Origin of the sequence: Mesorhizobium sp. WSM3626, from assembly GCF_000513935.1 — a bacterium.
In the GTDB taxonomy this organism is placed as follows: Bacteria; Pseudomonadota; Alphaproteobacteria; order Rhizobiales; family Rhizobiaceae; genus Mesorhizobium; species Mesorhizobium salmacidum.
Genome location: NZ_AZUY01000013.1, coordinates 57,672 through 115,342 on the forward strand (window position 1 = coordinate 57,672; position 57,671 = coordinate 115,342).

The window sequence follows — 57,671 nt, forward strand, 5'->3', positions numbered from 1 at the left end:
CGTAGCCCTGTCGTCGCGCCCATTTCAGTACCCCGTCCTTAAGCGGCACGCGAGCGATCCTGTCACCGAAATATTCCGTGAAGTGAGTGCCCGCCGCGTCTGGATCGTTGGTGAAGAGATCGCCCGCCAGCCGCGCCTCTGGAAACAATTCCAAAAGCGATGCGCCTGCCGCCTCGGCAACGGCGGGATCACCCATCTGCTCGATCAGCCACGGCAGGATGGCGCGATCCCCGAGCATGCCGGCTGCTCTTACGCCGAAAGCGGCGCTTTGCGGCAGGCGCAGTAAGGTTCCGATCCAGCTTCGCACCTCCTTGACGGGGGTCGCCTTCACGACGGCCCGGAGAGCGACCACGGCATTGAGGTCATCTCTCTCAACGGTCCTTCTAAGTTCCGCAAGGCCCGGACCGCTTTGGCCGAGTTCGTTCAAGGTCCAGGCAGCCCAGAAACGCACCTGCTGGTCTTCATCCGTAAGCGCATTCGCGATTTCGGCCGTCAAATCGGCACGACGGAGCTTTGCGGCCAGCCGAAGGCTGACGATACGTACCGATGTGTCGGGGTCGCGAAGTCGCTGCAAAAGCACCTGCTTTGGATCGACGCCGTGTGCCAGGCAGGCCGACATTCCAAGGAGCCGTTTGAACGAGTCGCCCTCATCAATCCAAGTACGTGCCCACGCCGCAATTTTGCGCGGCTCGTGCCATGCCAAGGCACCAAGCAAGCCACCCGGACCATCGATTGCGGTGCGACCGATCTCGACGACTTTTGCGACATGATCGGCGGTTTCGAATTCGAGAGCCGTCCAAGCCATGACAAAAAGCTCGCCCTTGCCAGGCGCTTCCTCGTCCAGAGCGAGGACGCAGGGCCAAGCTGCGAGGCCAGCAGCCCTCAGGCCATCGAGATTTATTTCCAGCCTGTCATCTATGGCCCTTACAGTCTCCAGATCGGGAGGGTCGTCAAGTGCCAGACTGTCCCTCTGCGCCCATAAGGCGGCCGAGCGCTCGGCATGTTCCCCGACAATGTTTTCCAGGACCGTCATTTAGGCAACGAGCCAATCACTTATGCGCGCAACGCCGGAGCGGGACAGGCAAAGCGGCGAAGAGCACAGCCCCGCCTCTTCCCCGAGCCAAACCACCGTCAGTTTTCGTGGATCTGCGATCCCTTGATGGTGACGTCGCTCGACGCCTTGATATTGATCTTACCGGATCCGCTGACCGTGATGTCTTTTCCTTTGATCAAGATCGTTCCGTCCTTTTTCATCGTGATCGAGGCGTTGCCGCATGTCAGCGAAATCGAATCGCCGGCGTCTATCGCAAAGTTCTTGCCAATCTTGAAGCTGCCGTCGTCGGCGACGTCGACCGCACTGGATTTACCCACCTTCAGATTGTGGCCGCCGCCAATATCGGCGGCGTCGTCGTCGGCAATTTTGGTCGCTCGGGATTTCCCGATCTGCAGGGCCTGCGCTCCACCAACGTCAAAGTTCTGGTCGGCGCTGACTTGTACGATTTGGCTGGCTCCCACCGTCCAGCTGTCCGAGGCGCCAATGCTGTGGGTCTGCCCCGCACCCACGGTGACGCTTCTCGATGCGCCGATGGTGTTCGTCTGCGCCGCGCCGACGCTGCGTGTCTCGGTGGCGCCGACCGTGTCGATGCGCGCCGCGCCCACCGTCACCGTCTGTACCAGCCCGACCGTCTGCGAATGGTTGGAGTCGATTGTTTCCGACGAATTGGCACCGACATGGATGGTCTCGTTGGCGCCGACCGTCAGCGAGCGGTTGGCGCCCACAGTCTCCGTGTCGTTGCTGCCGATGTTGGTGGTCTGATTGACACCAACCTGGACCGTCTTGTTGTTGCCGACGTCTTCATCGAGATTGTGGCCGACGGAGTGCTTGGCGTCGTGGTCGATGCGGTCGGACTGGTCATGCTGCACCGTCTTGTTGCGGTCGTGCTTGATCAACAGATGGTGGTCTTTCTGCGCCTGGAAGTTGACCAGCTCGGAGCCGGCCTTGTCCTCGAACATCAGCTCGTTGTAGCCGCCGCCACCTTTTGACGAATTCGACTTCCAGCCCGATTGCGTCGCGTTGCCGGGCAGCCCGTAGGGCGGCATTTCGGCGGCATTGTAGACACGGCCGGTGATGATCGGCAGATCCGGGTCGCCTTCGATGAAGTCGACGATGACCTCCTGCCCGATGCGCGGGATCTGGATGAAGCCCCAGCCGCTGCCGGCCCAGCTCTGCGATACGCGCACGAAGCATGAAGAATTCTGATCCTTTTTGCCGAGCCGGTCCCAATGGAACTGCACCTTCACCCGCGCATATTTGTCGGTGAAGATTTCCTCGCCCGAAGGGCCGACGACGGTCGCGGTCTGCGGTCCGCGCATGATCGGTCGCGGCGTGATCCGCGGCGGCCGGTAGGGCAATTTCGTGGGCGCTACGCCCAGCACCACCTTGAAATTCTCGTTGTGGGCGTCGTTCTGGGTCCGGTAGCCCGGATCGAACAGCCGGTACTCGGCGCTGACCACCAGATAGTCCTGGTTCTGGTCGTCGCGCGGAAAACTTTCGAGGGTGAACTTGCAGCCTGAAAAAAGGCCGCGCACGGTACCTACCGCCGTGCTGTGCTGGTGCACCGCCTGGAGTTCCTCGCGCCGGATACCCGCAATCTTATCACCCCGCCCGACATCCAGATGCGCGCCAGGCTGACGGTAGTTTTCGCCCGAAGCCTCCTTGTGGCCGAAGGGCTGGGCGGATTTCGCCATCAGGTCAGCGCCGGGCTTCTCGAAATCGTAGTCTGTATGAACGTAGGCGCCTGGTCGCACCGCGCTGGCCGGAATCCATTCGGTAATGTATTCGATATCGCGCCGCGAGCCGTGGCCTTCGAAATTATAGAGCACCTTTTCGTAGCCTGGGGCCGGCTTCACCTTGCTAATCGCATCGCACAGCACCAGCGTGTGCTTGCCCTCGTCATGCTCGAAGAAATAGAAGATGCCTTCATGCTCGAGCAGCCGCTGCACGAAATCGAGATCGCTCTCATCGTACTGCACGCAATATTCGCGCGAGGGATAAGATCCCTGCAGCCGCTTCTCGAATTTGGCGATGCCGTATTTCGAGAATATTTTTTCGATGATTTCGACCGCCGTCATGTTCTGGAAAATGCGGCAGTCGGTGGTGTTGCCGAGGAACCAGAGCCATGGCCTGACAGTTGCCTCGTAGAACGCCAGCCGGTCCTCGATGCGGGTTAGCTTGAAATCCGAGACCAGGCCGCTGAACCAGCGCTTTGGATTGGATTCACCTTCGACTGAAACGATGCCGCCCAGCATCTTCAGCGGATCGACGTCACGGCTCTTGCTGACGAACCCGACAGTATAGGCGAAAGATCGGCTTATCTCGTCACGACCGACAAGATGGGTAAAGGTCAGCACATCGGCGCCAACCGGCGTCTGCACAACCGTGGCACGTTCGTTCGGCATGGGTCGTGCCCCTCCTGGACGCGGCCGCCAATGTGATGGATTGAAGCCCCCGTGTATGTAAACTGCATCACGTTCGGGAAGTTTTCGAATTCACCGCATCGGACCACTGCAAGCCTAGCATATGTTTTCTGACGGCCAAACAAAAGCAATGGCTAACCGTAGCGTGCATTCATGTTAAACGCACCTCTCCCACCGCGCCGGCAAGCTGCTAGAATAGCTTGGATTTCAGCGGTGACAGTGGCTTCGAATGTTCATTTCGCTCCAGATCAGCAATGTTGACAGGCTGCCGCCGGGGGTCGCGACGAGCTATGCCGCGCGCGACCGCAGCTTTGAAATCGGCCGTGAAAATTGCGACTGGACACTGGCCGACCCCGACAAAATCATCTCTGGCCGGCATTGCGAAGTCCGCTATCAGACGGGCTCGTTCTGGCTCCATGACCTCTCGCGCAACGGCACTTTCGTCAACGGCTCCAGCCAGCGCATCCATGCGCCGCATCGGCTAACCCGAGGCGACCGGCTGCTGATCGGCCACTATGTCATCACCGTGTCGATCGACGAAGAGCGGGACGCCACCGGTCATGCGCAAGCCGGGACCGGTTCGACGCAACGCGAGTTGCCTTCCTTTACAGGAACACCGCTTGAACTCGGCAGTACACCATTTCTCAATCCGGCAAAGCCGCGCCCGGGCGAGGCAGCGCCGATGTCGACGCCTTCGGCGCCGCTGCCCAGCCCCCCTGTCCCAGCCAAGCAGCCGGCGGATGCGGACGGGATACTTCGCGACATGGCCAGGGCCGCCGGTCTATCGCCGGAGCTGTTGGCGGCGCGCGACCCGCATGAGGTCGCTGCCGAGATCGGCGCGGTGTTGCGAACCACAGTCGAGCAACTTTCCCTCCTGCTCAAGGCGCGCGCGGCGGCCAAGGTGCTCGCCAAAAGCGCGCACCGCACGATGATCGGCGCCGAGGACAACAACCCGCTGAAATTCGTGCCGGGGACCGACGACATGCTGGAGATCATGTTTGCCAAGCGCCGGGCAGGCTATCTCGATGCCAAACGTAGCATCGAGGACGCGTTCGGCGACCTGAAGACCCACGAAATCGCTACGTACGCCGCCATGCAGGCCGCGCTCGCGAGGCTGCTCGACGACCTGTCGCCGGAGGCGATTGCCAAAAAGATCCCGCCTGCCTCCTTTTCATCCAGGAAAAGCCAAGCCTGGGATGCGCTCGTCGCTACGTGGCGCACGATGGAGGACAAGCATGAAAACGGCATGCTGGATGTCTTCCTCGCCTATTTCGCTGAAGCCTATGCCAAGGCCTGTAAGCAGAAATAGCCGTACTCGCCAAATCTCGTTAGCACCGCTCTTACGGGCTTTATTACGAGCCCCATAGAAAAGGCCGCTTGCTTGATCATCCCGCTTTCCGATTTCAATCGGCTGCCTGTGCGACTAGAATACACATGGGCGCTTGCCAAGGCTGGCAGAGCGGCGCGGCTTGGGGCGTGTGCAGGAATGTCATGTTTCGGCAAGTTCAGTCTTTCCCCGCGGCTCGCTGCTGATCCTGACCCTGCGCCGCTGTCCCCTCCCCTGAAAGATGTTCGTTGCACCTCGACGGTGGTGCGCCGATGAGCTCGAAGGACGATTCCTCCGAGCCTCCGGACAAAACCGTCATCCGCGCGCCACGGCCAAGGCAAAAGCCGCTTTTGGCCCCCGGTCGTTCCGGTGCGCCAAGTGTGCCCCCTCTTTCATCACCCGCCAGGGAATCGACGGTGTTCGCCCCCGGCGTCGGCCGGCAGACGCCCCCCGGCTGGTCGTCCCGAACCGTGGTCATTCAGGACGACGAAGCGGTGCCTGCAAGGGCACCGGCGTTGCAGCAGGATGTCTTGCTCAACGCCACCGTCGGCGTGAAGTATGCCGCGGCCAATCCTATCCTTGCCGCCGCAGCCCCCTTGCTCATGCTTTTCGGCCAGTTGCGGCTGATACCGGTCGAACGGCAAGCGGCCGCTTTGGCGGAGCATACCGCAGACGTTATCGAGAGCTTCGAGCGTACCACCGCCAAAGCCGGAATTGGGGAAGAAGACGCGCGGATCGCAAAGTTTGCACTTTGCGAAACTGCCGACGATCTCATCGGCAACCTGCCCTGGCCGGAAAAGCAAAGCTGGGCTCAGCACAGTATGGTGGTGAGGTTCTTCCACACGCAGCCGACAGGTGCGGGCTTTTACGAAGCGCTGAACAATATCCTCGCCAAGCCTGAAGCGCATTGCGACCTGCTCGAACTGATGCACGCCTGCCTGTCGCTCGGGTTCCAGGGCCAGTATCGGGGGTTGCAGCGTGAACGCAACGCGCTCGAGCGCGTCCGGCGCGACGTCTACGACACACTGCGCTATTTCCGGCCGCGTGCCGCCGAAGACATTTCGCCGCGGTGGCAAGGCATGGCGGCTGCGCTGGCCAGGCCAGGAGTGCGGCTGCCGCTGTGGGCTATCGCAGCCGCCGCGGCGACCCTGGTGACGGCGGCCTTTTTCTGGCTAAGGATAGTGATCACCGATGAGGGCGATGTAACGGCCGGCGAGTTGCTGGCGCTCAATCCTTCCACCCCGGTTACCATTGAACGCGCCAGCGTGGCGGCACCCAGCGAACCGGTGCAAGCCAACCCGCCACCACCGGCTCCTGCGAACACCACGCAGTTCGACCGCATTCGAAAGGCACTCGCCAAGGAGGTCGCCGGCGGCGGACTGAGCGTCGGCACGAAGGGCGACTTCATCGTTGTCGAGATCAGCAACCAGCTTTTGTTCGTATCAGGCCAGGCCGAGTTGACGGCACAATTCCAGCCCATCGCGGCGGACATTGCCACGGCGCTCGATGCCGAACCCGGACCGATCAAGATCGTCGGCCATACCGACAATGTGAAGCCGAAGAAGTCGAGCCCGTTCAAGTCGAATTTCGATCTTTCCGTGGCGCGCGCAAAAGCGCTGCAGGCCCTAATGGCCAAGCAGTTGAAGGACCCATCGCGCCTGAGCGTCGATGGCAAGGGCGAAGACGAACCCATCGCCGACAATGCGACGGCTGAAGGGCGCGCCAAGAACCGCCGCGTCGACGTGATAATCCCAAAGGAGGACGCGTTGTGAGCGGGCGCGGCCAGGAGCGGCTGGTCGGCTGGGTGCTGCCGATCTTCAGCGTGCTTGCCCTGGCCGGCTTCTCGGCCGCCATCTGGTATGCCGGACCCCTGATCCGCTTCGCCGATACCCGCCCGCTTGGGTCCGTGTGGCTCAGGGCGGTGGTCATCGGTGCGACCATGGCGGCGCTTGCACTGTTCTACGGCATTCGCTTCTGGCAAAGGCGCAAGGCGCAAAAGGCACTCGAAACGGCCATCGTGCGCAGCGACGAGCGGAGCGACGACTCACAGGTGCTCGAAGCACGCATGGGTGAAGCCATCGCAGCGCTGAGGCGGACGAGCCGCAAGCGCAACTTCCTTTATGACATTCCCTGGTACATCATCATCGGGCCGCCAGGCGCCGGCAAGACGACGGCGCTGGTCAATTCCGGGCTGAAGTTTCCGCTTGCGGGCTCCGGCAATGCCCAGCCGGTGGCCGGCGTCGGCGGCACACGGTCATGCGACTGGTGGTTTACCGAAGAAGCGGTGCTGATCGACACGGCCGGCCGCTACACGACGCAGGACTCGGACCGCGAGCGCGACAAGGCAAGCTGGCTTGCATTCCTGCGACTACTCAAGAAAAGCCGCGTCAAGCAACCAATCAACGGCGTGATCCTCGCCATCAGCCTCGCCGATCTTATCAGCCTCGACGACCAGCAGGTCGAGGCGCATATCACCGAGATAAGAAGCCGCCTGCGCGAATTGCACGAGACGCTGAAGGTCCAGTTTCCCGTCTATCTGCTTTTCACCAAGGCCGATCTCGTATCCGGCTTCATGGATTATTTCGGTGAATTCGACGAAGCGCGCAGGCGCAAGGTATGGGGCGCAACGTTCCAGACCGTCGATCGCACAAGGAACATGGCCAGCGAGGCGCCGGCCGAATTCGACGGTCTGGCGCAGCGCTTGGCAGCAGAAGTCGTCGATCGCTTGCAGGAAGAGGCTGATCCGGTGGCCCGCATCGCCATCTTCGAGTTCCCGGCGCAGTTCGGCGCCCTCAGGAACCGGACAGCGCATTTCATCACCAGTTTGTTCGATGCCTCTCGATCGCGGGTGAATGTGAGCTTGCGGGGCCTCTATTTCTCCTCGGGTACTCAGGAAGGAACACCGTTCGACCAGGTGCTGGGCACCATCGGGCGCAGCTTCGGCAGCGCCTCCCAGGCGCATTTTTCCGGCACCGGCAAGAGCTTCTTCCTGCACGATCTCCTGACCAAGGTGATCTTTCCGGAATCGGGCTGGGTATCGTTCGACCGGGCGGCCGAACGGCGCGCCAGGTTCGCGAGATTTGGCGGCCTCGCCGCGATTGGACTGGCGGCCTTGACGGCGCTCGGCGTGCTTGGGCTGAGCTTCTTCGCCAACAAGTCGCTGATCGCCTCCACCAGGCAGGCCATGGCGCAGTATCGCAACAGCGCGGATTCGCTGCTCAAGAGTACCATGGTGACCGATGTCGATCTTGAAAACGTCATCGGCCCGCTCGACCAGTTGCGCAACCTGCCAGCCGGGTTCGAAAACGGCGACCAGCGAAAGCCGATCGAGGGGACGTTCGGGCTGGGCCAGCGCGAGAGGCTGCTGTCGGCGTCCAGGGATGCCTACCGGCAAGCGCTCGAGCGGACATTCCGCTCCCGGCTCTTGGTGCAGGCCGAGCGGACCATCCAGGCCAAGATAGCCGATCCAATCCCGCTCTACGAGCCGCTGAAGATCTACCTGATGCTGGGCGGCAAGGCTCCGAAGGTCGATAACGAGTTGATCGTTTCCTGGATGAAGCAGGATTGGGAAGTGAACCGCTATCCGGGCGAGAACAACCGCGAAGGCCGCGCGCAGCTCGAAAAGCATCTGCGCGCGATGCTCGCCCTCGACGACGCCTACGATCCTCTCTTCGAGCTCAACCAACCGTTGATCGAAGCCGCGCAACGCTCCCTTGGCCGCATGAGCCTTGCCGACCGCGCTTCGGCGCTGATCAAGTCAGCGGTTTACGCCGCAAGGCTGGACAACTTCTCCCTCGCAGCGAAAGCCGGTCCTGAGGCACAGCTCGTGTTTGAACGAACCGATGGCAGTGATCTGGCGGATCTCAACGTTCCCGGACTTTACACGCGCGCCGGCTTCAACCGTTTTTTCCTGCCGCAGCTTTCGCGCATCGCCCAAACGCTTATGAACGATCGTTGGGTGCTTGGCGGCGGCGAGGAACAGGGCGGCATCGACCAGGACCTGCCCAAGCTCGGCCCTGAATTGATCGACCGCTACGGCAAGGAATTCTCCTCCGCATGGAACGGCGTACTCGACCAACTGAAGTTCAAGGCGTTGCTCGAGGACAAGCCGCGATATCTCGCGCTTTCCGCCCTCGCCGCAGCGGGCTCGCCTCTCGATCGGCTCTACACGGCGATCGCCGAGGAGACCGCATTGACTAAAGAGAACACCATGGCCGAGAGCGGAACCGGTGCGGCACAAGAGGATCCCGCCACCATGGCCAAAGGCCTGGCTCGCATCGGCCTGCAGATCGCCGGCGGCAAGTCACAGAGCCGTGCCGGTTCGGGCTCGGCTCTCGCACACAGTGCCGGTGCGAGCGTCGAGGCACAGTTTCGATCGTTTCAGTCCCTGGTCAGCGGCGCCAATGGACGGCGGCCGCTCGATGCGCTGGCGCGGAACTTTCACGACATTTTTCAAAGCCTGAAGCTTTCGGCCGATGTCCCTTCACAGACCGGACGCGTCAACGCCAACCTGCAGCTGCAGATCTCCACGCTGCGCGCCAATGTCTCGCGCCTTCCAAAGCCGCTTGCGCGCATGGTCAACGCGGCAACGGACGAGTTTGCAAGTAACATTGCCGAAGCTTCGGTGGCCAACCTCAACCAGAATCTCGACCAGACGGTCACACGAGCCTGCGAGGAGGCTGTCAACGGTCGCTATCCCTTCGCCAGCGACGGCACGGAAGAGATCTCGATAGCGGATTTCGCCAGGCTTTTCGCACCAGGCGGGCTGATGGACCGCTTCTTCGCGCAGAACCTTGCGTCGCTGATCGACATGACCGGCCAGGAATGGACCTGGAGACAGGATGCCCGCTCCGGCCACGAGCTCGCGAAGTCGACCTTGAAATCCTTTCAGTCGGCCGCCGAGATCCGCAGCGCCTTCTTCCCCTCCGGCGGCTCGGTGCCGTCGGTTTCGCTCACCATCACGCCTTTTTCGCTGAATGGAGACGCGGACAACGCGCTTCTCAACATTGACGGCCAGACTGTCCAGAGCAGCCAGACAGGCAATGCGCCAAGCACGGTGACGTGGCCAAACAGCACTGCCTCGGCTTCCGCCAGCCTTACCCTTTTGCCGGAAATGCCAGGCCGCGACTCAGCGCTTAAATTCGAAGGAGCTTGGGCCCTGAAGCGTCTGCTGGACAAGGCAACCATCACCGCCAACGGCGCCAACACCGAAGCCCGCTTCGTGATCGGCGGACGAGACGTCGCCTACATGATCCAGTCCGGATCGGGGGCCAATCCCTTCCTGTTGCCAGCCCTGGCCGGCTTCAGCTGTCCGAAGGCTTTCTGACATGGCCGTGTTCAAGCGCGCCTACGGCTGCAGCCCTTATTTCGGTACTCTAATGTATGCGCATGTGGCAAAGTGGCCTGGGCATGCTGCCCGTGGTTGGTCACAGGGGACGCTCGCGAAGCGCTTGGTGGCAAATTGAGCACTGTCGCCCTTCCCATCGAAAGCTTCGGCGTGAGCCATAGAGGCTGCGTGCGCGACCACAACGAGGACAACTACCTGATCGACCCGCAGACCGGCCTCTGGGTGGTGGCCGATGGCATGGGCGGGCACGAGGCCGGCGAGGTCGCGTCGGCCAGCATCGTCGATCATCTGGCAACGATTGGCATCGCGAGCTCGGCACCGGACCTTCGCGCGCGCTTCGAAGACCGGCTGAGCCGCGCCAATTCCGAGATCCGCAACATCTCGCGATCCCGCGGCATCACCATCGGCTCCACCTTCGCGGCCTTGCTTGCCATGGACGGGCGGTTCGCAGGCCTTTGGGCCGGCGACAGCCGCATCTATCTGGTCCGCAACGGCATGATCTTTCAGGTCTCGAAGGATCACACCGAGGTCCAGGAACTGCTGGATCGCGGCATGATCAGTGCGGAAGAGGCGCTTATCTGGCCGCGCCGTCATGTCATTACTCATGCTGTCGGCGTCAGCGACGAGCTCGAGATCGATTTCCAGCAGGGCGAGCTGATACCGGGGGATGTTTTCGTTCTGAGCACCGACGGCCTGACGGCACATGTCAGCGACGCCGAGATCGAAGCCACGGTGAGATCGGCAACGCCGCAGGCGGCGTGCCAAAGCCTGCTGGAGATGGTGCTGGCGCGCGGCGGGACCGACAATGTAACCGTCGTACTGGTGAAGATCGGCGGCGGGCGCGACGGTGCGCTCCATCAGGATCGATCCGGCGCGGAGAGCCTGGCCAGATGAGCGACGACGACAAGACGCGGTTATCAGCGAACGTCACCTATGCTGGCGCCGGCACACAGCTCAGCGGCATTTACGAACTCGACGAGAGGATCGCATCCGGCGGCATGGGAGAAGTCTATCGCGGCCACAACATCCAAACCGGCGACCACGTAGCGATCAAGATCGTACTCCCCGAATTCGCCCGCGACCAGACGATCTTGTCGCTGTTCCGCAAGGAAGCCTCGATCCTCAACCATTTGTCGCATGACGCAGTGGTGCGCTATCACGTCTTCACCATCGATCCGAAGATCGGCCGCCCCTATCTGGCGATGGAGTTCGTGGACGGCCAATCACTCTTCGACGTGATGCGTCGCGGACCGATGCCGGGAGAAGAAGTGCGGCGCCTTTGCCATCGCCTGGCGTCGGGGCTGGCCGCGGTGCACCAGGCGGGCGCGGTTCACCGCGACCTGTCGCCGGACAACATCATCCTGCCCGGCGGGCGGGTGGAGCGCGCCAAGATCATTGATTTCGGCATCGCTCGGTCGGCGGCCGCAGGCGGTGAAACGCTGATTGGCGGCAAGTTCGCTGGCAAATACAATTACGTCTCGCCCGAACAGCTCGGCCTCTATGGCGGCGAGGTGAGCGAGCAGTCCGATATTTATAGCCTCGGCCTGGTGCTGGCCGCCGTTTTGCGCGGAAAGCCGCTCGATATGAGCGGCACCCAGTACGACGTCGTCGAGAAACGCCGAACCGTGCCGGACCTGTCCGACATCGATCCCAATTTCCACGAGCTCGTCGGCGCGATGCTGCAGCCGGACCCGCGCGATCGGCCGGCCAGCATGGCCGACATCGCCAGGGCAACGCGTGACGAGGATGCCGAGGTCACATTGCCGCCGGCAGCCTACGGTTCGCGTGAACGCTCGGGATTGCCGCGCGCCGGCTGGACGGCACTGCCCAAATCCAGGGTCCAGCCTTCGGCGCCTCCTGGCGAACAACGCTTCGTTGAACATGTGCGGCCGGCGCATCTGTCGCAACCAAGGTCCGCGCCAACGCCCGCGCCGGCCAGCACGACCATGCCGCCGCGAAAGTCGTCTCGGATGCCGGCCATCGCTGGCAGCCTCGCGGCGCTGGTGTTCCTGTTGGGCGGCGGGCTGTACTTCAGTGGCATACTGGCGCCACCGCCGGCCGAAGAGAAACTCAAGCCGCTGATCGCAAAGCCGGCGGCCCAGGCGCCGCAACCGGAAGCATCGAAACCTCAGCCACACCCACCGGTGCAACCTCAGCCAGAGCCGTCAAAAACCGACAACGCCGGCACCGTCGAAACGGTGAAGCCACCTGCCCTGCCCGATGTAAAGACGAAGACCGCAATACCGGCTGAGAACCAGGCGGACGCTGCAGGCGAGCAGCCGGCAACAAAATCACAGGCTAACAACAATCCCCCGCAAGTGCCAGGGGTCGGGATTAAGCCAGCCCAGACGCCGACCGCCAATCCGCCAACGGCAGCTTCGGTGCCAAAGGCCGAGGAGAGTGCGAAAGTGCCAAAACCAGTCAGCCAGCCGCCGGAGACATCGGCGCCAAGCCAGGCGGAGGCAGAGGGCAACCCGGCGCAGGAGGCAGACCTCCCGGCGACAAAACCAAGCGCAACCGACCTCGTCAACAGGCTCTCCAAATTGGCCCAGCCTCAGGCTTCCCCGCCGCCGATTGCGCAGCGCCCCGTGCCGACGCAGCCGACCACGCCGCCGGCTGAACCGGCGGCGCCTCCCCCGCCCGCCATCCAGCCGCCAGCAACCGTGCCATCAGAGCCGACGCAGAAGGTGCAGTCGTCCCAGCAACCGCCACCGGTGACCACACAGCCCGAAAACACCGAAGTCGCGATGAATGTGCCCAAGCCGGCGGTCCCCCCGGCGACGACCGGCGACGAGACCGCGCAACGCGCTTCATGGGTGCGCGACTTCAGCGGCGGCGACTGTTTCTACGCGTCGCTGATATCCGAAGACGCCAGCGCCGTCGCTATCGAAGGCTTCGCGACGGCCGTGCAGCCCTTCGAGCAGTTGCTCAATGAATTTCGGGCAAGGTTCCATCTCGAGCCGGACATCAGCGTCCGTCTGATCGAGCAGCCCCAGTGTGAAGTGACCAAGCTCCTGCGCTTTCTCGACCGCAACCCGGTGGATAGCCCGCGGCTCGTTCTCGACCGGACATCGGTGCCGGATGGCGCGCCGATCAGCGGCACGCTGGCAACGCATGGCGGGCTCGTTTCCAACGTCATGCTGATCGACCACCGCGGCATCGCCTTCAACCTCGATGACCGCATGGTGGCGCAAACCGACAAGGCGACATTCAGCATCCCGATCGGTCTGGGCGCCGCCGACAAAGTGGCCGGCAAGCCCCTGCCGCAGATCATGCTGGTGATCACCGGACCGCACGATATCCAGGCCGCGATGTTCTCGAGACCGACACCAGCCTCCGACCTTCTGCCAAAGATCCTGGAGGAGATCGAGGCCGACGGCTCGCAATTCTCCGCCGCCGCCAAGTATTTTCGGCTCGGCGGATAGAGATGAAACGCCGATGGACCGTCGCTCGCTGTCTATTTGCCAGCATCCCTCACGCGTAAAGCGTAGCTGGTTTCGATTCTTGCTGGCCGACCGCCTGGCCGGTTGCGCGCTGTTCGGTGCGGTGCTGCTCACTATCCTCTCGACCGGCACGGCGCGTGCCGAATTCACCGTCTGCAATCAGACGCTCGACGTCGTCAACCTCGCAGTCGGGCAGAAGGTCGACAATGCCGACCAGACCGACGGCTGGTGGACCATCGGCGCCAACCAGTGCGTGAACGTGATCCGCGAGGAACTAACCAACCGCTACATCTACCTCTACGCCACCGACGTGTTCGGCCATGCGATCCTCAATGGATCGACCGAAATGTGCGTCGATCGGCGCCGCTTCTCCATCCGTGGCATCGAGGAGTGCTGGCCGCGCGGTCATATCGCGGCGCGATTCGTCGAGGTCGATACGCTCGAGCAGGTGCGCTGGACCTATTTCCTCACCGGAAGCAGCCCGTGACGCACAGCATCGACACGAGCTTCAAACAAAAGAAGCTGGCGCGCCAGAGCGAACGCCGACGTAAACTTTGGCGCCGCGTCCTTGCCGGCGTTGCTACGCTCACTGTCATCACCATCGCCACCAGCTTCTATCTTACCAAGGATGAGTGGTCGTTCGGCGATCAGAATGAGGACCTGCATCCCGTCGAAGGCATGGAAGACGTGCCCGCCGACGCGGCGGTCTATGTGCCGGCGATCATCGACCTTGCCGGTGACCCGATGTGGATCACACTGGCACCCGATGACGAGACCGCCACGAAGGGCCACACCATTGCGCGCCCGGCCGAACTCGACAGTTCCGGGGCTTCGCCGCAGATCGAAATCCTGTCCGACGTGATGCTGAGCGCCAGCGAGAAGTTCATGACGACAATCCCCTCGACGCAGGAGGATTTTGCCTTCTTCCAGGCGCAGCGGCAGGCACCTCCGAAGCCCTCCGCTGCAGCACCGGAGAATCAGCAGCCGACCTCGGCCACACCTGCCGTGGCACCCAATGAGCAAGAAGATGATCTGGCGAACGACCTGCAGGCCACGCCGGATGAAGGCGGGGTGCCCCCAGCTTCGCCACTTAAAGCCGATGCAGACGACCCCGAGGCCGGCTGGGGCGAGACCATCGACCAGGGCGAGGCAGCGCTCCCTGCCTTCGCCAAGACCGCGATCGAGAACAACACCACCGTCGCGACCGTCATCAGCGAATATCAGCGTTTCGAGGCGACAGAGGACACCTTCGTGAAAGTCCTCAACGACCGCAGCCTGGAAAGCGTGGCGCTCGACGCGCATTTCTCCGCGGATGACGCCAGGCTTGCGGGCGAGGCGCTGAAAGCGCTGTTCGACCGCGACGGGTTGGAGCCCGGCTTTGTGGTCGCCTTGCGCGGTTTCCGGCCCAACCGCGAGACCACCGCCATGTCGCTGATGCAGGTCTCCGTCTACGCAAAGAATGTTTATGTCGGTACGCTGACGCGCAGCGCCGCGGGTCCCTTTGTTTCAGGCGCCGATCCCTGGGTTCGCGAGGACCTCTTCAACTATTCCGGTAGCTCGGATCAGGGCGGGCCGAAGCGGCAATACCGCCTGCTCGACGCAATCTATTCGACCGCGGCGCGCAACAAGGTGCCGACCAGCGTGATCGGCGAAGCGATCATGTATCTGTCGCGAGGACAGGATCTGGACGCCTTCGCCGCCGAGGACCAGCGCCTGGTGCTGATCTACTCGCAGACCCCGCGCGGCCAAGGCGAGATATCCGGACGGGTGCTTTACGTCGGTGTCCTCGGTAGGGACAAGAACCTCGACTGCTTCGTCTATCAGCAAAGCGGGGGCCAGTATGCCTGCGTGACGGGCGATGATCAGGTCCGTTCGCTGTCCATCGCCAACGGCATGGTCACGCCGGTGAGCGGGGTCATGACCTCGACCTTCGGCCCGCGTAAGCATCCCATCCTAGGCACGGTTCGAATCCACAAAGGCGTCGACTGGGCGGCTCCGATCGGCACGCCGATCATGGCGGCCTTCGACGGCGAGATCAGCTTCCAAGGTGATGGCGGCAGCTATGGCAATCTGGTCAAGATCGCCCATGCAAACGGACGCGAGACACGCTATGCGCATATGCAGAAATTCGCCATCGCCAGCGGCGTCGGCACCAAGGTGAAGGCCGGCGACGTCATCGGCTATATTGGCACGACCGGGCTCTCGACCGGACCGCATCTGCATTTCGAACTCTATCAAAACGGCGAGGCAATCGATCCGCTCGGAACGGTCACCACGGTTGCTGCCGGCGCTGACGCCCGCTCCGGCGGATCCGGCAGCTCCGGCGATTCCGCCGTCGAGACGCTAACCGACCGTATCGTGCATGTCGAAAGCGGCGGCAGCGCCCGCGCCAAGAACCCCAACTCATCAGCAACCGGCGCTGGCCAGTTCATCATCAAGACCTGGCTCCGGATGATGAACACTTATCGCCCCGATCTTGCCCGTTCGCTCTCGACCGCTGACCTGCTTGCGCTTCGCTACGACGTGACGCTGTCGCGTGAGATGGTGCGCAACCTCGCGCGCGAAGGCGAGGCTTATCTGCGCGCGCGCGGCCACCAGATAACCGCAGGGCGCCTTTACCTCTGCCACTTCCTAGGCATGGAAGGCGCGCACCAGGTGCTGGCTGCGTCCGGCTCGTCGCAACTGAGCGCCGTTCTGGGGTCAGCGGTGATCGAGGCCAATCCTTTCCTCCTCGGCAAGACCGCTGGCTATGTCATTGACTGGGCCGAGCGGAAGATGGGTCAAAAAGTGCTGCGCGTGGCGACAGACGCGGGCCAGCCGGCGACGACCACGACCGAAATCCGACAGACATCACCGGGGTTCGAAAAATACAAGCAGGCCATAACGGCGCTGCTCAATTCGGTCCAAGGGGCGTTTCAGCCAGGCTAATGCATATCGCTGTTAAACGATCGCCTGTTGGCGACAGCCTACTCGGTCCTGACGCGCATCTCCACGCGGCGGTTGACTGGATCATAAGGATTGGCGACGCGCGGATGCGATTTGCCGAGGCCGATTGCTTCCAGTCTGGCAGATTCTACGCCGTTGGCCGTCAGGAAGGCCGCCACCGACCGCGCCCTTCGCTGCGAAAGTTCCTGGTTATAGCGGTCCGAGCCAGTTGCATCGGTATGACCTTCGACGACAAAGCTGAACGTGCTCAGCCGATTGTCCTTCAGCGCCTTGGCGAACTCATCAAGTTCGGTGCGCGCAACCTGGTCGAGTTGCGCGGAATCAAGGGCGAAATTGATCATCATGTCGAGGCCGGCCTTTTGGGAGGTTGAGCCAGTCTTCTCGGCCTTGCTCTTGCACTCTTCCTCCGTGCCGACGCAGATCCCGCGCGAAGCACCCAGATTGCCGGGCTGGCCGGCGAAGAACTTCACGATGTCTTCCGACTTCTGAAGCGGATCGGCGGATACGTGCGTCGTAAGAAGCATGGCCACCAATGCCAAGGCTGAACTGCCCAATCGCATGACCGTCACTCCTGTTCGAGTGGATTTCGCTGGCCGCTACCATATCAAATCGGGAAGCGATTGTCTGTGGACAAACGCAATTTGCTCCTGTCCGCCACCCGTTAAAGGCTGACGCTTGACCGGCGCTCGGCCACAGGCTTGAGTGTTTGTCTGCTGGCTTTCAGGTTGGGCAGCCATGGCTAACGAACTCGGATACAGAACGGCACGGGATCTGTTTCTTGCTTGTCCCGCCATCGCCAGGGACATGAAATCGCTGGCCACCGGTCAGCCGCCGCTTGATTTTTGCCGTAACCTGCTTGCCGGGCGAGTCCCGGAAGAAGCAGTCACGTTCTGTGCCTACCTCCTCCCCGAGCGAGCCGCCGTCTGGTGGGGACATGAATGCCTGAGGAATGTCGCCGAGCTCCTCGGGAACCGGGATCTCGATTTGCTGGCGCTTGTTCATGCCCGCGTCGGCGAACCTGACAACCCCCACCATCAATCCGTCTTGAGCAAGTCCTTGGACCTGCCGCCGGCAACGCCGGCCGCCTGGATCGCTCTGGCAGCAGTATGGCGTGACCCGACCCTCAAAATGGAATCGAGCGGATTTCCTGCCGCCCATGCCGTAAATGCCGCGATCCTCGCTGGACTGGCCCGCGCCGCGCTGGCGGACCGGTTTACCTTGCTTTCCGCCTTTGTCGAGATGGGCATCCAGATGGTGGAGATGGAGGCCTAAAGGCATTCGCCTCCCCTGCTCGCCTTCGCCGGCGCTGGCAGCAGCCCAGCATCACCGGCAGCCGCCTTGCGCCCATCTGGCCAGCGCGACCTTGAATCGGGTACCGAGCGGATGCTGCAGCCGCAGGACCGAGACGTCGTTGGCAGCGAAATTCTTCGCCTGCTCGCAGAGCCGGGCCTCATTCCACTCATGGCAGCTATCGCAGTGCTTGCCTTCCCAGACCGACTTGTCGAGACCTTCCACCGGACTGAACAGCGGTTCGCCCTTGATCAGTTGGGCGATGCTCTTGCCGTCGATCGCGGGCTCCCCGAACTTGACGGGACGATCGAAAAAGATGGGGCCATCGGTGGCCAGTTTCGGGATCTTCGCACGGAGAACATCGAGCGCAAGCTGATCGTCATCCTGGGCCGACGACCCGCCGGTTTTGCGCGTCCCGGAGCTGGCTTCAGCCGGCGGGGTGCTCGACTGCCCGACGATCAGCGGCGCGTTGAGATCGACCTTGTGCAGGACAACCTCGGTGGTCAAGGAAACATTGGCCCAGGGGCGTTGCCTGCCGGCCGTCGCCTTGAAGACGTCGCTGGTCACCCTGTTCATCGCTTCGGTGATGGAGACATTGGATTCCCCAATGTGCTGAAGCAATGCCGTCGTGAAGGGCGAGTGGTCGCCCGACCCATCATAGGCGAGCTGGTTGGGACTGGCAGCGAACGCAACGAGCGTTCCCGCGCCCCCATTTTCGATCGCGATTTCCGCAAGGCCGCTGCTTGCACCTTTGATGCCCGCGGTCTTAGTCAGCACATCGGCCAAGGGATTGTCCCGGCATGCGTCCAGAAACACCAACCTTACGCTGGTCTCGCGAGACATCTGACGCAAAATGAAATCGACGGACACGGCCTCAAAGTCGAGTGACGTTTCATCCTCGAGCGCGGCATCGACCGGAAGCAGGTAGTTCTTGCCTGAAACCTGCAAGCCATGTCCGGCATAGAAGAAAAGCGCGACATCGGCGCCGCGCACCTGCTTTGCGAACTGGGCGACCGTGGCCTGCGTCTGCTGCTTGGTCAGGTCGAAGCCAGAGACCACATCGAAACCAAGGTGCTGCAGGCGCTCGGCCATTGCCTGGGCATCGCGCACCGGATTGGCGAGCGGCGCGGCGTGCTGATATTGCGAGTTGCCGAGCACCAGCGCGACACGGCGCTCGGCAGTCGCGGCGGTCAAAGTCAAAAGCAAGACAATCGCCACAAGGCCAGCGCCGCGAAACAAGCCAGCGCAACACGCGAATGGACGGGAGCCCACCCCGACCTCAGTTCGCGAGCTTCGTGGCGGAGAATTCGATGCGCCGATTGAGTGCCTTGTTCTTTGGCGTATCGTTGGCCGCAACCGGCCGCTCCTCGCCATAGCCGGTGGCACTGATCTGGCGGCGCTGCACGCCATCGGCGACCAAAGCATTGGCAACCGCCTGGGCGCGCCGTTCGGAGAGCGCTTTGTTTGCCTCTGGCGAACCATCCGCGTCAGTGTAGCCCGCGACTTCCACATTCAGGGTCGGGCATTTGCCGACGACACCCTCAACCTCGGCGAGCAACGGACGGCTCTTGGCATCGAGTTTGGCGCTGGCTGGACGGAAATAGATGGCTCCGGTGCGCGATAACACTGCAAACCGGTTGAGGCACTCCTCGTCGCTGAAGTTGGCTTTCGCGGCGTCGGTGGCCACCGGACCGACTTCGGTGCCGCTGGCCGCGACTGTCTGCCCAGCGGCCGGCTTGCTGCCCTCAGCAACAAAGACGAAGTCGAAGGATACCGAGGCAGTGGGCACTATGTTCGTCACATTGGCGGCCTGCTGCAGCTTGTCGACGTTCGGCAGCAGGCCAAAGTCCTCCACATGCACCGCAACGGGAGCCTCGGAAGCAACCGAGACCTGGGTGTCACTGATCATGGTGACAACGACGCTCGCCTCCAGGTCCTTATCGACTCCGTGTAGACTGAGCCGGAACGGCAAAGTTGCCTTGATCCGGCGTTTGGCCGGCAAGTCGGCAAATGCAGCCGGGTCCACCTTTGCCCTCAGTTCGGCCGTCGGGTACTTGAATGTTTCGAAGAACAGGAATCGCATGCGCACGTTGCGGAGGTCGACGCCCGTGTCGACGGAATTGAGATCGAAGCTGATCTTGGAATCACCAGCGGAATTCAGCGTGCCGGTGATATTCCGGATCTTGTTGGTCTCGACGATCGTGTTCTTCTTGACCGACTGATAGGTAAGCACCGAAGCGTCCGGATCGAGCGTCCAGTTCGGCGCGGCACTCGCTGTCCGCGGTCCAAGGACCAGCAATCCCAATGTGGCTACGATGATCAGGCCAGCACGCTGCGCTTTTGCTCGCGCTTGCCAGAATGCAATGCCTTCGAACATGGAACGCCCCCGACATGACAACCTATCTCGATACCGCAAGGGATGGAAGCATAGAGCACTTGCCTTTTCTTGGCGAGCGGTTCGAGTCGGCCGTGGCAGCGGCGATCTGAGAATATGAAGTTAGCTGTTGGTGATCGCCGTCACCAGCTGCTACCACCGCCCGAACTACCGCCACCGCTACCGCCCCCCAAAGGAGTGACGACCGGCGGGGCTTCGTTTTGGACCGGCTTGATCAATTTCGTGGCCGTCACCTTTTTGTGCTTGATGAAGTTCGGTGCAGCGGTCGTGCGAACGGCCTTGGCCCGATGTTGGTGTTTCGTCCCCGGGGTCGGCTCGACCCTGGGCGCCACCGTTGTGCACCCCGCTACGGCCAGAGCGCCGGATAGAATTGTCGCGACTATTGTCCGCTTCAATGCCCTGCCCACCACATTGCCTCCTCGTTGTTCAGAACAGGTCCCGGCGCGGATTGTCTTGCTCCCAGACGGCCCTGGCCGTCTTGACAAGTTGGTCTTCCACAGAGCCCCTCGGCTGAATTTTTGATTTGAGTTCCGAGCGCAGCTGCTTCAAGGCGGCTGTTTTCGGCTTCGCGCCGAATTGCGCCAGCGTTGTGCGAGCAGTCGGCAATTCGTTGCGAAGATCGAGCCCTATGGTGAACGCCAAATAACGGACGACCAGAGCCTGATCGGCCTTGTCGCCCTTCTGCATCTCGAGAGCCGCGCGGTCATATGCGCCAGAATAATCTCCGCGCGCGCTCGCAAGCTCGAAAAGCCTTTGCGCTTCATCGAGGTTCTGCGTCACGCCAACCCCATCCCGATACATGCGTCCGAGACTGCCCGGCGCATAAGGTTGGCCGAGATCCATCGCTTTCTGGAAAAGCGCCTGCGCCTGCTTCGGATCCTTCTCGACGCCACGTCCGCTGAGATAGCTGCGGCCGAGAAGGTTCATCGAGTACATATCTTGCCGTTCCACTCCCGCTTTGAGAAAGGCGACTGCGCGAGCATAGTCCTTAGGCACGCCGTTGCGCCCTTCGGTGAAGATTGAAGCAAGCTCGTTCATAGAATAGGTATGCCCCATAGCGGCGGCCTTCAGCAGTAGATCCAATCCCTTGCCGGTATCGCGTTCTACTCCCAGACCATTGAATAGAGCGCGCCCCCAGGCTGCCATCCCATATGGATCGCCTTTGTCAGACGCCGGCGCATAGAAGCCATTGGCTTTTTTGGGATCCACGGCAGTCCCTATTCCCGAGGCGGCAATATAGCCCAGCTCGAACACTGCGCGCACATGCCCCTTGTCGGCAGCCTCCTGGATCGCCTTCTTGGCCTCATCGACCTTACCAACCGCAAGCAATGCCCGGCCGAGTTGGTAGTAGAAGCGAGCGACGTCCGGATAGGCTCTTACAGCCGCCCGGCAGACGTCCACGGCGTTGCTGCTGATCTCATTCGGCAGCAGGCCGGGGACGACGCCCTGCAGGTCAAGAGGCTCACCGGCCTCCCTGTCGCAGGGGTCGACAGTTGGCGACAGCTTCATCGTCGCCGGCTTTGACGACGTGTTGTCGGCCCTGACTTCGAAGCCGACGATCAGTGGCTGGACGGCGCCGATCTGGGGTTCGTAGCGCAAGTGGTCGACTTCATTGGCCATCAGGCTTGAATCCGGTGACAAGGTCCGATCCGGCAGCGACAGCGTTCCCGTTGCCGGGTAGCCTGCAAGTTTCAGGCTGACCGCCGGATCCGTAGTTGGGAAATCGAGCTGCAACGGAACCGGGCCGACGCCTACCGGAATCTGGACCTCATGGTTTTCGATTGCTTCGGCGGCGCCCGCAATGTGAATACCGCGTTCCACTGCTTGCTGCTTCTGCTCGGACTCGAGCGAGGCTATAAGTTGCTTGCCCTCGGCACCCTCACCATTCTTGACCCGGAACACCAGGATGCCCCGGGATTCACCTCCCCAATTGTCGTGCGTTGAATAGGCCAGCATGTCGACTTGTTCCTGGGCCCCGGCACCTTTGGGGACGTCCATTCGCAATCGCGGGAGATCCTTGCCGGCAATCGGCTCCCCCGCCGCAATCGCCTTGCCATCCAAGATCAGACGCCCTAGCGCCGGCTGCCTGTCGATGCTGACGGTGACCGCACCGCCATCGACATCGACCGGCTCCGGCAGGTCGAGCGCGACAGGCCCGACACCGGACGGTACGACCTTTTCCAACACGGGCGGCAGTGCAGGCCGGTTGGCGCGACGCATGAGGACGACCTCGTCGATCAGCGACGAGTTTTCCCAAGGCACCTGCTTTCCGGCCGTAGCCTCCACCACATCCCGGCGGACGGCCGCCATGACCGAGCGTATCTCCTGGTTCGGCGCCAGCGCGCGGCGGGAGAAGGCGGAGGAAAAAGGACTGAGGTCGCCACTTCCATCATAAGCGACAGCACCGGGCTCGGTGGCGAAGGCTATAAGCGTGTTCAGCGAACTTTTAACCTGCGCAAGGCCGGTGTTGCCAGCGACGATCAGCTGGTCTCGCAACCAATAGTCTTTGCGGGGAAACGGATTGTTGCGGCAGGCGTCGAGGATGATCACCTGGATCTTCGATTTCGTCCTCAACTGCTGCAGCACATCATCGAGCTTGACGGCCTGAACCTCAATGTCGGCCGCGTTCTTGAGCGATGCATCGACGGGGATCAGGAAATTTTCACCGCCGATCTGAAAGCCGTGGCCGGAATAATACACGATCGCCAGATCGGCACCGTCCGCCGCCGCGAGGTAGTTGCGGAACTGTTTTTCGAATTCGATCTTGGTGAGATCCTTGGCGACGAACACGTCGAATCCAGCCAGCCGAAAGGTGCTCGACACGTCCTCGGCATCCTTGTCCGGATTCTTGAGGGCGGGAATTTCGCGGTATTCGGAATTGCCGATGACAAGGGCCACCCTTCGATCGGCACAAGCTTGGAACGCCGTGAAGCTCGCGAGCATCAGGGCCGCAATGAACGCAAAACATCGCAGCATGGCGCATCCTTAACTGCTCATGACCTGGGGTGCACAAGACACGGCTTGCGACACCTGGTCTGTTAAAGACTTCACAATCTGCCGAGACGGCAAGGTCGCACCCGCGATCGATGGCGGATGCTGTTCCCACAACTGCTAAAATAACCCAGTGGCGTGGGGACCGCAATAAGCTGGGAAAACGCGACCGAGCCTGCGGTGGTATCGGGGCCCTGCAGGGCTGGTTGCAAATGGCTAGCAAGACAAAGGGCGGGGGGCCAATGACATCATCTCGCCTCGGCGTTGCTTCGCGGCCGGTGCCTTCCCCCTTGGGAGCCGTTTAGGCCCGGCCTGTCGCACCTCGTGTCCGGCGTCCGATCTCCCGCACGAGCCTCGCAACGCAGTGGCGATGCGCTCCGGCTCTAGCCGGCAGCTCCGCCGTGCATGGAATCGTTTGCATGCACAGGCGGCCTCCCGCAATGTCATGGCACCCGAACTATTGGGTCGGTCGTAAGCGCTTGGCGGCACCTCCGATTGCGTTGCGAAAGGCGGCATCGAAATTTACGCCGCCGACCTCCCACTTGGTATCTTCTGGACTAAATGGCAGGCTCCAAACCGCATGCCAGCCCGGCTCCTTGGTTTCCCAATCGAGATGACCGACCAAGATCGCGTCAGCGCCCAACCTGGATTTTAGGCTGGCCAGCGTCTCAAGAGGGAGTGCATCAAGGTTTTCCTGAGCCAGCGCCGAGAGATCGGCCTCGTTCGCGAATATGATCGGTATCGCGAAGCGCGCCGAAGCATCTTCAAAGCTTGCGCGCAGGTCCGATCCGTGGACGCCATCGGCGGCCAGTACATAGCTGCGCGCCATGTCGGTCACTTCGACGACGAGCGCCAGCTTTGGGCGCGCTCCTAGCCATGGCTTCTCGCCCAGCACCGCCATCGCATGGTCCATCCGCTTCCGGTCAAACTGGAATGTGAGATCAAAAGGGCGATCGCGCGTGCCCTGCTCATCGTGAATTGGAGTGCCGAACATGCGATCATGGTAGGTGTAGGACCAAACCATGCCAGGCGCTCCGGTCGCCAGCGAAGCGAAGGCCGGGTTTTGCGCGATGTCGGGATTTCCGGTCAGCTTTTGCGCTGCCAGTTCGAAACCCTCTGGAATGGAGGGGACGCGCGTTTCCTCCCGATCTCCGGTGACAATGACGCTTGAGCGATAAAGCACATCGTCATTTGCATGTGCCGTGACCGCAAACGCAAACCACGCCAGCAATGTCAGCAGAGCCTTCTTCATTGACCGTCCCTGCCCTCTTGAGTAACTGTTTAGGAGGTTACATACTGGCGGTGATGGAATCAACCGAATTTGTCCGGACCTATGTCTCGCCGCTCGGACCCATGCGCATGCTGGGTGGCGCGCCCGCACTTGATCTTGCCAACACATTGCACTGGCGCGACGGAGATGAGATCGATTTCATTCCAAGCTACCAAGACCTGCTGGTCTTTTGCATTCCGGCCCTGTTGCTGTCGGAAAATGAAGGGCGGGTCCTCAAGCGTCTCGCCCTAAATCACCAACGCGTCGCCTGCGATGTGCATCTTGAGGTGCTAAAGCTACGCGCGGCCCTCAAATCGTGGCTCAATGTGACGGCTCAAAACCTTGGCCGTGGTCTCGCGCCGAAACGCAACGCCTTGCGCGACATCCATAAAGCGATAGCGCAGGCGGGAGGCTCGGCTGGCCTTAGCCAAATCCTGAACCTCCCATCCGCGTCGACAAACCAAGCGATTTACCTGCCCCTGCGCCGATCAGCTGCAGCCGCAGCCATGCTGGTGCTGTTCCCGTCAGGAAACGACATCCGGCAATGTGAGGCTGACAAATGCGGCGGCTTCTTCATCAACGATAGCCGATCAAAACCGAGACGCTGGTGCTCGATGGACAGTTGCGGCAACCGCGCCAAGGCAGCGCGCTATCGCCTGGCACATCGCAAGTAGCGTGGGCTACGCGGAAAAAAGTGCCCGCCGGCGGTCCGCAGCAGTCCGCCCAAGAGCTGCTTCAAGCTCATCTGGGCATCCAGGGGCACTGTATCGTTTGCGTCGAGGGTACAGATTGTTGGAGGTGGTTCCGACTGTCTCTATCGGCCGACGCATGTGCGCTGTAGCGGGGTGATGTCAGCGTTGGTAAAGCTGGGGACTTGGAACGTATGCCATCTACTGTATCGCGGCCTGGGCGCTCCGAGGAAGCGACGATTAGGATCGGCGCACTCGCTCCTTTAACTCGGCCCGGCTGGGTTCAGGCAGGCAGACACTTGCTTGCCGGCCTTGAGCTTGCCGCCAGCGAAATCAACGGCGCCGGCGGCGTCGCCGGCAAACCGCTTGAGCTTGTTGTCCGAGACACGGCCGCTGATCCGAAGAAGGCTGTCGCGGCGGTGGATGAACTGGCTCGCTTGGGCGTGGTTGCGCTAGCGGGAGAGTATCACAGTGTCGTTGCTCGCGCTGCGGCTACCAGGGCCGACCAGCTCGGTGTCCCGTTTCTCTGCTCGTCGGCGGTACTCGACAGGCTTACGGAACTATCGACGAAATGGGTCGCGCGCCTCGCACCGCCGCAGTCCCGCGGATGGCAAATATATGCAGACTTCCTCTCGCGCGCCGGCCATCATCGGATCGCAGTTGCGTCGCAGCAAAGTGTCTACTGGGCGTCTGGCGCTCACATTCTGCGGGATCACGTTCACTCACGAGGCGGGTCCTTATCGGAAATCAGCATGAGCTCACTCGACCCGTCATCTTTGTGCGATAAACTCGTCGACCATCGTGCAACAGTGCTTCTTCTTCTGGTAGGTGATCCGGAGCCAGCAATCTCAATCGTCAAGTCAGTTCGCAACGACAGGCGCCTCGCCACGATCAAGATCGGCGCTCCAGCCGGACAACCAGAATTTGCTGAATGGGCCACATTGCTTGGTGAGGATAGCGCTGCGATCCCGTTCCTGCGCTACCGACCCGAGCACCTCAGCGCGCTAGGTTCATACGTCCAAAGGGCACTCCGCGAGAAGTTGGGAGAGGCGCCCTCCTTCGTTGCCTTGGAAGGCTACGACACGATCGCCGTCCTTGCCGATGCGATGCGGTCCCACGGAATTGAGCGGAACAGCATAGCCGAGTCATGGCCGCGCTTAAGAGTTGAAGGCACCCGCGGCAAAATCCAGTTCTTCCGCACACCAGGCGCAGCTGTTTGGCAATGGACTGCTGCGCCAATTCAAATCGTCGAAAGAACCCCAGGCAACCCAGCGCAGTTCCGGATCCTTCACGCCCCTTGAGCGGCCCCGGGCGTTCACTTGGGTCGGCGATCGGGGTGGGCCGGTAGGATGCCCTAAGGATACGACCTTACACTCCTCCTGAAAACCTGGATGCCAGGTGGTGTCCTGTCACTCAAGGATGGCGAACGGCCGGCCACAGTTGACGTCGTGACAGTGTTGGTGCTTCAGGGCGACCTGATTGTACACCACCACCTGTGGATGGCTGACATGTCGTCATTTCGCGTTTCTGGTCTCGCGGATCCTGGCGTAATGGCGCGACGCCTTGGCGCGGTTGCCGCAGTCTCCCATGGAACACCACCGCCGGTTTTGCGCCCGGCTCTCATCGACGAACAGCCAGCCGCAGCCTCGGTCGTCCCCACATTGCTTGACCCGCCCTGCCCGGGGGCCGGTCATGAGTTCAGCCGCGGAGATCGCGATCGGTGTGCAAAAATCGAGTTCATCTGGATGCGAGCCGTGCCAGCCGAATTTGCCGGCTCGCCATTCCAGCAAAGCGGCTGGCCTGTGATGCAGAAATCGATTGAACGCCTGGACGTGGTCGGCAGCGGGACTGACATTTCTGATCTGTGCCACCAGGAGTTCGTAGATCGTCTCGCGCAGCGCTATGGCGCTTCCATATGCGGTTTGGGCCCGTTGGAGGTCCCCTCCCCTGTCCGGCGTGAGTTCAGCAGGATCGTTGGAAATGCGCACGCCGTTCTCATCAAGCCAATCCAGGAGTGCCGCGGGCGTAGGAAGCCGCTCCTCGGCGGCTTGCCGCAGGCGCCAGGCAACCGTGTTGACAAAGCGGATGGCCAGATCCTCCTTCGCGACAGAGGCCGGCTGTCGCTTTTTCAGGATCTGTGGGGAACCCAAGCGCGGTCTCCGAATTCTAACCTCATAAGAGGTTTTACGCCGATGAAGCTCCCCAGCGCAAGTTTTCTCCTGATCACTGCCTTCGGCGCCATCTACCTCATCTGGGGCTCGACCTATCTGGCTTTGGCGCTGGCGCTGCAATCACTGCCGCCATTTCTGCTGATGGCAGCACGCTGCATGGTGGGCGGCCTAATCCTTTTCGTCGTTGCAGCGGCGTCGGGTGCGAAGCCCCCGTCTAGGAAGTCCCTGCTTTACGGCATCGTGTGCGGATTGCTGTTCTTCGTGGGGTGCCACGGCATCCTTGCCAACGTTCAACAGCGTGTTCCAACGGGCCTGGCCGCAGTCATGCTCGCGACCATCCCGTTGTGGATTGCGGCGCTTCAGACAGGCCTCGGACGTCCCAATCGGCCAAGCCCGTTGGCACTGAGCTTTCTTGCCCCCGGTGTCGTTGGAGTTGCGCTGATAGCCTGGGAGGAAGGTGCTGGCGGAATTGGTGCGGTGCACCTGATCGACATTTTCTTGCTGCTTGGTGCGTCCCTGTCCTGGAGCATCGGAACGGTCGTCTCCGAACAGTCCCCAACGTCCAGCAGCCCACTGGTGATGTCCGTTATCGAATTGTGGGCCGGCGCTGCTGCACTGGCGGTTGTCGGTGCGGCCAACGGCGAAGTGAGCCTTGTTCACCCCTCCTCGATCACGGGGTGGTCGATCGCTGGATGGGCATACCTCACCGTCGCCGGAACGGTGCTTGCCTTTGCGGCTTACATCTGGCTCTTGCGCAAAGTCACGCCAACCCTGGTAGCGACTTACACCTTCGTCAACCCCATCATCGCTGTGTTGCTCGGCTGGGCCTTTCTCGGCGAGGTCCCGTCAATGTGGATGGCGACTGGGGCGCTCCTCGTGATCCTTTCTGTTAGCGGCCTGCTTTTCACCGGCTCCGCTCGACCATCCAGGAGATCAAACAAGGCGGGCAGAACTCGCGGTCGACTAACAGAATGTTCCGATCGAGACTCGGGCATCGCGACACCCCTTTCGGGCGATGCTGGGCTGCTTGGGCCGCGATCGCCAACGCCGTCCAGACGGCTGTAGATGAAGCCAATGATGCGGACAGCAGCAACTTGTCCATCGAGGCTGTCGCCGCGACTCCACGTGTGAGGAGGCACAAGGCGAACGCATCGCCAGATCCTTTATGCCCTTGGGCCGGTCATCGCCTGGGCGCGGCGCCGGCCTATGACACGGCGCGGCTGACGCTCATCACACCGATCGTGTCGAATCCAAGCTAACGGAATCCGGATTGACGTACGTGTTCACAAACCGCGATGACGAGACGGGCCGCCGCCATCGCAAGCTACGTGTCCCGCAAGCTGGCAAAACGCGCGGCAGTGATCGTCGCCACCGATACCGTCTATGGCAGGAACATGAGCCACCAGTTCGACCGAATTCGTGAAAGCCGGCGGGGTGGTGAGCGCGTTCCCCAGCGTCGATGAAGGCCACAGGGAATTCCCCTACCTGGTGTCCGGATTTCCATCACAGGCCGATCTGATCTTCTATGGCGGCATTTATGAAGGCGCTCCGCTCCTGCGTGCCATGGGCGCCGCCGGCGACAAGCGGCTTCTGGCCATCGACGACGGCTGCTGGGACGTTGCCAATTTCCCTCGCCCAGCAGGCGGCGCGGCAGAGCAGGGGGAGGGCGTCCTTGTTCTTTCCGGCTGTCCGGAGAAAGGCCACGTCGCCGGCGCGTTCGCACGGATTATGCGCAACGCTTCGGACCTCCAGAACTATGGCGCGAACTCATACGACGCGACCAAAACCGTGTTAGCCGCCATTCACGCGCTGGCCGCCGACGGTCGTCTCTCAAGAGCAAACGTCGCTGACGCGATCAGAAGCCAGCGCCGGCAGGGCATCGCGTATCCAGAACCAATTGAGTGGGACCCGCGCGGCGGCAATCTGGCACGGCGCTTCATGTCGTCAAAGGAAAGACGGTTCAGACAGGTCGCTGTCATGCGCAAGAGATTGCGCTGCTCGTCGAGACGCAGGGCTGCTCCTGATCGACGTGCTTGGCCGCCTTGGCAACGGCGTAAGGTGACTGACACCCCTTTGCCTGCATGCATAGATATCTCGGCCGGCCCCAAACGGCTTCCTGGATCGAATGACGGCCGTCTCCCTCCCCCGGCGTGGGCGACAGCGGTGGCAACATCCCCGGCCTGTACTTTACTGCCGTAAATTTGCGCAAAAATATGTATTGAAACAGCGCGTTAGCTTTCTTGGGCAGGCGTTTTTGCGCCGTGTTGACCCGAACGGGGCGTTAACCTTCTCTTAACCCAAAACTCCTTGCCCGGGCTGGCGAATCGGAGCTTAATGGCGGTTGTTGGTCCGTTTCCCAGCAAAAAGCGCCAATTCAGGTTTCCGGAAGTATGAATATCGCAATGCGGCTGCCCAGCTTCGAGTTTGACGAGAAGATCCTCGAACACGGGGCGGAGATATCGCGTCGGCTCAATCAGCTTCGCATGGAGAAGTTTCCCCCCAACGCGACGAAGACCCTGCGGACGTTCTCCATGGCCGAGGTTGCGCATTACCTCGGTGTTTCGCAAAACAATCTGAAACGGCTCCATCTCGAAGGCAAGGGCCCCCTGCCCGAACAAGCGCAGTCGGGTCGACGCTCCTATACGGCTGGTCAGATGCTGGAGCTTCGCCACTTTCTCGACCAGCATGGCAGGACGGAGGTCAAGAAATACGTCCCTCATCGCAAGCCCGCCGACAAGCTGCAGGTCATCGCGGTTGTTAATTTCAAGGGAGGCAGCGGCAAAACCACGACCGCGGCTCACCTCGCCCAGCACCTGGCGCTTACCGGCCATCGCGTCCTTGCCATCGATCTCGATCCGCAGGCATCTTTGTCTGCACTCCACGGTTTCCAGCCGGAACTCGACCAGAACCTCTCGCTCTATGAAGCAATCCGCTACGATGCGGAGCGCAGGTCCATCGCCGACGTCATTGTCCCCACGAATTTCCCGGGCCTCGACATTGTTCCTGCAAATCTCGAGCTCCAGGAATATGAATACGACACGCCATTGGCGATGCAGGACAAATCATCCAATGCCGGCCGCCAGTTCTTCTTGCGTATTGCCAAGGCCCTGAGCGACGTCGACGACCGCTATGACGTGGTGGTCGTCGACTGTCCCCCGCAGCTCGGCTATCTGACCTTGACCGCCATGTCGGCGGCGACATCGGTGCTGATTACTGTTCACCCGCAAATGCTCGATCTCATGTCCATGAGCCAGTTTCTGCTGATGCTGGGCGGCATCCTGAAAACCATCAAGGGAGCCGGAGCGGAGATCCAACTCGACTGGTTCCGATATCTGATCACCCGTTACGAGCCCACCGACATCCCTCAGGCCCAGATGGTGGGGTTCATGCAATCGATGCTGGCCGGCCAAATCCTTGAGCATCCGATGCTGAAGTCGACCGCCATATCGGATGCCGGACTAACCAAGCAGACACTCTACGAGGTCGAGAAATCGTCTTTCACACGCACGACCTACGATCGGGCGATGGAATCACTCGATGCGGTCAATTCCGAAATCGTGTCTCTCGTCCATCGCGCGTGGGGCAGGGGGTGATGGCATTGAGTTTTACTGCAGTAAAAACGCATGTTTTCGTCCACAAAATCAGGCCGGTAGCTGATTTGGGGGAGGGCTGAATGGCACGCAAGGACATATTCGATAGCGTGATGGGCTCCGCTGCCGTGGAGCAAACGAGAGACGTGTCGAGCTACGCCGTTCGCGGCGCTTCGCGATCCATCATGCAGTCCTTCGAAGAGCTGTCGAAAAGCTCGGTTGTCGATCTGGACCCCGAGCTCGTCGACACCTCGTTCGTGTCGGACCGCATTGGCGATGACGAGCAGGAATTCTCCGAACTGATGCGCGCGATCCAGGAGCGCGGACAGGATTCCCCCATCCTGGTCAGGCCGCATCCATCCTCCCCCGGGCGCTACCAGACGGTGTTTGGGCACCGGCGCGTAAGGGTTGCACGTGCGTTGCGGCGGCCGGTGCGAGCCGTCGTCAAGCAACTGGACGACCGCGACCACGTCGTCGCCCAGGGCCAGGAGAATGCCGCCCGCGCCAACCTATCCTTTATCGAGCGGACGCTGTTTGCTGAGCGCCTTCTCAAGCAGGGCTATGCGGCCGACATCGTGAAATCGGCCTTGGCGCTTGACGACACGACATTGTCAAAGATGCGGTCGGTCTCCAGCAACGTCTCCGAATCCATCATAATGGCGATCGGCGCGGCCAAGGGGATCGGCCGTGACCGCTGGTGGCAATTGGCCAAGCTCATGGCGCATCCGGCCAATGCCGCCAGAGCCGACGAGCATGTCCAGTCCAGCCAATTCCAACACGCCGGCAGCGACGCGCGTTTCCAGGCGCTTTATGAGCTGCTGGCGGCAAGCGGCAAGGGTGCGAAATCAGCACCGTCGCGGCCGCGCGAAAGGGCCTGGGCTGCAAAAGACAATTCCGTAAAGGCAAGGATTGCCGATACCGGGAAGGTGTTCACGCTGGCTTTGAAATCCAAGGAGGCTTCGGCTTTCGGTGCTTTTATTGCCGGCAGGCTCGAGGAGCTGTTCGAGGCGTTCCGAGAGTCTGAAACGAGGAAGACAACAGGAGACTAATCCGCAAAAGAAAAAGGCCCCCGAACGTCACCGTCACGGAAGCCCTTCTCAGGTCTGTAGCAAGCCGAGAATCGCAAATCCGCGAATCACTGTCAAGTGTTATTGGGCGTCGTTTGGCGAGCAGATTTCTTTTGCCTGACTAGAGGCAGAGGGAAAATGGTTACGCATATCTCTACGACGCCCTTTGGGCGGCGGCCGATGACGCTTGCGCAAATGGCAAGCCAGGCAGGTGCAAAGGCGATCGACCGAACGACGGCTGTGCCCAAATGGCAGGCCTTTCGAGACATCACAGAGGCCAGGGACGCCATTGGCGCGACCGATCGTTCGCTGGCGATACTCAATGCGCTCTTGTCGTTTCACCGCGACGACGAGCTGTCGGGGGAGGGGGGGCTGGTCGTATTCCCCTCCAACGAGCAGCTGATCCGGCGCGCCAATGGCATGTCCTCGGCGACGCTCAGGCGCCATCTATCGGTCCTTGTGACATGCGGCCTGGTGATCCGTCGCGACAGCCCGAACGGCAAGCGCTTTGCCCGCAAGGGGGAGGGCGGGGAGATCGAGCTGGCCTATGGCTTCGACCTGGCGCCGATCGTGGCGCGCGCTGACGAATTCAAACAACTGGCCGCCGCCGTTCAAGCCGAGCGGAAGGCCTACAGGCTGGTCAAGGAGCGTCTGACCATCTGCCGGCGCGACATCGTCAAGATGATCGACGCAGGGCTCAATGAGGAGGTCCCGGGCGATTGGCGCCGGTTTCAGGCGCGATATGAGGCGGCCGTCGGTCGGTTGCCTCGGACAGCCTCGCGCCAGTTGCTGGAAGCGGTGGCCGATGAGTTGGAGAACATCTGGGCCGAAGTGCATCAGCTGTTGGAAACATTCGTCAAATCACAAGATTTGAACGCCAATGAGTCCCATTCTGAGCGCCACATACAGAATTCAAATCCAGACTCTCATTCTACCGATGAAACTGAACGCGGCTTAGGACTACAGAAAGAAGCGAGCAGCAGCGCCGAGCGAGATGACAATGTGCGCAGCCTGCCCAAACGGGACTTGCCCCTGGGGATGGTGCTGGACGCCTGCCCGGAAATCCTGAACATGGCCCGCGGCGCCCAGATTCGAACCTGGCGTGACTTTGTCGCGGCGGCCGAACTGGCCCGGCCGCATATGGGGGTCAGCCCCAGCGCATGGCAGGAAGCGGTCCAGGTGATGGGGCCTGAAAAGGCTGCCATTACGATAGCCGCAATGCTGCAGCGAACCGATCAGATCAACAGTCAGGGCGGCTATCTCAGGAACCTGACGGATCGGGCTCGCAACGGTCAGTTTTCGGTGTGGCCGATGGTCATGGCGCTGCTGCGCGCAAGGCTTGATGCCAAGGCCAGCCAGAACGCCGGGAAATCGCCTGGGAAAGAAACCGCGCGAAGGGATGAATTGACCGGCAGCTCCAAGTCTGCCGAAATCAGCGAGGCTCTGCGGCTCAGCATGAAGCGGAAGGGCTGGGATTGATCGATCAGCGCGCTTCTTGTTCTGCGCCTCATGTGAGGCTATATAATGTCTCATCTGGAATGGAGATTGTCATGCTAGCCCTTGCAAATGTCGCTGATGTGCTTGGTCTGCCGATTAGGGGGACGGCGGCGCTGTCTCCTTTTGGCCTAATCTCACGCATTGAAGAGGGCTTGCCCTTCGCCACCCTTGAACGTGTGTCTCAGTTCGTCTCGCCAAACGACTCGCAGTTCAAGTACCGCCTTGTTCCCAAGGCGACCTATGACCGCCGCAAGAAGGGCCAATTGCGCCTGTCCTCGGAGGAGGGAACGCGGGTCGCACGGGTCGCACGGGTGTGGAATCTGGCACTCGAAGTCTGGCAAAGGGAAGACGAGGCGCGAGATTTCCTGTTTCGCAGCCACGCCATGCTGGAGGACAAGCGTCCAATCGACGTCGTCATCCAGAACGAGTTCGGTGCCGAGATGGTCCTCGACATACTCGCGAGCCTGAAATACGGCAGCGCTGCGTGACGGCACAGGTTCTCGACCGCACGCTGTCGGCTTTTCGCGTTGGCGATCCTGAAGGTGCCTACCCCATCTTCGACGCGACGGGTTCGACCATAGCGCCAGGGCGATGGAATACATCGGGCAGCCCGGTCATCTACTCGAGCGAGCACTATTCGACCGCCGTCCTGGAAAAGCTGGTGCACGGCAGTGGCCGCCTGCCACCCAATCAGCATTACGTCGGAATCACCATCCCCCGCGGAACCACCTATGAAGTCTTCTCAGCGCCCGCGCTACCCGGTTGGGACGCGATGCCGGCCACGGTTAGCAAGGAATTCGGCGAACGATGGTGCTTGGAAAAGCGCAGTGCCATTCTGCTGGTGCCGAGCGTGGTTGCACGCCTCGATCATAACGTGCTCATAAATCCCGCTCATCGGGAATTTCCTTCGATCCAGGCCAGCCTGCATCAGCCGGTGTACTGGGATCGGCGTCTTTTCGGGTCTTAGCAAGGCGAGGGCTTTTACGTGTAGATACAAATTGGAACAGCAGGCTCCGCTGCGTTCCCCCACACAATGACCTCCCCTCGCCGGGTCAATCTCACCAAAACGGATGGACTTGGAGATTGCCGGAGGCGCGGTTTGTTAGAACGTCGTTGCCCTCAGCCATGGCTGACCGACATTGAAACTGATCACGCGAACGGCTGAGCGGCCCCGTCGGGAATTCACTCTTGCGGGGGAGGGGAGGGGACTTTCAACGCTACAGCCCGCTTGCCTTGGTTAGGTTGACGCGAAACCGATCGCGCCGGCGCTGGTATTTGCGGGTCATCTCGGCCGAGGCGTGGCCAAGTTGCTTTTGCACGTAGCGCTCGTCAACCTCGGCCGAGGAGGCGAGGCCGGCGCGCAATGAATGCCCGGCGAATTTCAGGCCGCGTTCGCCTTCCGACAGATCGCCGCGGACGCCGGCGGCGAGGGCGGTACGCTTGACCAAGCGCGCGACCTCTTGGTCATTCAACCGATCGGCGCCGACGGCTTTGCCTCGCCCGGAAACGCGGCGGAACAGCGGCCCATGAGCGATGCGTGCCAGCTTGAGCCACGTCTGCAGCGCTACGACCGGGCAGGTTGCCTCGGAGGAGCCGCGGCCGATCTCGACTTCGCGCCAGCCGGTTTTGCCGCGCAGCGTCACCAGAATGCCCTTGTCGGAAAAGAATTCCACCCAGCCGCGGGCGTCCTCGGTCTGGTCGCGCGAAACGTCAAGGCCGACGATTTCCGAGCGGCGCAGCCCGCCGGCAAAACCGAGCAGCAAGATCGTGCGGTCGCGCAATCCCCGCAGCGTGCCGCGATCGAGTGTTTCCAGCATGGCGATCAGATTCTCGGGGAGGATCGCTTCCTTCTGCCGGGGAGGGGAGGCATGGGTGTTGCGGATGCCTGCGAGCACGGTAGCAATATGCCGATCCTTTCGGTCCAGCGGTTGGCCGCGCTGGGTGAAATTCCAAGCCAGCGAGGACAGACGCCGTTCGATCGTGCTGACTGAGTTCGGCGTCTTGTCGCCCGACACTGCCCCTGAAGCACAAGCGGTGATGTAGAGGCCAACAGTCTGCGGGTCGGGCAGCACCTCGAGATTTTGCCGGCGGCACCAGGCGCCAAAATGCTTCCAGTCGGAGGCGTAGGCACGCCGCGTGTTGGCAGAGCTTGCCGCCTCGACGTAGTCGCGGGCGCGGTCGGCGAGCCGCTCCAGATGCGCGGGCAGGCGTGGAGCCGTGTCAGCCACCGGCAGGGCAGGGGAGGGGAGTTCATGCGATGCCTCATCGTCGGCGCGGCCCATCGCCATGACCAGGTCGACAATATCGGGAAGATCGTCGTCTCCGGAAGCCGCAGATGAGGTTCGACCGTTCCCCGCCATCCTCATGCCGCCTGAATATCGGTCTGGGAGAAATCCTTGCCGATGAAAAGCAGTGGCTCGTCTGCACGCTTTGCCAAAGCGTAAGAGAAGCAATCAGCAAAATTCAGTGCCGCGGGATGTCGGCCCTTGCCGTAGGACAGCCAAGCTTGCGTTGCCAGATCAACCAACTCGGACTCGACTGGAATGATGTCGGCCTCGATCTTGCGGAGCCACAGATCGATCTCGGCCAACGCGTGCTCGCCGCGCCGGCTCACCAAAACCACGCGTGCCTCGAGCACGCATGTTGCCGGAACCAAGCGGATCTGGTCGGAAACCAGCGCTCTTTCCAGCTTTGCTGCCTCAGGCTCACTGCCAAGGATCGCGACGAAAGCGGAGGTATCGATCACCATCAGTTCGGAATTCCTTGGTCGTCATAGCCGATGATCTCCTCGTCGCTCCGCCTGTCCAGTTCAGGCAAACGCGCTACTCTTTCTCGGATGGCGTGCAATTCTGCGAGCAGACGCTCCTGTCCGGCTTCACCGAAGCCCAAGCGATGCAGGCGTTCGCTCAGGGCCTGATGAATGGCGGCTGTCTTGGTGATACCTTGGCGGCGCGCGAGTTCGTCGGCAAGAGCGACGGTGGCTGGGTTCTTGATGTTGAGGGACACGAGAAGCTCCTAAAATCTACCTTTTCATTTGTTTCTACCTCAAGTTTCCGGCCTACGCAAATATGAATGATAAGGCAACGTTATCATTCGTTTTGTGCGTCCGACAGGCTGTGCGTTTCAACGCGAAAATGATAGCCAAAAGCGCACGCGCGATTTACCCTCCAGGATCATGATTCGCCTCGATCCCGCGACCGCCAGCTCCACCGCGCCGCCAACCGTCCCGATCTGGGCGCTCTCACCAGGCGGCGCGCCCAATGACGCGGACGCCGCTTTCCAGGCCGGCGCCGCCTTGGGCGCGCTCGACACACTTGCCCGGGCAGAGCATTCCTGGGCTGGTGCCTGGCGGCAACGGCTGGCGCTTCGCAGTGCCGCCGCCAGCATGCGGCTCGCCGGCCGTGCCGAGGACGAAGCCGCGCTCCGTGACACCTGGCACTTGCGCCCGGCCGGCGCCGATCCCGGCCCCGCCGGCGCCATTTTGGGCGCCTGGCGGCAGTTGGCCGCGCAGCCGCCCGTCGTCAGCGCCGAACGGCTGGCAAAGGTGGTCGAGCTGCTCGGACTCGCTTGGGGCGATGAGGCTCTCGTCGATCTGTGCGCGGCGATCGACGACCAGGCCCGCAGCGGCCGGCCGGCGCCGTTCGCAGCCGCGGCGATTGCCGCCCGCGTCGTCGCCATGGGGCCCGATGCCGAGCTTTTTGCCTGGTGGCTGGCCGACCTGGTGCTGGCGCAAAGTTTTCGGTGGCCGCTGCCGCTGCCGCTGCTCATGACCCAGGTCTTTTCGCCAGCCTTCCGCGCTGAAGTTGGCGGCAAAAGAATCCGGCCGGGCGAAAGGAATTTTGAGCGGGCGGTCTGCGGTGCGCTGGTTCAAGCGGCGGCGGAGGCCTGTCGGCTGGCCGCCGAATTGTCGCGCCGTGCCGAAAGACTCCTGGCGTTGGCGCCAAAGCTGCGCGCCAAAGGCGCCGGCGGCGTGATTTTTTTGCTCCTGAATGAAGATGCCGTTTCCGGATCGCTTGTGACAAAGAACCTGTCGCGCTTTGCGGCGCGTCGCCTGTTCGAGCGGCTGCAACAGCTCGAGGCCGTGCGCGAGCTTTCCGGCCGCTCCTCGTTTCGGATTTTTGGGCTGTAGCGATGAGCGAAGCGTCCGCCCGCCGCAAGCCGAACGAACAGCCTGTGCTGCTCGACACGGAACTGGACCACCTGCCGCCGGAGCTGCGCTGGCGCGAATGGATGGGCCGCGTCGAAGCGGTGATTTTTGCGGCCAGCGAACCGGTGACACGGAGTGTTCTCGCGCGGGTGGTGGGCAAGAACTGCAATCTCGATCTCGTCATCGACGACATTCGCACCGAGCTCGCCGGCCGCCCCTATGAGCTGGTGTCCGTCGCCGGCGGCTGGCAGCACCGGACCAAAAAGGCTTTTGGGGACGTCATCCGCAGTGCATTTGGCACGGCCGGGCAGGAGGCGAAAGAATTATCGCAGGCGGAGGCCCTCGTGCTGATGTGCATTGCCTATTTTCAGCCGATCACGCGAGGCGAGCTTTCAAGCTTCTTCGGCAAGGAGGTGTCGCGCGATCTGATCGGCGTGCTGCGCGCACAGGACCTCATCGCCTCGGGGCCGCGCAGCCCGCAGCCGGGTGCGCCGTACACCTATGTAACGACCAAAAATTTTCTGTCGCAGTTCGGGCTCGACACGCTGCGCCAGCTGCCGGATTTCGAGGCGCTCGAAGACGCCGGCCTGCTGTCGAAGGAGAAGCTGCTGGCGGGAGACATTCCGGTGGGGCTTGTTGGGGAGAGGGGCGCCGAAGAGGAAGAAGCCTACGGCGATAGTGTTGAGGACCAGGTATTTTGATCGGGCGTTGCAGCTGAACGATTGGCCGGAAAGACCACCAGGTTGGTGCCGCCCGCGTGGCGCAGCGACGAAAACAGGATGCCCCGAAGTTCGGCCGGGATAGCCAAATCCGCAAGCTTCCACGATGGCGAACGCCCGGGAACCATCCCGATACATCCGAGAGCTCTCGGAGATCGCCGGTGACAACCTCCGCTTCGAGACTGTCGCCGGCGACCTTCTGCGCCAGTGTCCGGCGTGTCGGGCCGGTTACTTGTCGAGCGGACCGGACCCGCCAATCGCCGTTTTCTGGGCTGCAGCCAGTTCCCCAACTGCGAGGATACGGCACGCCTGAAATAACGGATCGCCGCGGCCATCTCATTCGAGTTCGCGCTCGAAGTTGTCGAGCAACGACGTCGCCAGGCTTGGCCCCTCCAGATAGAGGCCGATTTCATCGAGGGGGTTGTCCTCGAGTCCAGACTGGGACCCCCAGTTCAGACTGCTGACGACGACATGGTCGGTGTCCCAGGCAAGAAACTTCGCATGCAGCTGCGGTTCGGGCACGCCTGTGAGGTCGACTATGCCATGGAGCCGTTCCCGCAATTGCGTACGCTCAAGCCAGCCCGGCTCGTAGCGAAAGGACAAATCGCCATCCCTGGCAACGTCGAGGACGCCAACAGGAAGACCGTAAAGGCGGATGGATGCGGGCATCAGAATTCGGATCCTGCGTCTGCCGGGTCACTCGTCGAGATTGTCGCCGGCGAGAACGCGATCGTCACGCCCAGCAACACCAGCACCTTGAGCACGATCGACATCGGCGGATCGACGCGGCCACGCTCGAAATCGCTGACCCATTTCTGCGAGGTCGCCGTAAGGTCAGCGAGCTGGCCTTGGGTCAGGCCGCGACGCTTGCGCTCCTCCCGCAGAAAACGGCGAACGTTGTCGACACTCCGAATGTGCATGTTTGACATCCAATGACCGCTCAGTGATAAAGCGGTTTGCATCCAACAAATATCACCGACTGGTGAAATTTCAAGGCAAGATGCCGAATAATAACCGTTCGGTGGTATCTCTCCGCACCAACCGAGCTATAAACGTCGCTGTGGGGTAGTCATGCGCGAGGTTGGCGACATTGCTGTCGAGGGCAACGAGACGCTCTGGAAGTATTTCCGTCTCGAGCGCTTTCTTTCAACGCTCGCCGAGAGCCGGCTCTATTTCGCATCGGCCAACCAGTTCATCGATCCGTTCGAAGGCGCCGTCGCCGTCCAGCTGAACGTGCCGCCGCCTGATCCGCGCTACGCCGAAATGGGGAGCGTGGAGCACGCCTTCTTCCAACTGAAGCGGTTGACCAAGATAAGCTGCTGGCACCGCGCCGCTTACGAGAGCGATGCGATGTGGAAGCTCTACGCCGGAGAGCACAAGGGTATCGCCATCTGCACGACGCCCGATCGCATGCGCGCGGCCTTCAAGCCCTTCCGTCTCAAACCGGAATATGGCGTCGAAGATCTGTGGGGTGGTCCGGTCCAATATGTCGACCTGACCCAGATTCGGATGCGCGGCGTCGCCATGCTCGACCGGTTCTTTTTCAAGCACAGGGCCTTTGAATGGGAGCGGGAGTATCGGCTCGCAATCTCCGTTCGCATGGCCGAGGAATTTGGCGTCCGGGTTCCCGAACACGGCATCCTTGTCGACGTCGATCTTCCCGTTCTGATCGACCGCATCGTGCTTGGCTCGACCACCACCGAAACCGAGCGTGCCACCGTCGCTCAACATGTGGCAGCCGCCGGGCTCAGTGATCGCCTTGAGCTTTCCACCCTTCTGGGCAAACCCCGCTATGTCTGAAACCCAGCGAACGGGAATCGGGGCGAGGCGAGACCCACCAGAATGATATCCTATTCAGACACCGCTCTAACGATCTCGGAAACGTTGCAGACCAACGCGATCGTGTGGATCCACTCGCTGCCGGAACAGGAGATGGGGCCAAGCCGGCGCATCCTCGAAGACCTTGAGGGCCTCGCCATTGCCGGCGGTTTCCCCGTCATCGCGTATGCTGTTCGAGACCGCGCCGAACTGAGCGATCTGTTCAGGCAGCTGACGACGGAGGCCGAGCAGGGGCTGAGGCCCGTGCTCCACGTCGATGCTCACGGAACGGCTGCCGACGGCCTCCTGCTTGCACCGAGCGGCGATTGTGTCGGCTGGAGCGAGATCATCGAGGATCTGCGGGCCCTCAATGTTGCAACAGCCAACAATCTCACCTGCATCTTCGCGCTGTGCTTCGGCCTGCATCTCTACAAGCAGGTGAGCCTGAAGCGACCCGTGCCGGCCTATCTCTTCAGCGCGCCGGCTGAGGAAATCAGCGTCGGCTTCCTCGAGGCGCAAACCCTGGCCTTCTATCGGGAGATGAACCGCACCTCGAATGTGACGGCCGCATTCGCGGCGACTCTCGGCGGGGTCATGCAGTCGTTCCATTGCCAGGGTTTGTTCCTGCAATCGCTGTTGCAATACATCCGAACCTACTGCATCGGGCGCCTGCGGCAGGATCGGCTGGAGCGCATGGTCACGGCCGTTCTGCAACGTGACGGCATCGCAAACCCTTCCAGCGCACAACTGAAACGGGCTCGGCGCGAGACACGCGAAGCTCTCAAACCAGGTCAGAAGCTGATCGATGTGTTCGCGCCGTCGTTCCTGATCGGCCGCGCCCCGGCCTTCAGCTACGCCGATCTCGACCGGATATTGAAGCGCTCTGTCCGCGCCCGGTAATCTCAGCCGCGCCTGGCATCGAGCTGAGCGCTGAGCGATCTCAGGCTCGGATCGCGATGGACGACCCGAAACCAGCCGGACGATGGTTCGCCAAAGCGCTCGACCATCACTTGGCCCATCCCACGCCTCACCTGCCGATCGACATAGAGTTCGACTCGCAACATTCCCTTGTCGGCAGCGACTTGGGCAAGCAGATCGACCTGCCTGGTTCGTGCCGTCAGGCCTTCACCCGCCTCGTCGATCTCTTCAATCGCCAGCACGCAGTGATCGAGGGGACCGAAGACGATGAGGTGGGTCCCCGCGGGCATGCCCGATCGCGGCGGGGGCGCATGCCCCATCTTTCCCAGTCCGGTATGCGCCTCGACGCTCCGCAGATCCTCGTCCTGCTGCAGAATCTCGCGTGCGAAGTCGAACGCGTCGGTATCGGCATAAAGGTGGCCGGCGCTTTGCGAGACCTGGAGACCATTGAGGTAGCGTACCTTGTCGCCATCGATGGCGATCGCCTCACCGGACCGCAGACCATCCCGATAGCGGATCATTCTTGCCTTGCGTTCAGGCTCAAGGTCCGCGCTCGCCGCCAGTTCGTAACGCTGGGCAATCGTCGGGCAATGCAACGCAAGCGTCAGGCCAGGTGAAACCGGCAGCATCACCATGACGCCCGGCGAAGTGAGCCCGACATCTCCGTAGGGGAAGGCGTTGATGCGGCTGACCGGATGGTCCGAGATGATGAAGCGATGCTCGCCGTCGCTCGCATAGAGGGCGGGATGAAGATGAAGCAGCGCGACGGTGTGACCTTCCCGTTCAAGGAACGCCTTGACGGCACCGAGCCTCACTGCCGCGTCAGAGGGCATGGCCATGTGCGGATCGGAATCCGGGTCATAGCCGACCTGGCGCGTCATCTCCCGCAATTGGCCCGCCAGATGCTTTGGTCCCGTTCGGCTAAAATGAGTCCGTAGCATCTGGGTCGCGAAGAAATCGGCCAGTGCAATACGATCGTCCGCCGTCATCCACGTCAGCGAGCGTCGCGAGAGGATTTCGGCGACGAGGCGGGCGGAGCGGGCATCGACCTCCTGAAAGAGGTCTTCGAAGTTCCATCTCGTGTCCCCCAGGATCACCGTATTGAAGTCGTTCTCGGAGCCAGCGTTGGCAATCGACGTCAGAAAGGACCGGTCGGACCGCTTGGCGAAAACGTAGATGGAGCGCCGTTCTGGGTCGGCGGCAAAGTGCCGAAGTTGGGCCTGAGGAACGAAGTGATGCTTTTTCGATGGTCGACTCATCGTTTCCTGCCGTGATGCGGCCCCTCAGCACAGTTGATGGTGCGGAAGCAGTCCGAAGCGCATCATAGCAGCAAACTTCGTTTGCATCCGATGACCGGCAATGGCTCGGCGCGTCGCGATTGACGGGCAGCCACATTCCCATCGAATAGAACAGATAAGGAACATACCAGCCCGAAATCCATGGGAAGACCCATGGGTCAGCCGGCCGCCAGCCCTGCCATCGAGCGAATCGCACGCTCGAAGCGGGCCGGCGCGCCATCGCGCGGTGCTTCCGTTCGGCGTTCCCGGTATCGACTTGCCGGTCCCCGGCATCGGCCGTGCTCGCTGGCAGCGCGAACTCATCCGGGTGAGAGCGGGAGAAAGCGCCGATTTTGAAGTGGAACCAGGAGGTCCAATTCGCCTTGCTTGCGTTCGGCTACTACAGCGGCGAGATAGACGGCGAAATGAATCCCGACCTGAGGTCCGGACTGCAGAATATGCAGGCGGACTACTCTCTGAAGGTAACCGGGACGATCACGCCCGAGATGCTAACTGCACTCAGGATCGAAGCACGCTAATTGCAGATCTCGACCATGGCGCTCGCCACATCCGATACGCTAAACGAATCCAAAGTCCGACTGACAATCAGCCTTGCTTGTTCGGGCTTTGCCAAGTTCTCGGCATGCACCGTGCATTCGACAATGCCGCGGGCTTCTCCTGTCTTTGTGAACAACACCTCAAATTCGAAAACCTGTTCGCCGGCCTAGTGACGCCAAAGGTCGCACGTCAAGGCACCCTTCTTCACGATGCCGGTCGTCGGCCAGTCCTCATAGTAGAAGGATTCCGGGTCATGCGGATCTGGAATGTAGGTCCCTAAGGGCCGATACGAAACTGTCTCGGATGACGCCTGACCGGAAAACGCGTCGGGACTGAAGGTGCGAAACACATCATGCTGCAGCAGACGGGCTGCTGCACTCACCGCGGAAGTATCCAAGCGCCCAAGCATTTTGGACATCTCTGCGATGTGCCGGGGGTTGTCGCCTAGTGCTCCAGAAGCCATCAGTTTCGAGATGTCGAGTCCCTGCGTCACCTTCGGTTTCGGTTCGGCAGGTGGCGATATACGCGTAACCTGCTTTTGAAATGACGGAGGTTTGGGTGGTGGCGGAAACTGTGTGGTGGGGGGTGTCGGCGGCAATCGCAAAGGCGCACCAGTCGCGGAATCCTCGTCGTCGTCTGTCCGGATACGCCGGAGTGCCAGCGAACCTTTCGCCTCGAACTCGAGGCGAACCTGCGATGCAGGGCGGGTGCCGTTGTTCGATATCGGCCAGCGCACCATAACGGGCGGCTCGATCTCGTCGCGGCCGTGATGGAGCTGCGACAGGATCGCGTGGCATCGTTCAATCCATTGCGGGTAAAGCACGTCGCGGTATTTGCTGATATCGTCTTCGGCAGGGGAAGAGTACTCGATCTTCGTCACCTCGCCCGAAGCATCGGTCGTGCTCGACGGAGAGGGCGGCGTGAAGTCTGTTACGAGCGCATGCTTAAGTTTGAGTGCCGCGAGAACTCCCCCAATTTCCATTTGCGTGAGCGGGGTCGCGACCTTTCTAGTCGCGGCTATCGTGTTCGAACCGTCCGCGCTTTCGCAGGTGCCGATCGAAATCCGCGGCTCCTGCGCCCGATAGGCTTCTATTTCCCTTTTGAGCTCTTTGATCCTTTTGGCATCGTCCGTTGCCAGCGGAGGGCGTCGCCAGCTTTCGTCGATCATAAGGTATGGGATAGCTAGGCCATCAGCGGTGATGGCTGGTCCGGCATCTTCGGTGAACAATAATACGCGGTGTTCTGGGGACCGCGCGTTCAGCGTGGACACGATGCCGATGAGTCTCTCGTCGGTTTTCGTGTAATCCAGATGTTCCTCCAGCGCGGGATCCGGTTTCACGCTGGCATGCGGCGCAACACGACCTTTGGCGCGGATGTCCGGATTTCGGATTCCAGCACCGAAAACTTCAGCATTTGGCGGACGCGCCGAAATATTTCGAGCGCGCGATCGCGCGTGCGGCTATTGGCATTCTTGTGCTTGTCGATCTCATCCAGGACGGGCTTCGCCAAGAGGATGACAATCGGATCGTAGCCGAGCTCTTGCCACGGCAGCTGGTCGAGTGGCTTGCACTCGAAGAAAAGGTTGGTGTCCGCAACCAGATGGATTTCCATTCCGCCCTCTCGTCTGCCGGCTCGGATATTTGCTCTCCTCCAGGCAAATTCTAGCACTTTTGCCAATGGCCAACCAAAGCTTGGTTATGTTGCCGTGCGAAGAGCGGACGCCTCCTTCGCTTCCGTCACTCACGCCTGGCGCATGGGTTGCGTGACAATTTGAAAGTTTGACCGGCTGCTATCCTCGCCGTTCCAGCTAATCATGACGCCGAACTGAGCCAGAGCTGTTGACGCCGAAACCACATAAGCCGCCACTGGATGTTCGCTTTTTGTGCTTCGAAAGTCGCATAAATGGCAGACTGGATCTGGGCGGGCTATAAACCTGAGAGCATGGAGTCGGGGTGGCGGTCCGTTTCACGAACCCATTTCGGGAATAGCTATAGCGGTCAAGTCTGCGGCCTGATCACCGGTGCATGGGGCATCGCCACCTATTCGAAGGTCGGCACCCAACTCGGCTATGCCATGGGATGGACATGCTCTTCAGCATGCCCCTGATGTTGTCATCCAGGAGATCAGTGCGCGCACGGTTGCGTTGAGGTTCATTGCTCGTTGGAGCGCGGCGGCTGCGACATGCGTACGATTTCGGGCCTGACCGTTAACTGCATCTCGCGGAAGGCTCGGCGGAAGGCGAGCGGCGACTGGCCGAATTGCGCCGTGAAGGAACGCGTGAATACAGATGGATAGGAGAAGCCGCACGTCACAGCGACATCCTTGATTTCGCGATCCTCGTAGAATAGCAAACTGCGCGCCGATTGCAGTCGGGTGCGAAGATAGAGTTGGTTTGGCGTCTGGTTGAAGTGACGCAAACAATAGCGCTCCAACGTCCGCACCGAAATGCTGAGTTGTTTGGCCAGCGCCTTGGGCGGAAGCGGGAAGTCCAGATTCTCCTCCATCAGCGCAACGATCTTTCGCGACAGAGACGGGCGCGCTTCATCGACCTCGCTGTCGTCGGTCCTCTGCGGATGGCCGCCCTCGCGCGGCTTGTGGATCAGCGCATTGGCCACCTCGCCGGCCAGGACTGCGCCGCGAAGACGGCCGATTAGGTCGAGCATCATATCGAGGGTCGCGACGCCGCCTGCGCAGAAGGCAAGCTGCCGGTCGATCGAATAGATCTGATTCTTGGTCTCCGCTTGCGGAAAATGGTCAAGATAGGACGACACGGCTTCCCAATGCACGACGGCCTCGCGCTCGCCGGAAAGGCCGGCCGCCGCAATCGCGAAGGCGCCGGTGTCCACACCTACGATCATTGAACCGTGGCGGTACGCATTGCGCAGTGCTCCACGGACACCTGCCGAAATATTCTGCGTCGGCAAATTGCCCTCCAGGACCACGACGAAGTCGCATCTGGGGAAGGTCGCAAGATCGTGATTTGCCGACACCCACATGCCGTTGCTGGCGCGCACTGACACGGCGCCGTCTGAGATCACGATCCATTCGAACAGATCCTGTCCGCTGTTCTGGTTTGCGATGCGCAGCGCCTCCGTTGCCATGATGTAAGCGTTCATGGGGAATTCCGGCTGGAGGAGGAATGCGAAGCGGGGGCGGCGGCTTGAGGCGGCTGCAATGACAGAGTTCTGGTCGGAAGCCATGCTGCATTACCAAAAAATTGAGATGCGACGCCACGGGTAAATTATGTGACGCTGCAGATCAACTACCCTGACCGCGATTGGCCAACAGTACGACTACGCCAACAATGCGTCCTCGGACGGTCGAGGCGAGGGAACATAGAAAAATAAGCTCTAACAGAGCGTGGCGAGCGCCAAGCGCATGCCGCGTGGGAGGCTGTCATGGATTTGACTTCATTGAACAAATCGACTTTTGCTCTGAACCGCCGGACACTTCTGAGGTCGGCCGCGGCAGCTGGGGTAGGGCTTGCTGTTCCCCACATCTGGACAGGTCGGGCCTCGGCCGCCAACCCAATCGAGATCGTGCACTGGAGCTGGCTATCGGCTTCGGACGGCGAGGTGTGGGCCAAGATGATCGCCGCCTTCAACGATGCGCACAAGGACAAGAGCGTCCAGATCCGCATGGAGGTGGTCCCTGAGGAGCAATATGTAACCAAGGTGCTCGCGGCAGCGGCCACCGGCAAGGCACCAGACTTCGGCTGGGGCACGGCGGGCAAGTCGGCCCAGCTGGCGCGCGACGAGGTCATCATACCGCTTGATGATCTCATCGCCAGTTCGGGTCTCGACCTCGCCGACTTCAGCGCATCGTCGATCACCGCCTCGCGCTACCCGAAATACGACAACAAGGTCTTCATGATCCCCATGGACCTGATGAGCCTTCAGCCTGAGATCAATCTCGATCATGTCAAGGAAGCGGGTCTCGACCCCAGTAAGCCGCCGATGGATGGCGATACACTGCTGGAATGGGCGAAGGCCATGACCAAGCGCGAAGGCGACAAGGTCACGCGTTCGGGGATCATGATGACCGGTTCCGGCGTTCAGCCCACCGTCACATGGGGCATTGTCGCGGAACAGATGGGTTTCCAGCGCGCCAGTGACGATCTGAAGACCGCGTGCGTCAATCCCGAGGCCGGCAAGGCGGCAATGCAATGGGTGCTCGACCTTTTCGACAAGCACAAGGTTTCGACCCGCGACGTCACCGACCGCTACAAGGCTTTCGGAACGGGGCAGGGCTCGATCTTCTGGACCGGCCCGTGGACGCTCAACGGTTATGTCGCGCAGAAACTGCCGTTCAAGACGGTGCTATTTCCCAAGATAGGCGCCAAGCATGTCACCTATTTCGAGATGGGTGGCCTGGAATTCTACAAGCAGGCTGACCCGGGTCGCCACGAGGCAACGATGGCGGCCGTCAAATGGCTATCGGACAACAGCTTCCTGTGGACGACGGTCGGGCGCGGCGCCTCTCCGCGCAAATCGATCCTGGGGCGTCCGGACTACAAGACCGCCGGCAGCCCCTGGGATATTCGCGGCGCCTTCGTGGATGGAATGAGCTTTGCTACCGTCGGCGAGATCCCGGTGGTGAACGGCCCGAACTTCACGATCTACTCAGGCGGAAATTTCCTCGCCAAGACGCTCGAGGGCGTATGGTCGGGACAGACGACGATCGACGCCGCGATGCAGCAGATCCAGGCGCAGTGGCAATCGGACCTGGATGAAGGCTGATCCCGGGATAGCTTCCCGGGACCCTGGCGGATCCCTTGCCCGTCGCGCCGACACCCGCGACGGGCACCGCGCGAGCATTGCCGCAAGATGGACAGATCGACATGACAACGGCAATCCTGCAAGGCCACGGCAACTTCGGAGCCGAGCGCCACCCGACCGATCGCGCGGGTTATCTGCTCGTTGCTTTCTTCGCGCTGCCGTTTTTCCTGTTCAACATCCTTCCGGTGCTGTTCGGCGTCTATGTCTCGTTCACGCGCTGGAGCATTGTTGGCGCGCCAAAATGGGTGGGGCTCGACAATTTTCACAAGGCGTTTGCCGACCAGTGGGTGGCAGTCGCCTTCAAGAACGTCTTTCTCTATGGCCTCATCATCGTGCCCTGCGTGACTGGGCTCGGCTTGCTATTCGCGCTTTACGTGAACAAGCGCTATCCGCTGTCGGGTTTGGCGCGCACGCTCTTTTTCGCGCCCACGGTCGTATCTGCGACGGTGATCGGGCTTGTATGGGTCTGGATGCTCGACACCCAGTATGGGCTCGTCAACTACTACCTGTCCTTTCTCGGTTTCGACGACATCCCCTGGCTCACCTCCACGCGCTGGTCGCTGGTCGGCGTCAGCATCGCTTCGGTCTGGTGGGACCTGGGCCTTGCCTTCGTGCTGTTCCTGGCTGCCTTGCAGGATATTCCAGGCGAGATCTTTGACGCGGCGCGGGTGGACGGCGCCAACCGCTGGCAGCGGTTCAAGCATGTGATCCTGCCGCATCTGCGACCCGTCATCAGCATGGTGGTGACGCTGCAGTTGATCTCGACGCTGCGCATCTTCAGCCAGGTCTACGTCATGACCAATGGGGGGCCGGCCAGTTCGTCGTCGTCGCCGATCCACTACATCTACAATCTCGCGATCGTCAGAAACCTGTTCGGTTATGCGGCCGCGGTTTCCCTCATGCTGTTTGCCTTGATCCTCGCGATTACCGCAGCCCAGCGCTTTCTCCTCAGCGAGCGCGCATGATGAGCGCCTGGATCGACGAAAAGCTCGAGGCGCGCGGACTGGAGCGAGCGGATTTGCTCATCTGGCCGCTCGGCCTGGCCGTTGCCGGGCTCTGGTCATTGCCCTTCGTGTGGATGGTTTCGACGTCGTTCAAGTTTCCAGGCGATGTCATGACGAAGGACATCGAATGGCTCCCGCACCGGATCACCCTGAACAACTATATCAAGGTCTTCGACTATCCTGTCATACGCTGGGGCTTCAACAGCGTGGTGCAGGCGACGGTCTCGACCTTCCTCTGCGTGCTCTTCGGCGCGATGGCTGGCTACGCCTTGGCGCGCATGCGGTTTCCCGGCCGCGACACGCTGTTCTACATCTTCCTCGCCTCGCTGATGATACCCACCGAGGTTTCGGTGATCCCGCTGCTGCTCGGCTTTGTCAAAATCGGCTGGGCAAGCAGCTACCAGGCCCTCATCCTGCCATCGATCGGCAATGTCTTCAGCGTCTACATCTTCCGGCAGTTCTTCATGTCGTTCCCCAAGGAACTCGAGGAGGCTGCGAAAATGGACGGTGCGGGACCGTTCAACCTCTTCTTCCGCATTGCACTGCCGCTGGCACGGGCACCGGCGATCGCGGCTTCGGTCATCATCTTTACCCTGAACTGGAACAACTTCCTGTGGCCGCTTCTCGTCACCTTCGATGAGTCGATGAAGACGCTTCCGGTCGGCGTCGCGGCCTTCACACCGGTGGTCGGAACGCAAACCCAGATCGAGGGCTATAGCGTCGCCATGGCCGCAGTGACGATCCTGAGCATCCCGAGCCTGCTGCTGTTCTGTTTCCTGCAGCGCTATTTCATCCAAGGTCTTTCCCAGGGCAGCGTGAAACAATGACGGTACGAACCTATTCCCGCACCGATCTCATCGACCCGCTGCCAAGTCGGCATTTCATCGACGGCAAGTGGCGAGAATCCGCCGATGGCCGGACCTTCGAAACGATCGATCCCAGCACGGAAGCGGTGTTGGCGGTCGTGGCGCGCGGCGCAGCCGGCGATATCGATGCCGCGGTCAGGGCCGCGCACCGCGCGCTGCATGGAGACTGGCGCGGCTTGAGCCCGGCCGAACGCGGCCGGTTGCTCTTCGAACTGGCGGATTTGCTGGAGACGGATGCCGAGCGATTTGCATTGCTCGAAACGCTCGATGTCGGCAAGCCGGTCAAGGAGGCGCTCGGCGACATCAGGGGCGTGTGCGCGACGCTGCGCTACAATGCCGGCGCCGCCGACAAGATGGAGGGGGCGACGATTCCGCTCGGCCGCGATTTCGTCGACTTCACCATGCTGGAGCCGATCGGCGTGACCGGCCATATCGTACCCTGGAATTATCCCCTGGGCATGGTCGCGCGCTCCGTGGCGCCGGCACTTGCCGCGGGCTGCACGGTGGTGATCAAGCCCGCCGAGCAATCACCGCTCACGGCGCTTGCCTTGGCCGAGCTCTGCCAGCGGGCAGGATTGCCCGATGGCGTGGTGAATGTCGTGGCGGGCTTCGGCGAGGACGCCGGGGCGGCGCTCGTCTCACATCCCCTGGTGCGCGGCGTCACCTTCACCGGCTCGGTCGAAACCGGGCGCAAGATCTATGCTGGCGCGGCACAGGGGCTGAAGCCAGTGGTGCTAGAACTCGGTGGCAAGAACCCGATGGTGGTGTTCGAGGATGCCGATCTGGAGAGGGCCGCTCTCGATGCGCTTGACGGCGCTTTCGGCAACAGCGGCCAGGTGTGCTCGTCATCATCGCGATTCCTGCTGCATCGATCGATCCGCGAGGAATTCCTCGATCGGCTGGCGGCGGGCGCGGCCAAGCTGACCGTCGGACGGGGCCTCGACAATTGCGATCTCGGACCGCTGGTCTCGAAGGAGCAAAATGCCAAGGTACGATCCTACGTCGACCAGGGTCGGGCGTCGGGCGCGACGGTGCGGCTTGGTGGCGGCCGTCCGAAAGGGCTCGAGAACGGATATTTCATCGAGCCGACCATTTTTGACGGCGTCGATCCGGCCAGCGCACTGGCCCGCGAAGAGATCTTCGGTCCCGTCGCCGTGGCGCTGTCCTTCGATACCGCCGACGAGGCGCTCGCCATGACCAACGGCCTCGGCTTCGGGCTCGTCGCCGGCGTCTACAGCCGTGACATCTCGCGCGCCCTGACATTCGCCCGCGACGTCGAGGCCGGCTCGGTCTGGATAAACGGCTGGTTCATCGGCGGCGTGCAGGCCCCGACCGGTGGCATCAAGGAAAGCGGAGTCGGCCGTGAGCGTGGACTGCCCGGCATCCGCAACTATCTCAGCATCAAGAACATCGGCATCCGACTGTAGGCCGTAAGATAAGACATCCCAACGAGGAAATCAGGGAATGACTGTTATGAGAGACGTTGAACACTTCACGATCTTCAAGGATAAGGCGCATTGCGTCAACCAGATCGCGACACGGCTTCTAAAGAACGGCGATATATTGGCGGTGTTCAACGAAGAGCGCTTCCCGTTCCATCACGACAGCGGCCAGACGCTGATGACCCGCTCCAGGGATGGCGGCAAGACCTGGAGCCCGCCAAAGGTCGTGCTGCCGTGGTCCGAAACGCAGGGCAACTGGGACTGCGGCATCTGTGAAACCCAGGATGGCACGCTCATCGTCAACCTGACCATCACCGGTTTCTTCAAGCGCGGCATCAAGCCTGAACAGCCATCGTGGAGCTCTCATCCCAACACAAAGGAATGGGGCGACTGGACGTGGGCCTACAAGACGCAGGCCTGGCTCGGCACCTTCGTCGTCAAGTCGAAGGATGGCGGCGAGACCTGGACCCAGCCCATCCCGGTCAATGTACGCCCGCTCAAGCATGGCGGCTGCCGCCTTGGCTGCTGGGAACTGCCGAACGGCTCGCTGCTGATGGGTCTTTACGGGCGTATTCATGGCTATGAGGAAGAGGGTGAAGGCGAAAGCACGCGCTCGGCGTTGATGCGCTCGGACGATGGCGGGGACAATTGGGAGTATTTCTCGACGTTGGGCTACGACCCGGCCAGCATCATCGACTACGAGGAGCCCGGCCTGGTCAGGCTCGCGGACGGCAGGCTGGTCTGCTTCATGCGCACGCATGTCAATCCGACCAGTGACGCGAAGAACATGGTCATGATTGTCTCCAAGGATGACGGCTTCAGCTGGACCCCGCCGAAATGGACCAACATCTGGGGCTATCCGCCGGAGCTGATCGCGCTTCAGGATGGTCGCTATCTGATGGTCTACGGCTATCGCCGGCCGCCTTATGGCGTGCGTGCGATCATTTCGGACGACGGCGTAACCTGGGATGTGAACAACGAGTTCGTTGTTCGCGAGGGCGGCGTGCCCGGCCAGACCGTGACCGAGACCCCCGGTTCGAGCCGGATGACGCCGGCTTCCGGCAAGATCGAGGGCGGTGGTGTCGACTGGAACCACCCCGGCATCTACCAGCACATCGGCTATCCCAGCGTCGTACAGACGCAGGACGGCGCGATCGTGTGCTCGTATCACGAATGGAGCGACGATCCGAAGCCGCTGCAATATGTCCGTTGCACGCGCTTCCGGATCTGAGCCCTGACAATGACATCCGGCGCGGCAGCCTCGATACCTCGAATGGATCATCAGACGGTCCATTGCGATCCGCATGCATACAGCGCGCATCCGCATCTCGCGGTTGCGGCCAACGACAATTGGCTGCTGGTCTTCACGCAGTCGCGCCGCCGTGCCGGGGTTCTGCATCCACCGCAGGACCCGCTGTACTGCAACATGCTGATGCGATCGGCGGACGAGGGGAGAAGCTGGTCGCCTCCTTCCGTGGTCCCCGACTTCGGCTGGCAAGGCGTGGAATGCGCCGGCCTCACCCCGCTGCGTTCGGGCGCTGTGCTGCTGAACCAGTGGCGGTTCGACTGGCATACGCTCGCCTACGCGCAGGCCTATCTTGCGCCGGGCGCCTATACAGGGCCGGGGCAACTGATGGGCGCTGACGCCATGGCCGCTGAACTCCAGGACTGGACGCCGCGAACCTCCACGCTATCCGAAAGCTACCCCTGGGCACGCGGTGGCGGGCAGACATGGGTCCATCGTTCGGTAGACGGCGCAAACACCTTCACCGGCTCGGCGCGCATCGACACGGCGCCTTTCAGCGGCGGCTATGGAATGCGCGGTGGAATCGAGGTCGGCGGCGAAATCATGCTGCCGCTCTGCGATGTACCGAACTATGCCGCCGTCTTCACCGTACGGTCGGGCGATGGTGGCCAAAGCTGGTCCAAGCCGCGCCTTGTCGCGGCGGGCGAGGGGCATGCCTTCGAGGAGCCGGCACCCATCCTGCTGCGCGATGGACGTATCGTCATGCTCCTGCGCGACAACGTCTCGCGCATCCTGCATATCGTCGGTTCGGCGGATGGCGGTGTCTCATGGAGCGCCCCATCGCCGACCGGAATCAAGGACTATCCAGCCGACATGGTGGAACTCGACGACGGCCGCATTGCCTGCGTCGCGGGGAGACGGCGCGCGCCGTTCGGCATCGCGCTATATCTCTCCCAGGACAAGGGAAACAGCTGGAATTCGACCGATCCCTACCTGGTCCGCGCGGGCCTTCCCAACCGGGACCTGGGCTATCCGTCGCTGGCGCTGCGCGCCGACGGCAGTCTCTACGTCGTTTACTACGCGCAGGATTCTCAAGGCATCACAGGTATCCACGCCAGCGTTCTGGTGCCCGACGCTGATGGCTGGCGCCAGGAAGGACTTGCTCATGGCCAAGGTTGAGCTTTCGGGCGTCTCCAAGAAATATGGCGAGAAGATCATTATCCCAGGCGTCGATCTGACGGTCGAGCATGGTGAATTCCTGGTCTTCATAGGGCCGTCGGGCTGCGGAAAATCGACTTTGCTGCGCATGATCTGCGGCCTCGAGCCGATCAGCGGCGGCACGGTGGCGATCGGCGGCAAGCCGATGCGCGGCGTGCCGCCGGCAAATCGCGGCGTGGCCATGGTGTTCCAGAGCTATGCGCTCTATCCGCACAAAACGGTTGCCGAGAACATGGCCTTCTCCTTGCTGATGCAGGGCCTGCCCAAAGCCGAGCGCGACAGGAAGGTCGCCGCCGTCGCCGAGACGCTTCAGCTTGGCCCACTGCTGGGGCGGCTTCCCAAGGAGCTTTCCGGGGGACAGCGCCAGCGCGTGGCGATCGGTCGGGCGATCGTGCGCGAACCCGAAGTGTTCCTGTTCGATGAGCCGCTGTCGAACCTCGATGCCGAGTTGCGCGTTCAGATGCGGCTCGAACTCGCCAAGCTGCATAGAAGCCTTGGCGCCACCATGATCTATGTCACGCACGATCAAACCGAGGCGATGACGCTGGCCGACCGGATCGTGGTGTTGCGCGATGGCGTGATCGAGCAGTTCGGAACCCCGGCGCAGATCTACGACGCGCCCTGCAACCGTTTCGTCGCCGGTTTCATGGGGGCGCCCAAGATGAGCTTCCTCGAGGCCGCGATCGAGAGGCAGGATGGCACGCGCCTGACGCTGCAAATCCCGGGAACCACCGGCGGCCTCGAAGTCGACCTCGCGCGCCCGACGGCGCTCTCCGGCAGTATCACCGTCGGCATCAGGCCCGAGCATTTCAACACCCACCGCGCGGCCGGTCCGCGGCTGCGGGCCGAAGTCGAGTTCGTGGAGCGGCTCGGCGGCGAGAGTTTCCTGCATGCGCCGGCACATCCGGCCGGCGCTCTGATCATGCGCCAGGGCAACGAGGACGCGAGAACCGTCGGGACGGGACCATGCGAGGTAGGGGTCGATTGGCGCAAGGCGCAGTTGTTCGCCAGGGATGGCAAGACGATTGCGCTCAAACGGGAACTTTAGGGTCAGGACATCCTTCGCGCAGCGTGTCCTACGTGCGCGAGTGAGGGTCAAAGCGAAACACTGGATGGCGCCGGCGTCGGCCCGCAAGAGGAGATGACCGTGGACTTTGAAAAACTGAAATCGCGGCTGGCTGGATGCTACGTGACGATACCGACGGCATTCGAGGACAGCATCGGCTTTCCGGTTAATCATCAGGCGATCAGGGCCTATGTGCGCTTCCTGATCGAAAATGGCCTTAACACTGAATATGCCACGCTGCTGGCTGGCGGGGCGGCGGGCGACTTTTCGACGATGTCATTGGAGGAGCGGATCGGCGTTGGCGAAACCGTTGTCGACGAAGCACGGGGGCGTGTTCCCCTTGCCTTCGGCGGGCAATCGACCAGCACGCTGGAACTGGTGCGGCTGGCCCAGGCGGCGCAGTCGATGGAGTTCGATTTCCTGCAGGTCTCGTGCCCCTTCTACTTCACTCACACAGAAGCCGATTTCGAGGAGTTCGTCATGGCCGCGGCAAAGGCGGCGCCCCGCATCGGCATCATCGTGTACAACACGTTCTGGACATCGACGAGCCTGTCGTTCGGCATGATCGATCGTCTGGCCAAAGTCGACAATGTCGTCGGCCTGAAATGGGCGACGCCGCGAACGGACGCCATGGAATTCGAGGACGTCACCTCGAATTTTTCCAAGCGCTTCACCATCATCGACAACAATCTGTTCTTTCCCTACTCGGCGATGCCGTCACTGGGCGCCCAAGCCTTCGAGGTGCATCTCTGCAACTACTGGCCGGAATGGGGAATAAAGCTGATCGATGAGGTCAAGGCGCAGAACTACACCGAGATCGCGCGCATGATGGTGGAGGAGGCCATGCCGTTCTACAAACTTTGGGTCGAGATCGAGAAAGACTATACGAGCGGTGACGGCTATCTCGACAAATTGTGCATGGAATTGATCGGACTGCCGTCGAGCCGCTGCCGCCCGCCAACGCGTGACATTCGACAGAACTATCGTGCCAGGACGCTTGACATGATGCGAGCCGCGGGGGTGCCGCGCCTCGTGGCCAACTAGGAAAACATGGGGAACATAACAAGAAGCAACAAACCAACAGGAGCGCGACTGCTATGACCAATTTCAAGAATTTGATGCTCGGAGCCGTGGCAACCACCATGTTGCTCGTCAGCGCCGCCAAAGCCGACGACGATGTGAAGCTACGCCTCAACTGGATGTATTACGGCTCCCATGCCGGCTTTGCCCTAGGCAAGGTGAAGGGTTTCTACAAGGAAGCCGGAATCAATCTCGATATTCGTTCAGGCAACGGTTCGGGCTCCGCTCACCGCCTCGTCGCCAACGGCGACAGCGACTTTTCCTATGGCTCGTGCGGATCAATGGTGAATCTCGCCTCGCAGGGTGCCGCGTTGATCTCGGTCGCGGTGATCGATGCAATGGGATCGGATGCGATATTGGTTCGCTCCGACGCGGCCATCACCAAGGTATCCGACCTCAAGGGCAAGAAGCTGCTCACCACATCCAATGCCGGCGTCAACACGTTCTTTCCGATCGTCCTTTCCACGGCCGGCCTTGCGCCTTCGGACATCACGCTCACCAACGTGCCTGACGGCGCACTTGTATCGAGCTATCTGCAAGGTGCCGGCGACACGGTGGGCATGCTTGGCGGCATTGATGACAAGCCGGCCGAGATCAAGAAGAACGGCGGAGCCGCGCCAGTGGTCTTTCCTTATTCAAGCTATGGCGTGAATCAGATCGGATATTGCATCGTTGCTCGCAAGGAGATGGTCGCGAAAAACCCGGACCTCGTAAAACGCTTCGTGCAGGCCACCATCAAGTCCTATAAGGCGGCCGAGGCCAATCCTGACGCCGCGATCGCGGCGATCGGTGACATCGTCGGCGGAACGATGAACGAGGACGAGGGAAAAGCGCAGGCCCGCGCGGTGCTCGATGTGACGCTCAGCCTTCTCTATTCGGCCGCGAACAAGGACAAGACGCTCGGCCTCAACGTGCCCTCCGATTGGGAAAGCATGGTGACCCTGATGAAGAAGTACAATGACCTCGACCCCAAGGTCGCGGCCACGCAGTTCTACACGAACGATTTCGTCAAGTAATCGGCGGACCGGAGTGGCTTGCCGTCACTCCGGTCCTCGCGCCGTGCAGTAACAGATTGGACCGATGAATCGGCTTATCGAACTTGAGGGCGTGCAGAAAGTGTTCGGATCAGGCCCGGGCGCCCTGCACGCGTTCGGACCGGTCGACCTCAAGGTCGAGAAGGGTGAGTTCGTCTCGCTGCTCGGGCCGTCTGGATGCGGCAAATCCACCCTCATGCTTATGATTGCCGGACTGCTCAACCCTACGAGGGGCCGCATCGCCATCGACGGGCGCACCGTCGCCGGACCGCAGACCGACATCGGCATTATGTTCCAGGACAACACGCTGGTGCCGTGGCGCACCGTGCGAGGAAACATCGAGCTGCAGCTGGAACTGAGAGGTCTGTCGCTGGCCGCCCATCGCGCCAGCGTGGACGAATTGCTCGTTTCGGTCCATCTCCATGATTTCCAGCATCGCTACCCGCACGAGCTCTCCGGTGGGATGCAGCAGCGTGCCGCCTTCTGCCAGGCATTGGTGCATCAGCCCGCGACCATGCTGCTCGACGAGCCGCTCGGCAAGCTCGACGCCATGACCCGGGAAGCAATCCGCACCGACCTGCAGGCGCTGTGGATGCAGCGCCATCCGACCGTTGTGTTGGTAACCCACTCTATCGAGGAGGCTATCCAACTCTCGACCCACGTGGCCATCATCACGCCGCGACCCGGACGCATCGAGCGTATGATTTCCGTCGATCTGCCTTATCCACGCGATTTCGAGGTCAAGAGCAGCCCGCAATTCATCGGCTACGTCCGGCAGGCACAGGAGATGTTTCGCGGCTATGGCGTCCTCTGATCGCCCCTCTCGACCTGAGCGCGTGGCCCGCTGGATTGCGCAGTCCTGGATGTCCATTGCCTTCTTTGCGGTGTTCTTCCTGGTCTGGCAGTACTCCGTCGCCTGGTTCGGAATCCCGCGCTACATCCTGACGCCCCCGTCGGTGATCGTTACAAAGGGCTGGGCGGATATCGACCGGCTGCTCTA

At 61.5% G+C, this 57,671-nt stretch carries 48 protein-coding genes and 2 pseudogenes (2 of these 50 cut by a window edge); 33 read left to right on the top strand and 17 right to left on the bottom strand.

Going from position 1 to position 57,671, the window contains the following annotated elements; genetic code table 11:
• On the bottom strand, positions 1 to 1,033 hold the 5' portion of the coding sequence (locus M653_RS0112965) for a HEAT repeat domain-containing protein (RefSeq protein ID WP_027143735.1). Its footprint begins 8 nt before the window's first position; only the first 1,033 of its 1,041 coding nucleotides appear in the window; it begins with the start codon at positions 1,031 to 1,033; its stop codon lies beyond the left edge, outside the window.
• Positions 1,034 to 1,131: 98 nt separating this feature from the next.
• Positions 1,132 to 3,459 carry a type VI secretion system tip protein VgrG gene (tssI, locus tag M653_RS0112970; protein WP_027143736.1) on the bottom strand — a complete coding sequence of 776 codons (2,328 nt, stop codon included), beginning with the start codon at positions 3,457 to 3,459 and terminating at the stop codon, positions 1,132 to 1,134.
• Positions 3,460 to 3,706: 247 nt separating this feature from the next.
• Here tssI and tagH point away from each other — a divergent pair, with 247 nt between their 5' ends.
• The 7 genes from tagH (at position 3,707) to M653_RS0113005 (ending at position 16,522) form a co-directional block, all read left to right on the top strand.
• Positions 3,707 to 4,786 carry a type VI secretion system-associated FHA domain protein TagH gene (gene tagH, locus M653_RS0112975; RefSeq protein WP_027143737.1) on the top strand — a complete coding sequence of 360 codons (1,080 nt, stop codon included), beginning with the start codon at positions 3,707 to 3,709 and terminating at the stop codon, positions 4,784 to 4,786.
• 434 nt (positions 4,787 to 5,220) lie between these two features.
• A complete protein-coding gene (gene tssL / locus M653_RS0112980) occupies positions 5,221 to 6,576 on the top strand; it encodes a type VI secretion system protein TssL, long form (protein ID WP_348626234.1) in 1,356 nt (451 codons plus the stop codon).
• A 20-nt stretch (positions 6,577 to 6,596) separates the two neighbouring features.
• A complete protein-coding gene (tssM, locus tag M653_RS0112985; protein ID WP_027143739.1) occupies positions 6,597 to 10,130 on the top strand; it encodes a type VI secretion system membrane subunit TssM in 3,534 nt (1,177 codons plus the stop codon).
• Positions 10,131 to 10,265: 135 nt separating this feature from the next.
• Entirely contained in the window at positions 10,266 to 11,045 is a 780-nt protein-coding gene (locus M653_RS0112990) for a protein phosphatase 2C domain-containing protein (protein WP_032935275.1), read from the top strand.
• Positions 11,042 to 13,576, top strand: a complete 2,535-nt coding sequence (locus M653_RS0112995; RefSeq protein WP_027143741.1) for a serine/threonine-protein kinase — start codon at positions 11,042 to 11,044, stop codon at positions 13,574 to 13,576. The genes M653_RS0112990 and M653_RS0112995 overlap by 4 nt, the downstream gene beginning before the upstream one ends.
• Positions 13,577 to 13,589: 13 nt before the next feature.
• Positions 13,590 to 14,081, top strand: coding sequence for a DUF1036 domain-containing protein (locus M653_RS0113000; RefSeq protein WP_027143742.1), 492 nt, complete (start codon positions 13,590 to 13,592; stop codon positions 14,079 to 14,081).
• Positions 14,078 to 16,522, top strand: coding sequence for a M23 family metallopeptidase (locus tag M653_RS0113005; protein WP_027143743.1), 2,445 nt, complete (start codon positions 14,078 to 14,080; stop codon positions 16,520 to 16,522). Before M653_RS0113000 ends, M653_RS0113005 begins: the two co-directional genes overlap by 4 nt.
• Positions 16,523 to 16,560: 38 nt before the next feature.
• Here the strand turns inward: M653_RS0113005 and M653_RS0113010 are convergent, their stop codons facing one another.
• A complete protein-coding gene (locus M653_RS0113010; RefSeq protein ID WP_027143744.1) occupies positions 16,561 to 17,100 on the bottom strand; it encodes an OmpA family protein in 540 nt (179 codons plus the stop codon).
• Between the two features lie 175 nt (positions 17,101 to 17,275).
• Here M653_RS0113010 and M653_RS0113015 point away from each other — a divergent pair, with 175 nt between their 5' ends.
• Complete coding sequence (locus tag M653_RS0113015; protein ID WP_027143745.1) at positions 17,276 to 17,812, top strand: hypothetical protein; 537 nt, start codon at positions 17,276 to 17,278, stop codon at positions 17,810 to 17,812.
• A gap of 51 nt (positions 17,813 to 17,863) precedes the next feature.
• On the opposite strand, the gene M653_RS1000000134960 is transcribed toward M653_RS0113015, so the two are convergent.
• From M653_RS1000000134960 to M653_RS01000000132445, 4 genes are all read right to left on the bottom strand, one after another.
• A complete protein-coding gene (locus M653_RS1000000134960; protein ID WP_084636636.1) occupies positions 17,864 to 19,102 on the bottom strand; it encodes a caspase domain-containing protein in 1,239 nt (412 codons plus the stop codon).
• 7 nt (positions 19,103 to 19,109) lie between these two features.
• Positions 19,110 to 20,207 (bottom strand): OmpA family protein, encoded by a 1,098-nt coding sequence (locus M653_RS0113025; protein WP_027143746.1) that lies wholly within the window; start codon positions 20,205 to 20,207, stop codon positions 19,110 to 19,112.
• A gap of 444 nt (positions 20,208 to 20,651) precedes the next feature.
• Positions 20,652 to 23,201 carry a caspase family protein gene (locus M653_RS0113030; RefSeq protein WP_027143747.1) on the bottom strand — a complete coding sequence of 850 codons (2,550 nt, stop codon included), beginning with the start codon at positions 23,199 to 23,201 and terminating at the stop codon, positions 20,652 to 20,654.
• A gap of 472 nt (positions 23,202 to 23,673) precedes the next feature.
• Positions 23,674 to 24,468, bottom strand: coding sequence for a DUF2066 domain-containing protein (locus tag M653_RS01000000132445; RefSeq protein ID WP_051442660.1), 795 nt, complete (start codon positions 24,466 to 24,468; stop codon positions 23,674 to 23,676).
• 53 nt (positions 24,469 to 24,521) lie between these two features.
• Here M653_RS01000000132445 and M653_RS1000000136670 point away from each other — a divergent pair, with 53 nt between their 5' ends.
• Positions 24,522 to 25,160 (top strand): CGNR zinc finger domain-containing protein, encoded by a 639-nt coding sequence (locus tag M653_RS1000000136670; RefSeq protein WP_051442661.1) that lies wholly within the window; start codon positions 24,522 to 24,524, stop codon positions 25,158 to 25,160.
• Between the two features lie 209 nt (positions 25,161 to 25,369).
• Positions 25,370 to 26,476, top strand: a complete 1,107-nt coding sequence (locus M653_RS0113045; RefSeq protein WP_027143748.1) for an ABC transporter substrate-binding protein — start codon at positions 25,370 to 25,372, stop codon at positions 26,474 to 26,476.
• Between the two features lie 213 nt (positions 26,477 to 26,689).
• Here M653_RS0113045 and M653_RS01000000132455 read toward each other — a convergent pair whose 3' ends face one another.
• Entirely contained in the window at positions 26,690 to 27,325 is a 636-nt protein-coding gene (locus tag M653_RS01000000132455) for an ABATE domain-containing protein (protein WP_051442662.1), read from the bottom strand.
• Positions 27,326 to 27,367: 42 nt separating this feature from the next.
• Here M653_RS01000000132455 and M653_RS01000000132460 point away from each other — a divergent pair, with 42 nt between their 5' ends.
• The 7 genes from M653_RS01000000132460 (at position 27,368) to M653_RS0113085 (ending at position 34,467) form a co-directional block, all read left to right on the top strand.
• Positions 27,368 to 28,411: an EamA family transporter gene (locus tag M653_RS01000000132460; RefSeq protein ID WP_084636640.1), complete on the top strand. Its 1,044-nt coding sequence runs from the start codon at positions 27,368 to 27,370 to the stop codon at positions 28,409 to 28,411.
• A gap of 372 nt (positions 28,412 to 28,783) precedes the next feature.
• Complete coding sequence (locus M653_RS1000000136675; RefSeq protein ID WP_156938188.1) at positions 28,784 to 29,545, top strand: hypothetical protein; 762 nt, start codon at positions 28,784 to 28,786, stop codon at positions 29,543 to 29,545.
• A 191-nt stretch (positions 29,546 to 29,736) separates the two neighbouring features.
• On the top strand, positions 29,737 to 30,939 hold the full coding sequence (repA, locus tag M653_RS0113065) for a plasmid partitioning protein RepA (RefSeq protein WP_027143750.1): 1,203 nt from the start codon (positions 29,737 to 29,739) through the stop codon (positions 30,937 to 30,939).
• Between the two features lie 80 nt (positions 30,940 to 31,019).
• A complete protein-coding gene (repB, locus tag M653_RS0113070) occupies positions 31,020 to 31,985 on the top strand; it encodes a plasmid partitioning protein RepB (protein WP_027143751.1) in 966 nt (321 codons plus the stop codon).
• 156 nt (positions 31,986 to 32,141) lie between these two features.
• The gene (gene repC / locus M653_RS0113075) at positions 32,142 to 33,482 is read left to right on the top strand and encodes a plasmid replication protein RepC (RefSeq protein ID WP_027143752.1); all 1,341 of its coding nucleotides are present in this window, start codon (positions 32,142 to 32,144) and stop codon (positions 33,480 to 33,482) included.
• 71 nt (positions 33,483 to 33,553) lie between these two features.
• Positions 33,554 to 33,988, top strand: a complete 435-nt coding sequence (locus M653_RS0113080) for an antitoxin Xre-like helix-turn-helix domain-containing protein (RefSeq protein ID WP_027143753.1) — start codon at positions 33,554 to 33,556, stop codon at positions 33,986 to 33,988.
• Complete coding sequence (locus M653_RS0113085; protein ID WP_027143754.1) at positions 33,985 to 34,467, top strand: RES family NAD+ phosphorylase; 483 nt, start codon at positions 33,985 to 33,987, stop codon at positions 34,465 to 34,467. The genes M653_RS0113080 and M653_RS0113085 overlap by 4 nt, the downstream gene beginning before the upstream one ends.
• Before the next feature lie 250 nt (positions 34,468 to 34,717).
• Here the strand turns inward: M653_RS0113085 and M653_RS0113090 are convergent, their stop codons facing one another.
• Genes M653_RS0113090 through M653_RS0113100 form a run of 3 tightly spaced genes read right to left on the bottom strand, consistent with a single transcriptional unit; the run spans position 34,718 to position 36,506 of the window.
• Positions 34,718 to 35,860: a site-specific integrase gene (locus M653_RS0113090; RefSeq protein ID WP_198028767.1), complete on the bottom strand. Its 1,143-nt coding sequence runs from the start codon at positions 35,858 to 35,860 to the stop codon at positions 34,718 to 34,720.
• 2 nt (positions 35,861 to 35,862) lie between these two features.
• A complete protein-coding gene (locus M653_RS0113095) occupies positions 35,863 to 36,249 on the bottom strand; it encodes a type II toxin-antitoxin system VapC family toxin (RefSeq protein ID WP_027143756.1) in 387 nt (128 codons plus the stop codon).
• Complete coding sequence (locus M653_RS0113100) at positions 36,249 to 36,506, bottom strand: type II toxin-antitoxin system VapB family antitoxin (RefSeq protein ID WP_027143757.1); 258 nt, start codon at positions 36,504 to 36,506, stop codon at positions 36,249 to 36,251. The genes M653_RS0113095 and M653_RS0113100 overlap by 1 nt, the downstream gene beginning before the upstream one ends.
• Before the next feature lie 169 nt (positions 36,507 to 36,675).
• Between M653_RS0113100 and M653_RS0113105 the strand changes: the two genes are divergently transcribed.
• A complete protein-coding gene (locus M653_RS0113105) occupies positions 36,676 to 37,629 on the top strand; it encodes a DUF1403 family protein (protein WP_027143758.1) in 954 nt (317 codons plus the stop codon).
• A gap of 2 nt (positions 37,630 to 37,631) precedes the next feature.
• Positions 37,632 to 38,348, top strand: a complete 717-nt coding sequence (locus tag M653_RS0113110) for an SMC-Scp complex subunit ScpB (protein WP_027143759.1) — start codon at positions 37,632 to 37,634, stop codon at positions 38,346 to 38,348.
• Positions 38,349 to 38,702: 354 nt separating this feature from the next.
• Here M653_RS0113110 and M653_RS0113115 read toward each other — a convergent pair.
• Positions 38,703 to 38,924 (bottom strand): annotated as a pseudogene (locus M653_RS0113115) (hypothetical protein); the annotation flags it as partial.
• A 110-nt stretch (positions 38,925 to 39,034) separates the two neighbouring features.
• Positions 39,035 to 39,286: a helix-turn-helix transcriptional regulator gene (locus M653_RS01000000132465; protein ID WP_198028769.1), complete on the bottom strand. Its 252-nt coding sequence runs from the start codon at positions 39,284 to 39,286 to the stop codon at positions 39,035 to 39,037.
• Between the two features lie 151 nt (positions 39,287 to 39,437).
• On the opposite strand from M653_RS01000000132465, the gene M653_RS0113125 reads away from it, so the two are divergent.
• Positions 39,438 to 40,166 (top strand): DUF2971 domain-containing protein, encoded by a 729-nt coding sequence (locus M653_RS0113125; RefSeq protein ID WP_027143761.1) that lies wholly within the window; start codon positions 39,438 to 39,440, stop codon positions 40,164 to 40,166.
• Positions 40,167 to 40,250: 84 nt separating this feature from the next.
• Positions 40,251 to 41,084, top strand: a complete 834-nt coding sequence (locus M653_RS0113130) for a hypothetical protein (RefSeq protein ID WP_156938189.1) — start codon at positions 40,251 to 40,253, stop codon at positions 41,082 to 41,084.
• Between the two features lie 2 nt (positions 41,085 to 41,086).
• On the opposite strand, the gene M653_RS0113135 is transcribed toward M653_RS0113130, so the two are convergent.
• A complete protein-coding gene (locus tag M653_RS0113135) occupies positions 41,087 to 42,361 on the bottom strand; it encodes a DUF4238 domain-containing protein (protein WP_027143763.1) in 1,275 nt (424 codons plus the stop codon).
• Between the two features lie 295 nt (positions 42,362 to 42,656).
• Here M653_RS0113135 and M653_RS1000000137635 point away from each other — a divergent pair.
• Positions 42,657 to 42,743 (top strand): annotated as a pseudogene (locus M653_RS1000000137635) (damage-inducible protein); the annotation flags it as partial.
• Between the two features lie 360 nt (positions 42,744 to 43,103).
• Here M653_RS1000000137635 and M653_RS0113150 read toward each other — a convergent pair.
• From M653_RS0113150 to M653_RS01000000132470, 3 genes are all read right to left on the bottom strand, one after another.
• The gene (locus tag M653_RS0113150; protein WP_027143766.1) at positions 43,104 to 44,276 is read right to left on the bottom strand and encodes a hypothetical protein; all 1,173 of its coding nucleotides are present in this window, start codon (positions 44,274 to 44,276) and stop codon (positions 43,104 to 43,106) included.
• Positions 44,273 to 44,548, bottom strand: a complete 276-nt coding sequence (locus M653_RS0113155) for a hypothetical protein (RefSeq protein ID WP_027143767.1) — start codon at positions 44,546 to 44,548, stop codon at positions 44,273 to 44,275. The genes M653_RS0113150 and M653_RS0113155 overlap by 4 nt, the downstream gene beginning before the upstream one ends.
• Before the next feature lie 539 nt (positions 44,549 to 45,087).
• Positions 45,088 to 46,137, bottom strand: a complete 1,050-nt coding sequence (locus M653_RS01000000132470; protein WP_084636649.1) for a helix-turn-helix domain-containing protein — start codon at positions 46,135 to 46,137, stop codon at positions 45,088 to 45,090.
• A gap of 198 nt (positions 46,138 to 46,335) precedes the next feature.
• Between M653_RS01000000132470 and M653_RS0113165 the strand changes: the two genes are divergently transcribed.
• From M653_RS0113165 to M653_RS0113215, 11 genes are all read left to right on the top strand, one after another.
• The gene (locus tag M653_RS0113165; RefSeq protein ID WP_084636651.1) at positions 46,336 to 47,676 is read left to right on the top strand and encodes an extracellular solute-binding protein; all 1,341 of its coding nucleotides are present in this window, start codon (positions 46,336 to 46,338) and stop codon (positions 47,674 to 47,676) included.
• Between the two features lie 35 nt (positions 47,677 to 47,711).
• Positions 47,712 to 48,680 (top strand): sugar ABC transporter permease, encoded by a 969-nt coding sequence (locus M653_RS01000000132475; protein WP_156938191.1) that lies wholly within the window; start codon positions 47,712 to 47,714, stop codon positions 48,678 to 48,680.
• On the top strand, positions 48,680 to 49,546 hold the full coding sequence (locus M653_RS0113175; protein ID WP_198028770.1) for a carbohydrate ABC transporter permease: 867 nt from the start codon (positions 48,680 to 48,682) through the stop codon (positions 49,544 to 49,546). The genes M653_RS01000000132475 and M653_RS0113175 overlap by 1 nt, the downstream gene beginning before the upstream one ends.
• Positions 49,543 to 51,012, top strand: coding sequence for an aldehyde dehydrogenase family protein (locus tag M653_RS0113180; RefSeq protein WP_051442666.1), 1,470 nt, complete (start codon positions 49,543 to 49,545; stop codon positions 51,010 to 51,012). The genes M653_RS0113175 and M653_RS0113180 overlap by 4 nt, the downstream gene beginning before the upstream one ends.
• A 37-nt stretch (positions 51,013 to 51,049) precedes the next feature.
• The gene (locus M653_RS0113185; protein WP_084636654.1) at positions 51,050 to 52,258 is read left to right on the top strand and encodes a sialidase family protein; all 1,209 of its coding nucleotides are present in this window, start codon (positions 51,050 to 51,052) and stop codon (positions 52,256 to 52,258) included.
• Positions 52,259 to 52,300: 42 nt separating this feature from the next.
• A complete protein-coding gene (locus M653_RS0113190; RefSeq protein ID WP_027143772.1) occupies positions 52,301 to 53,452 on the top strand; it encodes a sialidase family protein in 1,152 nt (383 codons plus the stop codon).
• The gene (locus tag M653_RS0113195; RefSeq protein ID WP_027143773.1) at positions 53,439 to 54,539 is read left to right on the top strand and encodes an ABC transporter ATP-binding protein; all 1,101 of its coding nucleotides are present in this window, start codon (positions 53,439 to 53,441) and stop codon (positions 54,537 to 54,539) included. The genes M653_RS0113190 and M653_RS0113195 overlap by 14 nt, the downstream gene beginning before the upstream one ends.
• Before the next feature lie 99 nt (positions 54,540 to 54,638).
• A complete protein-coding gene (locus M653_RS0113200; RefSeq protein ID WP_027143774.1) occupies positions 54,639 to 55,601 on the top strand; it encodes a dihydrodipicolinate synthase family protein in 963 nt (320 codons plus the stop codon).
• Between the two features lie 53 nt (positions 55,602 to 55,654).
• Positions 55,655 to 56,653: an ABC transporter substrate-binding protein gene (locus tag M653_RS0113205; RefSeq protein ID WP_032935265.1), complete on the top strand. Its 999-nt coding sequence runs from the start codon at positions 55,655 to 55,657 to the stop codon at positions 56,651 to 56,653.
• A 64-nt stretch (positions 56,654 to 56,717) separates the two neighbouring features.
• On the top strand, positions 56,718 to 57,485 hold the full coding sequence (locus tag M653_RS0113210; RefSeq protein WP_027143776.1) for an ABC transporter ATP-binding protein: 768 nt from the start codon (positions 56,718 to 56,720) through the stop codon (positions 57,483 to 57,485).
• Positions 57,486 to 57,534: 49 nt separating this feature from the next.
• A protein-coding gene (locus tag M653_RS0113215) for an ABC transporter permease (RefSeq protein ID WP_156938192.1) crosses the window boundary here: on the top strand, positions 57,535 to 57,671 show its 5' portion. 607 nt of this gene lie beyond the right edge of the window; the window shows 137 of its 744 coding nt (coding positions 1-137); it begins with the start codon at positions 57,535 to 57,537; its stop codon lies beyond the right edge, outside the window.

Coding starts and splice junctions, on each gene's coding strand:
- M653_RS0113090 (WP_198028767.1), bottom strand. CDS start 35,860: ATGGCGGGGAACGGTCGAACCTCATCTGCGGCTTCCGGAGACGACGAT.
- M653_RS01000000132445 (WP_051442660.1), bottom strand. CDS start 24,468: ATGAAGAAGGCTCTGCTGACATTGCTGGCGTGGTTTGCGTTTGCGGTC.
- M653_RS0113190 (WP_027143772.1), top strand. CDS start 52,301: ATGGATCATCAGACGGTCCATTGCGATCCGCATGCATACAGCGCGCAT.
- M653_RS0113155 (WP_027143767.1), bottom strand. CDS start 44,548: ATGGAAATCCATCTGGTTGCGGACACCAACCTTTTCTTCGAGTGCAAG.
- M653_RS0113205 (WP_032935265.1), top strand. CDS start 55,655: ATGACCAATTTCAAGAATTTGATGCTCGGAGCCGTGGCAACCACCATG.
- M653_RS0113210 (WP_027143776.1), top strand. CDS start 56,718: ATGAATCGGCTTATCGAACTTGAGGGCGTGCAGAAAGTGTTCGGATCA.
- M653_RS01000000132460 (WP_084636640.1), top strand. CDS start 27,368: ATGAAGCTCCCCAGCGCAAGTTTTCTCCTGATCACTGCCTTCGGCGCC.
- M653_RS01000000132465 (WP_198028769.1), bottom strand. CDS start 39,286: ATGCACATTCGGAGTGTCGACAACGTTCGCCGTTTTCTGCGGGAGGAG.
- M653_RS0113195 (WP_027143773.1), top strand. CDS start 53,439: ATGGCCAAGGTTGAGCTTTCGGGCGTCTCCAAGAAATATGGCGAGAAG.
- M653_RS0113015 (WP_027143745.1), top strand. CDS start 17,276: ATGGCTAACGAACTCGGATACAGAACGGCACGGGATCTGTTTCTTGCT.
- tssI (WP_027143736.1), bottom strand. CDS start 3,459: ATGCCGAACGAACGTGCCACGGTTGTGCAGACGCCGGTTGGCGCCGAT.
- M653_RS0113135 (WP_027143763.1), bottom strand. CDS start 42,361: ATGAGTCGACCATCGAAAAAGCATCACTTCGTTCCTCAGGCCCAACTT.
- M653_RS0113080 (WP_027143753.1), top strand. CDS start 33,554: ATGCTAGCCCTTGCAAATGTCGCTGATGTGCTTGGTCTGCCGATTAGG.
- M653_RS0113165 (WP_084636651.1), top strand. CDS start 46,336: ATGGATTTGACTTCATTGAACAAATCGACTTTTGCTCTGAACCGCCGG.
- repC (WP_027143752.1), top strand. CDS start 32,142: ATGGTTACGCATATCTCTACGACGCCCTTTGGGCGGCGGCCGATGACG.
- repA (WP_027143750.1), top strand. CDS start 29,737: ATGAATATCGCAATGCGGCTGCCCAGCTTCGAGTTTGACGAGAAGATC.
- M653_RS0113095 (WP_027143756.1), bottom strand. CDS start 36,249: ATGGTGATCGATACCTCCGCTTTCGTCGCGATCCTTGGCAGTGAGCCT.
- M653_RS0113175 (WP_198028770.1), top strand. CDS start 48,680: ATGAGCGCCTGGATCGACGAAAAGCTCGAGGCGCGCGGACTGGAGCGA.
- M653_RS0113105 (WP_027143758.1), top strand. CDS start 36,676: ATGATTCGCCTCGATCCCGCGACCGCCAGCTCCACCGCGCCGCCAACC.
- M653_RS01000000132470 (WP_084636649.1), bottom strand. CDS start 46,137: ATGGCTTCCGACCAGAACTCTGTCATTGCAGCCGCCTCAAGCCGCCGC.
- repB (WP_027143751.1), top strand. CDS start 31,020: ATGGCACGCAAGGACATATTCGATAGCGTGATGGGCTCCGCTGCCGTG.
- M653_RS0113010 (WP_027143744.1), bottom strand. CDS start 17,100: ATGCGATTGGGCAGTTCAGCCTTGGCATTGGTGGCCATGCTTCTTACG.
- M653_RS1000000136670 (WP_051442661.1), top strand. CDS start 24,522: ATGGAATCAACCGAATTTGTCCGGACCTATGTCTCGCCGCTCGGACCC.
- M653_RS0113000 (WP_027143742.1), top strand. CDS start 13,590: ATGGACCGTCGCTCGCTGTCTATTTGCCAGCATCCCTCACGCGTAAAG.
- M653_RS0113045 (WP_027143748.1), top strand. CDS start 25,370: ATGCCATCTACTGTATCGCGGCCTGGGCGCTCCGAGGAAGCGACGATT.
- M653_RS0113125 (WP_027143761.1), top strand. CDS start 39,438: ATGCGCGAGGTTGGCGACATTGCTGTCGAGGGCAACGAGACGCTCTGG.
- M653_RS0113180 (WP_051442666.1), top strand. CDS start 49,543: ATGACGGTACGAACCTATTCCCGCACCGATCTCATCGACCCGCTGCCA.
- M653_RS0113025 (WP_027143746.1), bottom strand. CDS start 20,207: ATGTTCGAAGGCATTGCATTCTGGCAAGCGCGAGCAAAAGCGCAGCGT.
- M653_RS0113030 (WP_027143747.1), bottom strand. CDS start 23,201: ATGCTGCGATGTTTTGCGTTCATTGCGGCCCTGATGCTCGCGAGCTTC.
- M653_RS0113110 (WP_027143759.1), top strand. CDS start 37,632: ATGAGCGAAGCGTCCGCCCGCCGCAAGCCGAACGAACAGCCTGTGCTG.
- M653_RS0113185 (WP_084636654.1), top strand. CDS start 51,050: ATGACTGTTATGAGAGACGTTGAACACTTCACGATCTTCAAGGATAAG.
- M653_RS0112995 (WP_027143741.1), top strand. CDS start 11,042: ATGAGCGACGACGACAAGACGCGGTTATCAGCGAACGTCACCTATGCT.
- tagH (WP_027143737.1), top strand. CDS start 3,707: ATGTTCATTTCGCTCCAGATCAGCAATGTTGACAGGCTGCCGCCGGGG.